Annotated in this window: 51 protein-coding genes (1 of these 51 running past the window's edge); 26 read left to right on the plus strand and 25 right to left on the minus strand. The window is 59.9% G+C overall.

The genetic code is table 11. The features are described 5' to 3' along the window. Positions 1-129: 129 nt before the first annotated feature. Positions 130-1,011, minus strand: coding sequence for a polyamine aminopropyltransferase (gene speE, locus KEHDKFFH_RS10490; RefSeq protein ID WP_104321881.1), 882 nt, complete (start codon positions 1,009-1,011; stop codon positions 130-132). A gap of 178 nt (positions 1,012-1,189) precedes the next feature. On the opposite strand from speE, the gene speA reads away from it, so the two are divergent. Then, positions 1,190-3,100: a biosynthetic arginine decarboxylase gene (speA, locus tag KEHDKFFH_RS10495; protein ID WP_104321882.1), complete on the plus strand. Its 1,911-nt coding sequence runs from the start codon at positions 1,190-1,192 to the stop codon at positions 3,098-3,100. A gap of 6 nt (positions 3,101-3,106) precedes the next feature. Here the strand turns inward: speA and KEHDKFFH_RS10500 are convergent, their stop codons facing one another. After that, a complete protein-coding gene (locus KEHDKFFH_RS10500) occupies positions 3,107-4,144 on the minus strand; it encodes an AraC family transcriptional regulator (RefSeq protein WP_104321883.1) in 1,038 nt (345 codons plus the stop codon). A 239-nt stretch (positions 4,145-4,383) separates the two neighbouring features. Between KEHDKFFH_RS10500 and KEHDKFFH_RS10505 the strand changes: the two genes are divergently transcribed. Further along, positions 4,384-4,983, plus strand: coding sequence for a sigma-70 family RNA polymerase sigma factor (locus tag KEHDKFFH_RS10505; protein ID WP_104321884.1), 600 nt, complete (start codon positions 4,384-4,386; stop codon positions 4,981-4,983). Then, positions 4,980-5,618: a ChrR family anti-sigma-E factor gene (locus tag KEHDKFFH_RS10510; protein WP_104321885.1), complete on the plus strand. Its 639-nt coding sequence runs from the start codon at positions 4,980-4,982 to the stop codon at positions 5,616-5,618. The genes KEHDKFFH_RS10505 and KEHDKFFH_RS10510 overlap by 4 nt, the downstream gene beginning before the upstream one ends. Before the next feature lie 82 nt (positions 5,619-5,700). On the opposite strand, the gene KEHDKFFH_RS10515 is transcribed toward KEHDKFFH_RS10510, so the two are convergent. After that, positions 5,701-6,444: an SDR family oxidoreductase gene (locus tag KEHDKFFH_RS10515; RefSeq protein ID WP_104321886.1), complete on the minus strand. Its 744-nt coding sequence runs from the start codon at positions 6,442-6,444 to the stop codon at positions 5,701-5,703. A gap of 170 nt (positions 6,445-6,614) precedes the next feature. On the opposite strand from KEHDKFFH_RS10515, the gene KEHDKFFH_RS10520 reads away from it, so the two are divergent. From KEHDKFFH_RS10520 to KEHDKFFH_RS10530, 3 genes are all read left to right on the plus strand, one after another. Then, positions 6,615-8,390: an acyl-CoA dehydrogenase C-terminal domain-containing protein gene (locus tag KEHDKFFH_RS10520; RefSeq protein WP_104321887.1), complete on the plus strand. Its 1,776-nt coding sequence runs from the start codon at positions 6,615-6,617 to the stop codon at positions 8,388-8,390. Positions 8,391-8,663: 273 nt separating this feature from the next. After that, positions 8,664-9,455: a tRNA cyclic N6-threonylcarbamoyladenosine(37) synthase TcdA gene (gene tcdA, locus KEHDKFFH_RS10525; protein WP_104321888.1), complete on the plus strand. Its 792-nt coding sequence runs from the start codon at positions 8,664-8,666 to the stop codon at positions 9,453-9,455. A gap of 21 nt (positions 9,456-9,476) precedes the next feature. Then, positions 9,477-11,354: a cation:proton antiporter gene (locus KEHDKFFH_RS10530; RefSeq protein ID WP_104321889.1), complete on the plus strand. Its 1,878-nt coding sequence runs from the start codon at positions 9,477-9,479 to the stop codon at positions 11,352-11,354. On the opposite strand, the gene KEHDKFFH_RS10535 is transcribed toward KEHDKFFH_RS10530, so the two are convergent. The 4 genes from KEHDKFFH_RS10535 to KEHDKFFH_RS10550 all read right to left on the minus strand — a co-directional run bounded on the left by KEHDKFFH_RS10535 (position 11,340) and on the right by KEHDKFFH_RS10550 (position 14,847). Continuing rightward, positions 11,340-12,323 (minus strand): NADP-dependent oxidoreductase, encoded by a 984-nt coding sequence (locus KEHDKFFH_RS10535; RefSeq protein WP_104321890.1) that lies wholly within the window; start codon positions 12,321-12,323, stop codon positions 11,340-11,342. The genes KEHDKFFH_RS10530 and KEHDKFFH_RS10535 overlap by 15 nt on opposite strands. A gap of 81 nt (positions 12,324-12,404) precedes the next feature. After that, entirely contained in the window at positions 12,405-12,866 is a 462-nt protein-coding gene (locus KEHDKFFH_RS10540) for an acyl-CoA thioesterase (protein WP_104321891.1), read from the minus strand. Beyond that, complete coding sequence (locus KEHDKFFH_RS10545; RefSeq protein WP_104321892.1) at positions 12,866-13,948, minus strand: SMP-30/gluconolactonase/LRE family protein; 1,083 nt, start codon at positions 13,946-13,948, stop codon at positions 12,866-12,868. The genes KEHDKFFH_RS10540 and KEHDKFFH_RS10545 overlap by 1 nt, the downstream gene beginning before the upstream one ends. Before the next feature lie 101 nt (positions 13,949-14,049). Then, on the minus strand, positions 14,050-14,847 hold the full coding sequence (locus KEHDKFFH_RS10550) for an alpha/beta fold hydrolase (RefSeq protein ID WP_104321893.1): 798 nt from the start codon (positions 14,845-14,847) through the stop codon (positions 14,050-14,052). Positions 14,848-15,244: 397 nt separating this feature from the next. On the opposite strand from KEHDKFFH_RS10550, the gene KEHDKFFH_RS10555 reads away from it, so the two are divergent. From KEHDKFFH_RS10555 to KEHDKFFH_RS10565, 3 genes are all read left to right on the plus strand, one after another. Beyond that, positions 15,245-16,327 carry an AraC family transcriptional regulator gene (locus KEHDKFFH_RS10555; protein WP_104321894.1) on the plus strand — a complete coding sequence of 361 codons (1,083 nt, stop codon included), beginning with the start codon at positions 15,245-15,247 and terminating at the stop codon, positions 16,325-16,327. After that, positions 16,327-17,757, plus strand: coding sequence for a cardiolipin synthase (cls, locus tag KEHDKFFH_RS10560; RefSeq protein ID WP_104321895.1), 1,431 nt, complete (start codon positions 16,327-16,329; stop codon positions 17,755-17,757). The genes KEHDKFFH_RS10555 and cls overlap by 1 nt, the downstream gene beginning before the upstream one ends. An 84-nt stretch (positions 17,758-17,841) precedes the next feature. Next, a complete protein-coding gene (locus KEHDKFFH_RS10565; protein ID WP_104321896.1) occupies positions 17,842-18,519 on the plus strand; it encodes a GntR family transcriptional regulator in 678 nt (225 codons plus the stop codon). 6 nt (positions 18,520-18,525) lie between these two features. Here the strand turns inward: KEHDKFFH_RS10565 and KEHDKFFH_RS10570 are convergent, their stop codons facing one another. Both KEHDKFFH_RS10570 and KEHDKFFH_RS10575 read right to left on the minus strand, forming a co-directional pair. Further along, positions 18,526-20,607 carry a patatin-like phospholipase family protein gene (locus KEHDKFFH_RS10570; protein WP_422385692.1) on the minus strand — a complete coding sequence of 694 codons (2,082 nt, stop codon included), beginning with the start codon at positions 20,605-20,607 and terminating at the stop codon, positions 18,526-18,528. Positions 20,608-20,749: 142 nt separating this feature from the next. Next, positions 20,750-21,355, minus strand: a complete 606-nt coding sequence (locus KEHDKFFH_RS10575; protein ID WP_104321898.1) for a hypothetical protein — start codon at positions 21,353-21,355, stop codon at positions 20,750-20,752. A 218-nt stretch (positions 21,356-21,573) separates the two neighbouring features. On the opposite strand from KEHDKFFH_RS10575, the gene KEHDKFFH_RS10580 reads away from it, so the two are divergent. Further along, a complete protein-coding gene (locus KEHDKFFH_RS10580) occupies positions 21,574-21,939 on the plus strand; it encodes a hypothetical protein (RefSeq protein ID WP_104321899.1) in 366 nt (121 codons plus the stop codon). 13 nt (positions 21,940-21,952) lie between these two features. Here the strand turns inward: KEHDKFFH_RS10580 and KEHDKFFH_RS10585 are convergent, their stop codons facing one another. After that, positions 21,953-24,754 carry an ATP-binding protein gene (locus tag KEHDKFFH_RS10585; RefSeq protein WP_104321900.1) on the minus strand — a complete coding sequence of 934 codons (2,802 nt, stop codon included), beginning with the start codon at positions 24,752-24,754 and terminating at the stop codon, positions 21,953-21,955. A 96-nt stretch (positions 24,755-24,850) separates the two neighbouring features. On the opposite strand from KEHDKFFH_RS10585, the gene KEHDKFFH_RS10590 reads away from it, so the two are divergent. After that, positions 24,851-25,084, plus strand: coding sequence for a DUF2789 domain-containing protein (locus tag KEHDKFFH_RS10590; RefSeq protein WP_008173223.1), 234 nt, complete (start codon positions 24,851-24,853; stop codon positions 25,082-25,084). On the opposite strand, the gene KEHDKFFH_RS10595 is transcribed toward KEHDKFFH_RS10590, so the two are convergent. The 7 genes from KEHDKFFH_RS10595 to KEHDKFFH_RS10625 all read right to left on the minus strand — a co-directional run bounded on the left by KEHDKFFH_RS10595 (position 25,078) and on the right by KEHDKFFH_RS10625 (position 33,650). Continuing rightward, positions 25,078-26,559 (minus strand): GGDEF domain-containing protein, encoded by a 1,482-nt coding sequence (locus KEHDKFFH_RS10595; RefSeq protein ID WP_104321901.1) that lies wholly within the window; start codon positions 26,557-26,559, stop codon positions 25,078-25,080. The two genes, KEHDKFFH_RS10590 and KEHDKFFH_RS10595, sit on opposite strands and share 7 nt — an antisense overlap. Positions 26,560-26,627: 68 nt before the next feature. Continuing rightward, complete coding sequence (xerC, locus tag KEHDKFFH_RS10600; protein ID WP_104322010.1) at positions 26,628-27,560, minus strand: tyrosine recombinase XerC; 933 nt, start codon at positions 27,558-27,560, stop codon at positions 26,628-26,630. A 19-nt stretch (positions 27,561-27,579) separates the two neighbouring features. Continuing rightward, a complete protein-coding gene (locus KEHDKFFH_RS10605) occupies positions 27,580-28,326 on the minus strand; it encodes a DUF484 family protein (protein ID WP_064228437.1) in 747 nt (248 codons plus the stop codon). Positions 28,327-28,342: 16 nt separating this feature from the next. After that, positions 28,343-29,257 carry a diaminopimelate epimerase gene (gene dapF / locus KEHDKFFH_RS10610; RefSeq protein ID WP_104322011.1) on the minus strand — a complete coding sequence of 305 codons (915 nt, stop codon included), beginning with the start codon at positions 29,255-29,257 and terminating at the stop codon, positions 28,343-28,345. A 14-nt stretch (positions 29,258-29,271) separates the two neighbouring features. Then, positions 29,272-30,522, minus strand: a complete 1,251-nt coding sequence (gene lysA / locus KEHDKFFH_RS10615) for a diaminopimelate decarboxylase (protein ID WP_104321902.1) — start codon at positions 30,520-30,522, stop codon at positions 29,272-29,274. 41 nt (positions 30,523-30,563) lie between these two features. Beyond that, the gene (gene lptM, locus KEHDKFFH_RS10620; RefSeq protein ID WP_241956478.1) at positions 30,564-30,725 is read right to left on the minus strand and encodes an LPS translocon maturation chaperone LptM; all 162 of its coding nucleotides are present in this window, start codon (positions 30,723-30,725) and stop codon (positions 30,564-30,566) included. Between the two features lie 66 nt (positions 30,726-30,791). Next, complete coding sequence (locus KEHDKFFH_RS10625) at positions 30,792-33,650, minus strand: class I adenylate cyclase (protein ID WP_104321903.1); 2,859 nt, start codon at positions 33,648-33,650, stop codon at positions 30,792-30,794. Positions 33,651-33,759: 109 nt separating this feature from the next. On the opposite strand from KEHDKFFH_RS10625, the gene KEHDKFFH_RS10630 reads away from it, so the two are divergent. Further along, a complete protein-coding gene (locus tag KEHDKFFH_RS10630) occupies positions 33,760-36,204 on the plus strand; it encodes an EAL domain-containing protein (protein ID WP_104321904.1) in 2,445 nt (814 codons plus the stop codon). Between the two features lie 28 nt (positions 36,205-36,232). Here the strand turns inward: KEHDKFFH_RS10630 and argH are convergent, their stop codons facing one another. After that, entirely contained in the window at positions 36,233-37,642 is a 1,410-nt protein-coding gene (gene argH, locus KEHDKFFH_RS10635) for an argininosuccinate lyase (protein ID WP_104321905.1), read from the minus strand. Positions 37,643-37,761: 119 nt separating this feature from the next. Here argH and KEHDKFFH_RS10640 point away from each other — a divergent pair, with 119 nt between their 5' ends. From KEHDKFFH_RS10640 to KEHDKFFH_RS10665, 6 genes are all read left to right on the plus strand, one after another. Next, on the plus strand, positions 37,762-38,802 hold the full coding sequence (locus KEHDKFFH_RS10640; RefSeq protein ID WP_104321906.1) for a sensor histidine kinase: 1,041 nt from the start codon (positions 37,762-37,764) through the stop codon (positions 38,800-38,802). Between the two features lie 29 nt (positions 38,803-38,831). Beyond that, a complete protein-coding gene (locus KEHDKFFH_RS10645) occupies positions 38,832-39,581 on the plus strand; it encodes a LytR/AlgR family response regulator transcription factor (protein ID WP_104321907.1) in 750 nt (249 codons plus the stop codon). A 93-nt stretch (positions 39,582-39,674) separates the two neighbouring features. Next, positions 39,675-40,616, plus strand: a complete 942-nt coding sequence (hemC, locus tag KEHDKFFH_RS10650) for a hydroxymethylbilane synthase (RefSeq protein ID WP_104321908.1) — start codon at positions 39,675-39,677, stop codon at positions 40,614-40,616. Next, on the plus strand, positions 40,597-41,406 hold the full coding sequence (locus tag KEHDKFFH_RS10655; protein WP_104321909.1) for a uroporphyrinogen-III synthase: 810 nt from the start codon (positions 40,597-40,599) through the stop codon (positions 41,404-41,406). The genes hemC and KEHDKFFH_RS10655 overlap by 20 nt, the downstream gene beginning before the upstream one ends. Positions 41,407-41,414: 8 nt before the next feature. Further along, entirely contained in the window at positions 41,415-42,539 is a 1,125-nt protein-coding gene (locus KEHDKFFH_RS10660) for a uroporphyrinogen-III C-methyltransferase (RefSeq protein ID WP_104321910.1), read from the plus strand. Continuing rightward, entirely contained in the window at positions 42,536-43,777 is a 1,242-nt protein-coding gene (locus KEHDKFFH_RS10665) for a heme biosynthesis HemY N-terminal domain-containing protein (protein ID WP_104321911.1), read from the plus strand. Before KEHDKFFH_RS10660 ends, KEHDKFFH_RS10665 begins: the two co-directional genes overlap by 4 nt. A 1-nt stretch (position 43,778) precedes the next feature. On the opposite strand, the gene KEHDKFFH_RS10670 is transcribed toward KEHDKFFH_RS10665, so the two are convergent. The 3 genes from KEHDKFFH_RS10670 to rho all read right to left on the minus strand — a co-directional run bounded on the left by KEHDKFFH_RS10670 (position 43,779) and on the right by rho (position 47,781). Continuing rightward, positions 43,779-44,783 carry a 2Fe-2S iron-sulfur cluster-binding protein gene (locus KEHDKFFH_RS10670; protein WP_104321912.1) on the minus strand — a complete coding sequence of 335 codons (1,005 nt, stop codon included), beginning with the start codon at positions 44,781-44,783 and terminating at the stop codon, positions 43,779-43,781. Between the two features lies 1 nt (position 44,784). Further along, a complete protein-coding gene (ubiD, locus tag KEHDKFFH_RS10675; protein ID WP_104321913.1) occupies positions 44,785-46,272 on the minus strand; it encodes a 4-hydroxy-3-polyprenylbenzoate decarboxylase in 1,488 nt (495 codons plus the stop codon). Between the two features lie 246 nt (positions 46,273-46,518). Continuing rightward, positions 46,519-47,781, minus strand: a complete 1,263-nt coding sequence (rho, locus tag KEHDKFFH_RS10680; RefSeq protein WP_008169890.1) for a transcription termination factor Rho — start codon at positions 47,779-47,781, stop codon at positions 46,519-46,521. Positions 47,782-48,146: 365 nt separating this feature from the next. On the opposite strand from rho, the gene moaB reads away from it, so the two are divergent. The 4 genes from moaB to KEHDKFFH_RS10700 are packed head-to-tail and all read left to right on the plus strand — an operon-like array spanning position 48,147 to position 50,679. Then, positions 48,147-48,719, plus strand: coding sequence for a molybdenum cofactor biosynthesis protein B (moaB, locus tag KEHDKFFH_RS10685; RefSeq protein ID WP_064228450.1), 573 nt, complete (start codon positions 48,147-48,149; stop codon positions 48,717-48,719). A 34-nt stretch (positions 48,720-48,753) separates the two neighbouring features. After that, positions 48,754-49,968, plus strand: coding sequence for a molybdopterin molybdotransferase MoeA (locus tag KEHDKFFH_RS10690; protein ID WP_104321914.1), 1,215 nt, complete (start codon positions 48,754-48,756; stop codon positions 49,966-49,968). Between the two features lie 2 nt (positions 49,969-49,970). After that, a complete protein-coding gene (locus KEHDKFFH_RS10695) occupies positions 49,971-50,231 on the plus strand; it encodes a MoaD/ThiS family protein (RefSeq protein ID WP_104321915.1) in 261 nt (86 codons plus the stop codon). Position 50,232: 1 nt separating this feature from the next. Then, the gene (locus tag KEHDKFFH_RS10700) at positions 50,233-50,679 is read left to right on the plus strand and encodes a molybdenum cofactor biosynthesis protein MoaE (protein ID WP_104321916.1); all 447 of its coding nucleotides are present in this window, start codon (positions 50,233-50,235) and stop codon (positions 50,677-50,679) included. A gap of 64 nt (positions 50,680-50,743) precedes the next feature. Here KEHDKFFH_RS10700 and trxA read toward each other — a convergent pair whose 3' ends face one another. Next, positions 50,744-51,070, minus strand: a complete 327-nt coding sequence (trxA, locus tag KEHDKFFH_RS10705; RefSeq protein WP_008169901.1) for a thioredoxin TrxA — start codon at positions 51,068-51,070, stop codon at positions 50,744-50,746. 302 nt (positions 51,071-51,372) lie between these two features. On the opposite strand from trxA, the gene ppx reads away from it, so the two are divergent. Next, the gene (ppx, locus tag KEHDKFFH_RS10710) at positions 51,373-52,899 is read left to right on the plus strand and encodes an exopolyphosphatase (RefSeq protein ID WP_104321917.1); all 1,527 of its coding nucleotides are present in this window, start codon (positions 51,373-51,375) and stop codon (positions 52,897-52,899) included. Positions 52,900-52,905: 6 nt separating this feature from the next. Here the strand turns inward: ppx and KEHDKFFH_RS10715 are convergent, their stop codons facing one another. Continuing rightward, positions 52,906-54,849, minus strand: coding sequence for an ATP-binding cassette domain-containing protein (locus tag KEHDKFFH_RS10715; protein WP_104321918.1), 1,944 nt, complete (start codon positions 54,847-54,849; stop codon positions 52,906-52,908). Positions 54,850-54,895: 46 nt separating this feature from the next. Here KEHDKFFH_RS10715 and KEHDKFFH_RS10720 point away from each other — a divergent pair, with 46 nt between their 5' ends. From KEHDKFFH_RS10720 to KEHDKFFH_RS10730, 3 genes are all read left to right on the plus strand, one after another. Then, positions 54,896-55,453: a TIGR02444 family protein gene (locus KEHDKFFH_RS10720; protein WP_104321919.1), complete on the plus strand. Its 558-nt coding sequence runs from the start codon at positions 54,896-54,898 to the stop codon at positions 55,451-55,453. Next, positions 55,450-55,836: a DUF4124 domain-containing protein gene (locus tag KEHDKFFH_RS10725; RefSeq protein WP_064228457.1), complete on the plus strand. Its 387-nt coding sequence runs from the start codon at positions 55,450-55,452 to the stop codon at positions 55,834-55,836. The genes KEHDKFFH_RS10720 and KEHDKFFH_RS10725 overlap by 4 nt, the downstream gene beginning before the upstream one ends. A 124-nt stretch (positions 55,837-55,960) precedes the next feature. Continuing rightward, complete coding sequence (locus KEHDKFFH_RS10730; RefSeq protein ID WP_104321920.1) at positions 55,961-56,677, plus strand: BamJ family beta-barrel-assembly machinery protein; 717 nt, start codon at positions 55,961-55,963, stop codon at positions 56,675-56,677. A gap of 90 nt (positions 56,678-56,767) precedes the next feature. Here KEHDKFFH_RS10730 and rsd read toward each other — a convergent pair whose 3' ends face one another. Both rsd and KEHDKFFH_RS10740 read right to left on the minus strand, forming a co-directional pair. After that, the gene (rsd, locus tag KEHDKFFH_RS10735; RefSeq protein ID WP_104321921.1) at positions 56,768-57,247 is read right to left on the minus strand and encodes a sigma D regulator; all 480 of its coding nucleotides are present in this window, start codon (positions 57,245-57,247) and stop codon (positions 56,768-56,770) included. A gap of 100 nt (positions 57,248-57,347) precedes the next feature. Next, positions 57,348-57,671, minus strand: the 3' portion of a protein-coding gene (locus tag KEHDKFFH_RS10740; RefSeq protein ID WP_192875776.1) for a disulfide bond formation protein B. It continues 183 nt past the right edge of the window; only the last 324 of its 507 coding nucleotides appear in the window; its start codon lies off the right edge, out of view; the stop codon is at positions 57,348-57,350.

Consider the following 57,671-nt stretch of genomic DNA (forward strand, 5'->3'; position numbering starts at 1 on the left):
AGGATTAGCATTCATAGGGACGGCGGTGGATTGGTTAATTTTGTTGTTTTGGCGAACTCAAAACTAACCGGTTTTACCGCCGTCTCCTACTTTTTCACGCTAACCTGCGATGAACCTTTTTTTATCCTTTTATCCTTCCTCCGGACGGACCTCGTCCTCCAATGCATCCACCATGAACTGCGGCATTGCCAGCGCACCGTGGTGAACCCCTGAGTTGTAGTAGCGGGTCACAAAGGGCCGGTTATTGGCATCCTCCTCGCGGAAGTATTTTACCGGATTCTCCTTGCTGGCCATGGTGCAGCTCCACCAGCCCGTGGGATAGACCGGTTGCGGGAATGGCAGCGTCTGCACATGCTCGAACCCTGCCTTGCGCATGTCCTCGTGAATACCCTTGATGATGCTTTCGGTGTGCAGCAGCGGCGATTCACTCTGCTGGACAATAATGCCACCCTCACGCAGGGCCAGCATGGCATCCCGATAAAAGTCCAGGGCAAACAGGCCTTCGGCTGGACCGACCGGGTCAGTGCTGTCGATGATGATGAGGTCGACACTGTTCGGCTCAATGTCCCGCATCCACTGAATGCCATCCCCGAAGAAGAAGTTGGCGCGCGGGTCACTGTTCGCTTCGCAAAGCTCCGGGAAGTACTTTTCCGACATGCGGGTGACGCGCTCGTCGATTTCCACCTGCCAGGCTTCCTCTACGCCCGGGTGTTTGAGCACCTCTTTCAGGGTGCCGCAGTCACCGCCACCAACAATCACCACCTTTTTGGGGTCCCTGTGAGTAAACAGGGCCGGATGGGTCATCATCTCGTGGTACAGGAAGTTATCGCGGGTGGTCAGCATCACACAGCCATCCAGGACCATCAGGTTACCGAAGGTCTCGGTCTCATAGATTTCCAGTTTCTGGAACGGTGTCTGCTCCTCGTGGAGCTTCTTTTTCACCTGCAGGGAGAACGCCGTCCCCTGGTCCTGGAATACCTCGGTAAACCAGCCGTCATTGAGTGCTGTCATGTCTTGCCTCCCGCTGTGGGCCATGGGCTGAATTGAAAGGGCGTATTGTAGGTGCGCCCCATCGTGAGCTAAAGCGATAATCGCGGTGAACGGCCACGTATTTTCCACACCCGGTGCTTTTAGCCCGGAGTGGGAATCCATACAATGGCGGCCAGTGTTTCCTGACAGGATAGCAAGCATGAGCGAAGCCAGCGCCACCCCGGCCCACAAGGTATACAACATTGCCCACTGGAGCGATGGCTACATCGGCGTCAATGACCAGGGCCAGGTACTGATCCGTCCGGATCGTGGCCACAGCCCGGCCCGAATCAACCTGCCGGAACTGACCCGAACGCTGACCGACTCCGGGGTTCAACTACCGGTACTGGTACGCTTCGTTGATATACTGCACGACCGTGTCAATAAACTATGCAGTGCCTTCAACAAGGTCGCAGAAGAACACGCCTACCAGGGTTGTTACACGGCGGTCTACCCGATCAAGGTGAACCAGCAGCGCCGTGTAGTCGAGGAACTGCTGGCCGCAGAGCCGGCTGCCTCGAAAGGGCAGATCGGCCTTGAGGCGGGCAGCAAGCCGGAACTGATGGCAGTGCTGGCGATGTCGCAGCAACCGGGATCGGTGATCGTCTGCAACGGCTATAAAGACCGGGAATACATCCGCCTGGCTCTGATCGGCCAGACCCTGGGTCACCGGGTGTTCATTGTCGTTGAGAAAAAGTCGGAACTGCCACTTATCCTGGAGGAAGGGGAACGCCTTGGCGTATCACCTTTGATCGGGGTGCGGGCACGCCTGGCGACCATCGGCAAGGGCAACTGGCAGAACACCGGCGGTGAAAAATCCAAATTCGGTCTGTCCGCCAGCCAGGTGCTGGATGTGGTCGCCACCCTGCGCCAGGCGGGAGCCCTCGACACCCTGCAGCTGCTGCATTTCCACCTTGGCTCGCAGATCGCCAATATCCGTGACATCCAGACTGGCCTCAGGGAATGTGCCCGCTTTTACAGCGAGCTGCGCCAGATGGGCGCGCCGATCGGAACGGTGGATATTGGCGGAGGCCTGGGCGTGGACTACGAGGGCACTCGCTCCCGCAGCAGTTGCTCCATGAACTACAGCGTTTACGAATATGCCTACAACGTCGTACACGTACTCCAGGCGGAGTGCGATCGCCACGGTATTCCCCATCCAGATCTGATCAGCGAATCCGGCCGAGCCCTGACCGCGCACCACTCTGTGCTTGTAACCAACGTGATCGACCATGAAGCACCGGAAAACCGCACGCCGCAACAACCAGACGAGGCAGCCTCGGCCCCATTGCACGATCTGTGGCGTGACCTGGAGAGCCTGCAGGACGCCAACACGCCGCGCTCACTGGCGGAGATCTATCATGACGTGCTGCACGCAATGGCCGATGTTCACGCCCAGTTCGCCCACGGCGTACTCTCCCTGCAGGAACGGGCAGACGCCGAAACACTTTACACCCGCTGTTGCCGACTACTCCGGGATCAGCTGGACAGCAGCAACCGGGCCCACCGGGAAATCATCGACGAGCTCAACGAGAAACTGGCAGAAAAGCTGTTCGTCAATTTCTCCCTGTTCCAGTCGCTGCCCGATGTCTGGGGCATCGACCAGATCTTCCCGGTGATGCCGATCAATGGTCTGGACCGGCCGCTGAACCGACGCGCAGTCATCCAGGACATCACCTGCGATTCTGATGGGCGCATCGACCGCTATGTGGATGGCCAGGGCACCGAGACCACCCTGCCCCTGCCGGAAGAGAAACCTGGCGATCCGCTGTTGATGGGCTTTTTCATGACCGGCGCCTATCAGGAGATCCTGGGGGACATGCACAACCTGTTCGGCGACACCCATTCTGTGGACGTCCGCCTGACCACAGAAGGTGGCCATGAGATCAGCGACCCCATCACCGGCGATACGGTGGCCAAGGTGTTGCGCTATGTGAACTTTGAACCGGATGCCTTGATGGATGCCTACCGACGCAAGTTCGCCGCCTCTGCCCTGACACCGGAAACCCAGTCAGCGCTACTGGCGGAGCTGGCCGCCGGTCTGGATGGCTACACCTACCTGGAAGAATAGCCAGACTCAGGGTTTCCGGCGCTCCCGGCGCCAGGCGCTGGGGGCAATGCCCTCCCACTTGCGGAAAGCCCGGCCAAAATTGGAGGGGTCACTGTAGCCGAGGGCATCGGCAATCTCGTCGATGGTCAGCTCATTGCGGCGCAGAAGCTCCAACGCCCGGCGGTGACGTAGGGAATCCTGCAGCTGCTGGAACCGGACACCCTCCGCTGCCAGTTGCCTGCGAAGTGTTCTTGCGGACATCTGCAGGCGTTCAGCCACTTCCTCGAGCGCCGGTAACCGCTGGCTCTTCCCGGTTTCAAGCAGGCGTATCACCCGGTTCGAGACCGACGTAGCGCCCTCGATAAACCGCATTTCCTCCTCGCACTGGGCTTCGGCTATCCGACGGGTTACCGGGTTCGACAGGGACATGGGGGAATCCAGAAAAACCCCCTTAAACCGCAGCTGGTTCACCCCGCTGCCAAACGTGATCTGGCTGCCAAACAGCTGGCGATAGGCCGTTGCATCCTCAGGCTCCGGAAAATCCAGAAGGCAGCGGCCTCCGTCCAGGAGCCTTTGACCGAACAGCAAAAGATTCACATCCATCAACGACGCCATCACCACATCGACGTTGAACCGGTACAGATCCTCGATACTGTGCGCCAGGTCCAGCTGGATCACTGCCTCACGGCCGTCCACGTAAAAAGACAGCTTCATGTAAACAAAGCGGATCTGGAAATACTTGATCAACACCGTGAGCGCCTGCTCGAGGGTGTCGCAACTGATGGCGGCCTGGGCAAGGGAACCGTGGGTGGTAAATTTCAGTCGCTTGCCGTATTCGAGCCCGAGGGCCGGATCACCGCTTTGCACCAGACTTTCGCGGCATAGAGCGCTGAACTGATCAACCGTGATGAAGTTCTCCGGGTGACCCAGCATGGAGGGCCGGATTCCGGAATCTGACAGCAACCGGGACCGTTGCAGGCCACGATCCTCCGCCAACTGGCAGAGAATATCCGCATAGTGCGCCCGGATAACGGGCAGATTTCCGGTAATTCCGGGTGCATTCATGGGGATGGTTATCTTCCGGTATCGGTGTATTGCTCAGCCTAGACCGCTCTGCAGGTTCCGGCAATCACCGGCGAGACGACCGGCAACCGTCGCTGATGCCAGATTTCTGCATTATTTTCCAACCGGGCTGATCCACCGGATAACGCATTCCGTAAACCTTGTAACTGACAAACCCGGGACGAGTGCATAGAATGATGACCAGAACAAGCTCAAATCATGCGACTGTCAAGGAGCGTCCGGTGACCACACTGGATCAGAAGCCAGCCAATTCCGAGGGCCGGAAGGATCCCTGGAGCCAGATGCTGCAGAAAGTGGGTAAGAACCAGGACCGAGAAGCATACCACGCGCTGTTCGAGCATTTTGGCCCGCAAATCAAGTACTACGCCATGGCCAACGGCCTGGCAAGCCACGCGGAAGAGCTCGTGCAGGAAGTGTTTGTGTCCATCTGGAGGCGATCCTGCCTCTACGACTGGCGCAAGGCTGCCGCTTCTACCTGGATTTTTACCATCGCCCGTAACCAGCGCATTGATATGCTCCGCAAAATGCAGCGTACCAGTGCCGAAATGCCGGTTGAGACGGAAGATCTCTGGCAGATTCCGGGTGAAAACGAGAACGAGCCGGTCACGTCTTTGCACCGCCTCATGTCCGAGCGGCGGATCAGGGAGTCCCTGAGCCACCTTCCGGAAGAACAGATCACGGTTATTGCCAAGGTTTACATGGAAAACAAGTCGCACCAGATGGTCGCAGACGAGTTGGACATCCCGCTTGGCACCGTTAAAAGCCGGGTTCGTCTGGCATTGAACAAACTGAAAGTGATTTTGCAGGACCAGAACGTATGACACGGCACCATCCCGACAGCCTGAGCCTGATGGAATACAGCGCAGGTAACCTGAGTGAGCCTCATGCCCTTTGCATCAAGCTCCACCTGGACAAGTGTTCCCACTGCCGAAGCCGTGTGGACACACTGGACAGTCTTGGCGCTGTGATGATGGAGCAGCAACCGAAGGTGACTGTTTCTGAAAGCATGTTCGACAGCATTCTTTCACGAATCGACAGTGAACCATCTGGCGAGCCTGCTACTCCGGCGATCCCACGGGTCAGTGCTCTACAGAAGCTGCTGGGTGAAGATCTCAACAGCCTGCCGTGGAAGCGTCAGTTGGGCGATGTGAGTGTCCTGGACATTACCGACCGGTTTCCCGGCCAGAAAGAACAGGTCGTCCTCCAGAAATTGGCCGCGGGCGGAAAAGCGCCAGCCCACACTCACCGGGGTGAGGAGACTACCATCGTTCTGCAAGGCGCCTTTGCCGACCAGAAAGGTGTGTTCAATCAGTGGGATTTCGTAGTGCTGACGGACGAAGATGAGCACAAGCCGGTAGCGGTTGGCTGTGAAGACTGCATCACGCTCTCTGTGCTCAGCGCGCCGGTGAAGCTGACAGGCACGTTTACGCGGATGCTCAATCCGTTTATCCGGTGATCGGCCCGAGGATGTGTAGAGCGTGAGAAGAGGGGCGACTCATCATCGCCCCTTTTTTATGGCCAAACCGAAAACAATCCGGCTACCAGGGCAGCTCCGAGCCGTCCCAGCTCAGGAATCGCCCGTTATCTTCCTCGCCTAAACCATCGAGCACGTCAAGCAGGTTCGCCGCTGTTTCCGATGGCGTATGCACTTTCAGTTTCGCCAGGGACTGACTGAACGGTTCACTCAGTGCCGATTCGGTCGTGCCCGGATGCAGGGACACGCAGGCTATCGGTTTGCAGCGGCGGGGCAACTCGATGGACAGGTTGCGCACCAGCATGTTCAGCGCCGCCTTGGAGCTGCGATAGGCGTACCAGCCACCAAACCCGTTATCGGTAATCGAGCCTACTTTTGCGGAAATGGCCGTCACCCGTTTGAACTCCCGGCGCCGAAGCCACGGCAATAGGGCCTGTGCCAGCAACCCGAACCCGGTTACATTGACTGCGAAGGCACGCGCCATACTCTGCGAATCCAGGTCTTCAAGCCGCTTCTCGGGAAACATACCCGGCCCATGGAGCAAGCCGGCGGCGTATATGAAGCCGTCGATACCCTCCTCGCTGGCCAGCAACGATTCCAGCGCCTCTGCAACGGCGGCTGGTGACGCACTGTCCTCGGCATCCCATGGCAACACCGTACTTCGCCCATGGGCTCGCAAGGCCTCGGGCGCCTTCTCCGGGTCACGACACAACCCGATCACACGGGTCTGCGCATCCCGGTCAATCAACCGGGTCGCCAAAGCGCCGCCAATTGCGCCGGAAACCCCGGCAATCACCACCTGTTTCATGAGAAGCCTCCTTTGTTCTGGAGGACATACGAAAATTCTATCTTCCGGACTGCCAGAACGGTGAACCAGCCCTTTAAAACGGGCGTATGAAACCAGTATTCCAATTATCTTTCGGAGTACTGCCGTTACCGGTAGAACTCCAGTAAAAAAGCGCACTTAGGAGAGTATCCATGCAATACCAGGCTCCGGCGAATGACCTTCGCTTTCTGTTGTTTGATGTATTGGGCGCAGACCGGCTGCATGAGCTGGAAAAATACGCCGATGCCACCCCGGATCTGATTTCCGCGGTTATTGACGAGGCTGGCAAGCTGGCAGCAGAAGTCATCCAGCCCACCAACCAGGTTGGCGACCGGGAAGGCTGCACCTACGACCCTGAAACCCGCTCCGTGAAAACGCCGGACTGTTTCAAGGAGGCCTACAAGAAATTTGTCGAAGGCGGCTGGACCGCACTGGACGCGCCGCTGGAATACGGCGGCCAGGGCCTGCCCCATACCCTGAAATTCGTGGTGGATGAAATGGTCTGCTCCACCAACCTCTCCCTGGGCATGTACCCTGGACTTACCCACGGCGCCATCAGTGCCCTTCACGCCCACGGGTCAGACGAACTGAAAAAGATCTATCTGGAAAAACTGATCTCTGGCGAGTGGACCGGCACCATGTGCCTGACCGAACCCCAGTGCGGCACGGACCTGGGTCTGATCCGCACCCGCGCCAACCCGAATGATGACGGCAGCTATGCCATCGAAGGTACCAAGATCTGGATTACCGGAGGCGAGCACGACCTGGTGGACAACATCGTGCACCTGGTTCTGGCCAAACTGCCCGGGGCACCGGATACCACCAAGGGTATTTCGCTGTTCGTGGTTCCGAAATTCCTGCCGGATTCCGGTGAGCGCAATCCTGCCTTCTGCGGCGGTCTTGAGCACAAGATGGGCATCAAGGGCTCCGCCACCTGCGTCATGAACTTCGAGGGCGCCAGAGGCTGGCTTGTCGGCGAGCCAAATGATGGTATGCGGGCGATGTTCACCATGATGAATGAAGCCCGCCTGATGGTCGGCATGCAAGGCCTCGGCCTCGCGGAGATGGCTTACCAGGAAAGCCTCGGTTTTGCCCGTGAGCGCCTGCAGAGCCGTTCACTGAGCGGCCCGAAGAACCCGGATGGCCCCGCTGATCCGATCATCGTTCACCCGGATGTGCGCCGGATGCTGATGCGCCAGAAAGTCCTGAATGAAGGCATGCGTGCCCTGGCCCTGTTTGCCGGACACCAGCTGGATCTGTCGGTTGCGCATCCGGACGAAACTGTCCGGGAATCCGCCGATGATCTGGTCCAACTGCTCACACCCGTCGTGAAATCCTTCCTGACGGACGAAGGCTTCAACAACGCCAATACCGGTCTGCAGGTACTGGGTGGTTCCGGCTTCACCACCGACTGGCCGCTGGAGCAACTGGTGCGGGACGGCCGGATTGCCCGGATCTACGAGGGCACCAACGGCATTCAGGCCATGGACCTCGTGGGCCGCAAGCTGAGCCTGAAAGGCGGTCAGCTGGTGCGCACCCTGTTCGGCACCCTGAGCGGATACCTGAAGGACAATCCGGAGGCGCCGCACCGGGAAGAATTGAAGAACGCCATGAAGGCGCTGGAAACCGCCACCATGTGGCTGGCCACCAATGCACCGAAAGATCCGGAGCAGGCAGGAGCTGCCGCGACGCCGTACCTTCGCCTGATGGCCCTGACCGTGATCGGCTACCTCTGGTCCCGTATGGCCAACGTCGCCAACGAACAGCTTGCCGCCGGCGAAGGTAACAAGCCCTTGCTGGAGAGCAAAGTGGTCTCTGCACGCTTCTTCTTCGAAAAGCTGCTGCCGGAAGTCGACTGGCTGCTGGGTGACATTCAGAGCGGCAAGGACAGCCTGATGGCATTCTCAGACGACCACTGGGCGGCGTGATCCCAACTCCGGCCAGAGCCAGGCAGCTCTGGCCGGAAATGACCGATCAATGACAGCTTCTGACCTTCAGAGTGACTGCCTGGAAATTGATAATAGTCACGTTGATTAGTGTCTCTGAACTAGTCCTGCCCAGCGCCCCGTCGGACTGGGTATTTTGAAAGCCACGCCCTGCGTGGCTTTTTTTATGGCCATTTTTTCGTCTGTGCGGTCACTGGGTTACAATTGCGCTCTTTGATTTCGTCCGGCTTTTGAACGGACCAACACGGGGACACCATGAACGCCGACGATTACGCTTTCCGCTTTGGCGGCATCGAACGACTCTACGGGCGCCGTGCCCTGGAAGCCTTTCGTCACGCCAATGTAGCCGTGGTCGGGCTTGGTGGTGTCGGATCCTGGGCTGCCGAGGCCCTGGCCAGAAGCGGTATTGGCACCATTACCCTGATCGACATGGACGATGTCTGTGTGTCCAACACCAACCGCCAGCTCCACGCCCTGGAAGGCCAGTACGGGCGCACCAAAACCGACGCCATGGCAGACCGGTTGCGGGCTATCAACCCGGAGGCAGACATTCGGGTGCATTTCGGCTTCCTGACCACCAAGAATGTCAGCGAGCTGATTACCGGGGAGATGACTGGGGTGATCGACGCCATCGACAGCGTCAAGGCCAAGGCCGCCCTGATTGCCCACTGCCAGCGCCGGAAAATTCCGCTGGTTTGTGCCGGCGGCGCCGGCGGACAGATCGACCCCACCCAGATTCAGGTGGCCGACCTCAGCAAAACCACCCAGGACCCGCTTCTGGCCAAGGTCCGCAATCTGCTGCGCCGGGAATACGGTTTTTCCCGGAACCCGAAGCGTCGCTTTGGCATTGAGGCCGTATACTCCCTGGAGCAGCTGACGTATCCTGCCGGAGACGGCGAAGTCTGCCTGCAGAAACCGGCTACCGACGGCCCGGTAAGACTGGATTGCGCCTCGGGTTTTGGCGCCGCCAGCCCGGTAACCGCCAGCTTCGGTTTTTTTGCGGCCTCCCGACTTCTGAACCGGATTGCCCGGCGCGCCAACCAATAGATCAACGGACCTGAAACCATTATGCCTGTCAGTACTGTCCTGCTTCTTGCCAGCATTGGTGTTCTCTCACTGTTCTGTCAGTGGCTTGCCTGGCGGGTTCGCATGCCCGCGATCCTGTTCCTGCTGGCCGGCGGCATTGCTGCCGGGCCTGTCCTGGGTTTTTTGGCTCCGGAGGCGGTGTTTGGCGACCTGCTGTTCCCGGTTATCTCCCTGGCCGTTGCCATCATCCTGTTTGAAGGCAGCCTGACCCTGCGTTACGCGGAAATCCGCGGCCACGGCAAGATGGTCCGCAACCTGATTCCTGTGGGTTCCATTGTCACCTGCATCATCGGCACCCTTGCAGCACGCTGGCTTCTGGATGTCTCCTGGGCTGTCGCCCTGCTGTTCGGCGCCATTTCCATCGTCACTGGCCCGACCGTGATTGCACCGCTGCTGCGCTCCGTACGACCGGACTCGAAACTGGCTAACATCCTGCGCTGGGAAGGCATCATCATTGACCCTGTCGGGGCCTTGCTGGCGGTTCTGGTGTTCGAGGGGATTGTCTCCTGGGGGCAGGGCAACGTGTTTGGCCACTCACTCTACATCTTCGGCAAGACCCTGGCGGTGGGTTTCGTGATCGGTGCCGTTGCCGGCTATCTCAATGGCATTGTATTGCGCAAGCACTGGATTCCCCAGTACCTGCATAACGCCGGCACCCTGACCTTCATGCTCGGCGTGTACGCCATCTCCAACGAACTGGCCCATGAGTCGGGCCTGCTGACCGTGACCGTCATGGGTATCTGGATGGCAAACATGAAGCAGGTACCCATCGAGAGTATTCTGGAGTTCAAGGAATCCCTGAGCGTTCTGCTGATTTCCGCCCTATTCATCATCCTGGCGGCACGGGTTGAGTTTGCTGCGATTGCCGAACTGGGCTGGGGCCTGGTGGCGGTGCTGGCCCTGTTGATGCTGGTAGCCCGACCGCTGAGTATTTTCCTGTCCGCCATAGGTACGAGCCTGAACTGGCGGGAAAAGCTCTTCCTGAGCTGGATTGCCCCCCGGGGCATCGTTGCCGCGGCCGTGTCAGCGTTGTTCGCCTTCCAGTTGCAAAAGCTTGGCTATGAAAGTGCCGGCGCCCTGGTGCCCCTGGTGTTCATGCTGATCATCGCCACCGTCACCCTGCAAAGTCTGACCGCCCGGCCAGTCGCCCGCCTGCTGAAAGTTGCAGAGCCGGCGGAATACGGCTTCCTGATCCTGGGCGCCAACCCGGTGGCCCGGATGATCGGCAAGGCCCTGAAGAAGTATGAGGTACCGGTGACCCTGGCCGATACCAACTGGGAGAACGTGCGCCTGGCGCGCATGGAGAACCTGCAGGTCTATTTTGGCAACCCCGTATCAGAACACGCGTCCACCCATCTCGACCTGACGGGCATCGGCAAGCTGCTGGTCATCTCCCCATACAAGCACATGAATTCCCTGGCCACGTACCACTTCCTGGACTGGTTCGGAAACAAGTGCGTGTTCAGCCTGGCAGAGGGTGACCAGGACCAGAAGGCCCGGCACCAGACGGCCGAAAAAATCCAGATGACCCGGGGCCTGTTTGACGGCGTCAGCTACGCCAAACTGGCCAGCCTGGTCAGTCAGGGCTACACCGTGAAGACCACTCAGCTTAGCGAGGAATTTGGTTACGAGGAGTTCCTGAACAAATACCAGAACCAGGCCCTGGTGCTGTTCACGTTCGACAGCAAGGAGCATGTCGCTCCGGTTTGCAGCATGAAAGACCTTAAACCGGAAGACGACTGGATCCTGATCAGCCTGGTACCGGCCCAGGCCAGAAAGGAGCGCAAGGAGAAAGAGGATGGGGAACCATCGGCCAGCCAGGATCAACCGGCCGGCCAGGAACCTTCATCGACAATCTAGCACCAGTTTGCCGCGCACGTGCCCACCCTCAAGGAGTTCATGGGCCTGGGCAACATCGTCCAGCGGAAAGGCCTTCTCGATGTGCACCTTGACGTCGCCGTCCTCAATCAACTCGGCGATCTCATCCAGGTGAAAGACGTCAGGGCGGACGGTCATGCCGTGAGCGCGTAATCCCATCTCCTCTGCGGCACTGATGATTTCATCGGCAGTAACCGTGGGGATGGTGACAAGGACACCCTGCTCGCCAAGGGTGTGCAGCGAACGTTTGCCAGTATCACCGCCAACCAGATCCAGCACCACGTCCAGGCCATAGCACTCTTCGCCGATATCCGTGTTGCGGTAGTCAATCACTTCGTGCACCCCGAGTTCCGCCAGAAAATCCCGGTTCCCGGCCGAAGCCGTGGCAATGACATGGGCGCCACGCTCAAGTGCGAACTGGACCGCGAAATGCCCGACCCCACCGGCGCCGGCATGAATCAGGATTTTCTGCCCGGACTCCAGCTTCGCCATTTCAAACAGGGCCTGCCACGCGGTTAGCGCCGCCAGGGGCAAAGCTCCCGCAGACACCAGGTCCAGCTCCTCCGGCACAATGGCCAGCTCATCGGCTGCCGCCAGAGCGTACTGGGCATAACCGCCACCGCCGGCTGGAAATCCGACCATCCCCATAACCCGGTCACCGGGCGCCAGGGTGGTCACGTTGGCACCGACTCCAACGACCTCACCGGCCACATCGTAACCTGGCGTCCAGGGCAGGGAATTCTCGATCTGCCGGGCCGCGAACCCCAACCCCTTCCGGGTTTTCCAGTCAATGGGGTTAAGCCCTGCCCCGTGCACCCTGACCAGCACCTGATCGTCTCCGGGAACCGGCACGTCAGCCTCGACCACCTGCAGGACATCACGCTCACCGAATCGATCGTAGATCACATGGCGCATCGTGGCTTCAGTATTCTGGTCAGCAGTATTTTCCATGGGGATCTCCGGACAACAGGTTAAACGGGATTGGCTTTGAACAAGACTAGCTGAAGTAAAGCACAAAAGAGCTCGGGGTACCTAGAGCCCCTTACCTCCGGCCACAACAGCAGAACCGAGAATTTCGGCAAATTCTTTCGGGGCACGGGCAGGCCGCTGGCTTTTCATATCTACACAGGCGTGGGTGGAGACCGCCCTCACCAGGGTTTTGCCATCAGACGGACGCACCAGCTGGAACTGTCGGGCAGACCGGAAACGACCGTCGTAGTCGGTCAGCCAGGTCCCCAACACCAGCTGATCCCCGATGTTCGCCGAGGCCAGGTAATCAATTTCCGTGCGGGTAATGGCCATCGCCTTTCCGGTTTTTTCATGCAGCGACCAACTCATACCCAGACTTTCAATGTGAGCCCAGCTGACATCCTCCAGCCAGCGCACATAGACAACATTATTGGCATGTCCGAGCCGGTCGGTATCCTCGGCCCGAACCGTTATATCAATGGTGAAGGGCGCCGGAAGATCCCAGGCAATGTCTTGGTGCTGCATCAGTTGCTCTCTCCGAGACCGGGAATGGCCTGCAACGGTAGCCGACCAATACGATCATTGTGAAGTGAACCAAAGTACAGGTTGCCACCGTGGGGATTGACCGAGGTAATTTCCTGAAGATGGGTTCCCCGGGTGTCGTGGAGACTGGTAATAACGTCGCCATCCCGATCGAAGGCGATCACCAGACCATATTCCTTTGGCGCGGGCTTCAGGCTGTCCGGGAGCTTGGCCACCAGATCCTTGAGCCAGGGTCGTGGGTGCATGGCGTCAACTTTCTGGTTCCGCAGGGTAGGAAACGCCACCCAGTAGCGCCCCTGTTCGTCCACCGCCAGGTTATCTGGAAAACCGGGCAGATTGTCGGCAAACACCTCTGCCTGCCCGGCTCTGGGCCCGTGAATCCAGTATCTGAGGATGCGGTATTTCCAGGTTTCGTTAACCAGCACGTAGTCACCCTCCGGAGATACCGCAACGCCGTTGGCAAAATGCAGGTTGCCCAGGAGAACTTCGGCCTTGCCGGTTTTCGGGGAGTAGCGCAGCAAACGGCCGTGGGGACGCATTTCCAGCAGATCCAGCAGGTATTCCGGCTGACGGAACTTCGAGCTGGCGTCGGTAAAGTAAATTCGCCCGTCATCGGCAATATCAACATCATCGGTGAACCGGAACAGCGTACCCTCAGCCTCCCGGGCCAGCACGGTAACCTTGCCTTCGGGGCTTATGGACAACAGGCCTCTCCAGGCATCGGCAACAATCAGGTTGCCCTGACTGTCAAAAACCATGCCCAGGGGCCGTCCGTCGGTAGACAACCAGTTTTCGACCCGACCATCCGGGAACACCCGAACGATGTAACCATCCTGAGTGCCGGTATAGAGCACGCCATCCTCGCTGACGGTCGTATCCTCGGGACCATACACCTGGCCCCGGGCCAGAAGATCCGCCAGTCTCAGTCGTTCATTCGGCGCAATAAGCCCGGTGAGGGGGGGCGGCGAGGGTGGACTCCAGGCTTTGCTGTCAACAGGCGACGGTGTCAGCAGGAAGCTGCCAAGTAGCAGGAAAACAACCAGCAACCCCACCATCCATTTCATACACCTTGCCCGCCTGTTGTTATGTCAGTTCCGTGTGTCAGCGATTGGGTTACCTTAGCAGACCGGCCGGTGGGCAGGAAAATACCCGACACACAACCCGGTCAGTCACCGACACCGAGGAAACGGCGGCAGAGGGCGGCAAAGGAATCGGCCTTTTCGGCATGCAGCCAGTGGCCGGTACCCTGGATAATACGCAACTGCGCCCGGGGAAACAGTCGTTCAATATCATTCCGGTGCTTCTCCTGGATGTAGGCGGAATCCGCGCCCTTGAGAAACAGCACGGGCCCATCAAACGGGCCATCACCCTCAGGCGCCCTGGCCAGATTCTCATAGCAGGCATCGATAACCGGCAGGTTGAGTCGCCAGCGAAACGCAGGCCCGCCCTCCTGCTGCTCTTCCCGGGGAATCCGCTCCAGGTTCTTCAGGAGAAACTGCCGCACGCCCGGCTCCTCAACGAAATCGGCCATGAGTCTGTCCGCGTCCTGGCGGGAGCGTAAACCGGTCAGATCCATGCTGGTCAATCCTTCCAGAATGGCATCGTGTCGGGGCTTGTAGGAAACCGGCGCGATGTCGGCCACGATCAGTTTATCGACGCGCTCAGGGGCCTGCAGGGCGACCTGCATCGCCACCTTGCCGCCCATGGAGTGGCCCAGCAGGCTGACCTTGTCCAGGCCCTGTGCATCCATGTAGGCGAGCACATCCCGCGCCATGGCCGGATAATCCATGGTGTCGATGTGGGGAGAGCCACCATGGTTACGCTCATCCAGCGCATGGATCTGCCACTGATCTTCCAGACGGCGGGCGATGCCCCCGAGATTGTCGAGAGATCCGAACAGCCCGTGCAAAAGGATCAGGGGCGGGCCTTCGCCGGTAATGCGGTGATTCAGCGCAACAGTCATGGGCAGTCAGTCTCCAGATTGGTCTGCGGTCTCAAACCGGATACATTACCACTGCCAGCCTTGCGAGCAAGTGCCGGTATTGCCGGTCATTTTCAGAAGACGAAAAAAAGCCGGGCATAGCCCGGCAGAAGGTCATAGACGTTACGCCTGAGAAATCAGCAATAGAAGATGCTGTTCAGGTACTCGGCCAGCTCGATGACGTTTTTGCGCTCAAGCTCGGTATGAGGTACGAAAATTTCCTGTTCCATAAAACACCTCCTGATTGCTTTTCCATTGCTTCAACCTGATACGCTGATGCTATCGTTAAAGCCACGGGTGACCGTTGACAGGCGGTTGCATACACTTGACATTTTGTATCAGTCATCATGACAGGTCGTTAACTATCAGGCCGTATAACGTGACATCTGCTCAATCCGAGTCCACCAGCGTTCCCCTGGTGGCAGCCTCCAGCACGCTGGCACTGGTTCATTACCTTGAGCGCCAGGGCGTGCTCAATGCACCGCGCGTTGAGCAGCTGACCGGGCTGGCAATGTCAGAACTCACTGACCCGGACCGCCGCGTTCCAGCCGATGCCCATTATCGGCTCTGGGAGCACGCCGAGCTTGTTACCGGCGATCCGGGTGTCGGGCTGCATGCTGGAAAGGTCGTGGACCCGGAGCGAATGGGGCTGGTCGGGCACGTGTTTTTCAACTGCGATACGCTGGGTGAGGCGGTTACCCAGTATGTGCGCCTGCACCGGCTGATTAATGAATCGGTATTCCTGAGCTTCGAGCAGACTGCCGACCAGGCCATCCTGTGCTGGCAGCCGGACAGGGCCGAACACTACTGCCGGCAGGATATGGACCGGACCCTTGCGGCGGCCATCACACGTACCCGCCACTTCATTCATCCGGGCATCCACGCGGAATGGGTGGAGATTGCGCACCCCGCTCCTGTGTACGCGGACGAGTATGAAAAACTCCTTGGTGGTCCGGTCCGATTTGACTGTGGCATTACCCGCCTGGCATTCAGCAGCCGGCATCTCGGGCATCCGATTCCCCGCCGCAACCCCTATGTCTATTCAGCAGTGCTGAAACAGGTCAACTCCCTGCTGGCACGGCTGCAGACCCGGCGCTCCTTTGGCCGCAAGATTCGCCGGCTGATTTCGAAACAGATGGCAACCGAGAGGATTGATGCTGACAGCCTTGCCCGCCAGTGCCATATGAGCCGCCAGACGCTTTACCGAAAGCTCAAAAAGGAGGGCCTGAGTTTTCATGGCCTGGTGGAACAGGTCCGCCAGGACAAGGCGCTCAGGTATGTGGCGGCGGATCAGTACGCTCTCGGGGAGATTGCCTTCCTGCTTGGTTTCTCTGAACTCAGCGCCTTCAGCCGGGCGTTCAAACGTTGGACCGGCACCTCGCCGGCCGAGTACCGCGCGCGGCATCTGGCAACCCCAGAGGCAGATAACCTGAGGCCGGGCACCGGCGACGGGGATCAATGATGGACGAGCTGTCTCTGGTTGCAATCGCGGTTGGCGCTCTTTATCTGGGCGCATTCGCCTGCGTGTATCGCATTCTGATGACTTATCGTACCACCCAGGGCGCTATCGCCTGGGTTATAGGCCTGATCGCGCTGCCCTATGTGGCAGTTCCCATGTTCGTCCTGTTCGGGCGTTATCGTTTCGGCGGCTACGTGAAAGCCCGGCGCCTCGGAGACGAATCTCTGACCAACCTGCTGAACCGGTTCGAACAACAGACCACCTCCATACCGATCCCGACCAGCGACCGCTTCACAGACGAGCTACAGGTGCTGTGCCGGCTGGGACGCCAACCGTTTACCGATGGCAACCGATGCACACTGTTACGGGACGGCGAAGCCACCTTCGACGCCCTGTTTGAAGCCATGGAAGACGCCGAGCACTATATCCTGCTGGAATTCTACATCGTGCGATCAGACCGGGTGGGCCGCCGGATCAAGTCGATTCTCGAGCGCAAACTGGCCCAGGGTGTGGAAGTCTGGTTCCTGTACGACGACATCGGCAGCGTCTGGCTGCCCCGGAAATATCTTGATCAGCTTGCCGCCGCCGGCGCCCGGGTTGCCTCATTCGGGGACGGCAACATCCGCCGGCGGCGGTTCCAGATCAATTTCCGGAACCACCGCAAACTGCTGGTCTGCGACGGCAAAGTCGGCTTTGTGGGCGGCATCAATCTGGGCGACGAATACCTGGGCACGGCCATGGACCAGGAACCCTGGCGCGATACCCACTGCCGGATTGAAGGTCCGGCAGTCACCGGCCTCCAGTTGGCGTGGCTGGAGGACTGGAACTGGGCCAGCAACGATTTCCCCAGCCTCGACTGGAAGCCCTCCGAAAACCAGCCCGGGAACGACGAGGTGCTGATGCTGCCGACAGGCCCCGCCGACACCTGGGAAACCTGTACCCTGTTTTTCCTGAATTGCATCAACAACGCCCGATCCCGGCTCTGGATCGCATCGCCCTACTTCGTGCCAGACTTCCAGATCATGAATGCGCTGCAGCTGGCGGCCCTTCGGGGGGTCGACGTGAGGATCCTGATTCCGGAAAAATCAGACAGCCGCCTGATCGGTCTGGCGGCTTACTCCTACCTGGTCCAGGCCTGCAAGACCGGGATCGGTATCTATCGCTACCAGCCCGGCTTCATGCACCAGAAAGTTATCCTGGTGGATGCCCGGTATGCGGCAGTGGGAACGGCCAATATGGACAACCGGTCAATGCGGCTGAATTTCGAGATCACCGCCATTACCACAGCACCGCACTTCATCCACAGTGTGGAATCCATGCTGGAACAGGATCTGGACAGTTCCCGCCTGATGACCGAAAGCGACTACAAGGACCGCTCGATCCTGTTCCGCGTGGCTTGCCGTGCGGTCCGGCTGCTGGCACCGTTGCTCTAGGAGGTAAGGGCCACTGGCCGGGAAATACCCGATGTGCGACTATGCCTACACGATTCAGCCAGTACGCAGTAGCGACAGATCATCATGAATGCCTTCAAACCCAGAGAAACACTGACCGAACAGGTCGCCCGCCACATCGAGAACCTGATTGCCTTTGGCCAGCTCCGGTCCGGAGAGCGGATCTATGAGGGCGCCATGGCCAAGCAGATGGACGTCAGCCACGGATCCATCCGGGAAGGGCTGCTGCTGTTGGAGAAGCGGCATCTGGTTCGTAACGTTCCCCGCAAGGGTGCCTTCGTGACCCCGCTGGATGACTACTTCGTTCGCAGCCTTTACGAAACCCTGGAACTGTACCTCACCCATACCGGGCGCAAGCTGGTGCGTAACTGGCAGCCTGATGATATGGCCAGGTTGGAAAACCTCTATGACCAGATGCAGGCCTGCTACCAGAAAAACGATCTGATGGCCTTTCTGGAGCTGGGCATTGAGTACACCAAGGCGTCGCTGGCCTACGCCGATAACTATTTCATTGTCTCGGCCATTGATGACCTCTGGCCATCGGCCAAGCGCTGCGCGTTTGTCGCTTTCCAACAGGGAGGCAACCAGGTGCTCGAAGACAACCTGGCGCACATGGAGCAGTCCATCAGCGCCATCAAGGATCGGGATGAGCACCGCCTGGCAGAGATACTGCACCGCTATGCCCTGCAACAGTGTCAGCAGGTTCTCGCTGCCATCGAAAAGACCGGCAACAAGACTGCCTGAGGGCCCTCAGTAGAAGAGCTGAGTGAACGAGAAACCGATATTGAGGTAGGCCGTCCAGTTATCCTCGTTGTTGTAGGCTGCGGCCAACTGAACCGGACCGAGGAAGGTATCCACGCCCGCGAACACACTGGAGGATTTCACCGAGTTGTCCCAGCTTGCCGCACCCAGCGAGGGCCAGGCATTACCCGCCTCGAACCCGGCGCCCACAAACCAGGGCAGCAGTGGTCCACCAAAGCTCTGGCTGGCGTAGGCTGAGACCATCAACGCGTTGTCTCCGGTAATTTCACCCGGGGCGTAAGCCGACAACCGGCGAAAACCGCCCAGGCGGACCGCATTTTCAATGCCTGGCGTGCCCTTTGTTACGGCATGGGCATACATCAGCCCGGTCAACGTCAGGCCCTTCCAGCTGTCAGTACCCAGCACCAGTCCGGTAACCGAATCAAACTCCCGGTCTGACCCCAACCCCTCACGCTCGAAGCGTGCCCGAAGGCCGGCAAAACCACCCGTGCGAGGGAAAAAGGTATCATCCAGCGAGTCATGGACCAGTTGCAGGGCTATACCGCCCTGATGCACGGAACCCTCCGGGGCCACCGGCTGGCCGATCTGCTCATCCACCGTGGCATAGCCCCGGGCGTAGACCAGTCTGATCTCGGCATTGCCGCCAATTTCCATACCCAGCGCCAGATCCGCTTTTCGGAAGGTCACGTCAACCTCCGCAATGCGCGTGCCCGCGGCATCAAACTGGCTGAAGGTATCCCGGGAATATTCGCCCCCCAGCACCAGGAAACGCTCATAACCGTAATCCAGAGGCTGATACCACTGGCTGCGCAGCCAGGGTTCGGTGCCAAGCTGAACCCCGGTGTGCCACTCCCCGCCCAGCTCGTTCAACTCGGTCATGCGAAGAGCTGACGCCAGATTGAAACGGGTTTCCCCGTCGAAGTTATCCTCATAATTGAGTCCGAAAGACAGGTAGTTCGGTCCCCAACTTTTCTCCTGGACGCGAATAGTAAGGACCGTACCTTCGGCCGACGACGCCGTCGAATACGACACGATTTCGTAGTAGCCGAGGCCATAGATTCGTTTAAGATCGGCCTCCAGCTGCCCGGTATTCAGAGGCTCGCCGGTTCTCTGTCGGATTCGCTCTTTGAGGAAGTCGCGAGCCAGCCGACGACTGTCTTCTATCTCGATGCGCGAAATGATGTCTGCGTCCGCATCCCTTGCCGCCACACGGTCCCGCCAGGCCGCCCACGCCTTCCTGGACACCGAGAGTGGACGCAGTTCGACACCATGCTCCCTGGCCGTGCTGGCACCCAGCTCGAACAGGACCGGAGCATCGTAGAAATCGGCGGAGGTGTAACCCTCCAGATCCGGGCGTATCAGGACATCGCTCTCTGCGAGCAGATCCAGCTGTTGATCGGTGTTTCTTCGGGTCATGATGGTTGTGAGCTGACCGACCACGGAAAACGCACCTCGCAGTTCGTCGATCTGCATCAGGCTGTCGGTAATATCTATGGCGATGATAATGTCCGCGCCCAATTCCCGGGCAACGCTGATTGGCAGGTTATTGGCGACGCCACCATCCACCAGCAGCCGGCCATCGCGTTTCACCGGCGCATACACGCCGGGAATGCTCATGCTGGCCCGAATGGCCTCAGACAGGTTGCCGTCACCGATCACCACCTGCTCACCAGTCTCGAGATCCGTGGCAACAGCCCGGAAGGGAATGGGAAGCCGGTCGAAATCTTCAACCAGAGCGGCGTTACGGGTCAGTTCATTGAGGATGAAACCAAGATTCTGGCCGGCAATCAGCCCACCGCCGACATGCAGGCCATCGGCGCGAACCCCGATTCCCGGAACCACCGGAAACCGCCAGTCTTCCTGCTTTCGCCGAACCGGCTTGTAAACCCGGCCAGGGTCATCGCGAAAGCTGGAAAGCCAGTCCATTTCAATAAAACGCTGCTCGATATCACTGACCGGCATACCGCTGGCGTAAAGGGCGCCAACCGCGGAACCAGCGCTGGTTCCCACCACCAGGTCAACCGGAATCCGCATTTCCTCCAGCACCCTCAGCACGCCGACATGGGCCATACCCTTGGCGCCACCACCACTGAGAACCAGCCCCACCCGGGGGCGCTCCTCCGCCGGAGCCAGAGGCGCCAGAAGAAACAGGGTCGCGGCCAGCAGCCAGAGCGCACTCCGGGCCAAACGGTTGCGCTGAGTCACAACTGGCTCATTTCCGCTCGGAGCTGTCGTCATCCGCCAGCGAGAGGTGGGACACATCAGGTATCACCGGCGGCGGCAGGTCACGCTCCACACCCAGATCACTGCCGGCCGGAGCCAGACTCCACTCGTCCAGATGCTGGAACATCGGGGGTTCCACTTCGGTCTTCTCTGCAAGGGTGACTCCGGGCGGATCCAGACTGAGACCGGAGCCTGAGAGAATCGTGTCTACCTTCTCGCCCGCCACCGGGAGACGATCGCCGGGTTCGGTCTGGGGAACCTCACCCCGCTTCGCTTCCGCCGGCGGAGCTGCTGGCTCCGGCTGCAGACGCGGCTGGTTTGCCGGGGCCGAAGGCCTGGGCTGAGATGGCGCATCGGCAGCAGGCCGGGCATCGGCCATCGGCTGGACATAGGCGACCATGCCGTGCTTCTTCAGTACCGCCCGGTACTTTTCGGCCTGAACCTCTTCCAGCTTGTTGCGAATAACCACCGGCTGACCACTGAACATACGGTCGACCTGCTCGAGAGAGGCCTTGAACAGGGTGCGGGCGTTATTGCGCGCAGTTTCCAGATCCGTTCCGGGAACGCATTCCCCTTTAAAGACAAGCTGAAACATGCGTTTTCCTCTTAACGTCCGTCTTTTCTACATCATAGTTGATCGAGTCGCACACCGGGAGCCCGAAACCCCGCCCGTCATTGTGTCGAGAGTGCAAACAATTGAAAAATTAATGTCACATATCACGCAAAATGCGACAGACTCTGCAATAATCAACGGTAACCAAACTTTACACTTGGTTACAGATTAACCGGATTGTCACCAGGGAGTGGAATCCAATGACTATCAAATCTTCGCTTTCCATCGCTGTCGTGGCCCTGTTGCTGTCGGCGCCTTTTGCTCATGGTGAAAACCTCGACGTACTCATGAGCCAGGTGTTTCCGGAAGCCCAGGCGACGTATATTGGTTACGAGAGCGTTGAACGGCAGGATATTCCTGCCAGCGCCGCGGTCGACCGCAAGTACCTGATCGTGGATTTCCGCCTGGCCTCGAATCAGATGGCATCTGAGCAGCTGCAGGCCAGCGTGCATAAGGTCTGCATGACCCTGCTGAAAGACCGCGACCTGATCCGCCAGCTGTCGGATTCCGGCTACGATATGGTCTCGGTCGCTTTCGACCGCCGCTCACAGTTCGATTGCCTCTGAGGCACCCGATTCGTCACTCTTCGCGGCCGAGCAGTTTCGGGAATGCCTCAAGGGTGCTGTTGACCGCATCCAGATTGAACGCCTCCACATCCGCGAGCAGCTTTTCGCCGTAGCGTGTCACGGAGCGGGAGCGGAACCGCTGGCCCCAAGCCAGCACCCGGCGGGCAAAATCTTTCATCTGTTCCGGATCGCCGCTCTCTCTTACCGTTTCCCATTCATCACCGAAGTCCGCCGCCAGCTGCTCCCTGAGCCAGCCCCGTTCCTGCATGCTGAGGGTCTGGGCCAGCAGCCGCTCCGACTCCTTCGGTGCTCCCTCATCCTCCGCCTGTTCCACCGTGGCCTCGACCCGAGGCAGCGTTACCGTAAACACCGAACCCGTACCCGGCTCACTCTCCACTTCCAGCTCGCCGCCCATCATCCTCGCCAATTTCCGGCTGATCGCCAATCCGAGCCCGGTACCACCATAACGCCGGGTGTTCTGCCCCTCCTGCTGTTCAAAGGCATCGAAGATCCGCTCCACCTGGTCCTGCGGGATTCCGATGCCACTATCGCTGACGGTGACGACCAACTTGTAATACTGGCGCTCCGGCGCCTCTGCGCTCTGTTCAGCGTTGGCGGATCGTTTCTTGAGCGGCTTCGCGGTGGCCCGAACCGTCACACCACCGTCATGGGTAAACTTGATGGCATTTCCCACCAGGTTGAACAGGACCTGCCGAAGCCTGGTCTCGTCCAGCATCATGGCCGCAGGCATACGTGAGTCGACACTCACTTCCAGAGTGATGCCCTGCTCACGGGCTCGCAAATCAAAGATGTGGCGAACATCGTCCAGGAGACGACGCACAGACACTGCAGAATAGTCGAGCCTCATCTTTCCGGCTTCGATGCGGGACAGGTCCAGAATGTCATTGATCAACATCAGCAGGCTACGGCTTCCAGCCCGGATGGCATCCAAATAGTTCCGTTGCTGTGGATCGGTAACGCTGTTGCTGAGCAAATCACTGTAGCCGATCACCGCATTCATCGGGGTCCGGATTTCATGAGACATGTTGGCCAGGAACTCACTCTTGGCCAGACTGGCCGCCTCCGCTTCGCGGGCAAGACGTTCGGCCTCCAGTTTGGCGGCGCGCAATTCGTCCTCGCTCCTGCGCAGGGCATTCTCGGAACGGATGCGTTCGTCTACTTCCCTGGACAGCTTGCGGTTCCAGTACAGGAAGATCAGCACCACCAGAATGGCAATGAGCACCACCCGACGCACCACGGTGTAATCGGTTTCCTGCTCGATATCCAGATGGATCCAGCGGTTGTAGATCGATTCCGTCTCGCTGGCCTCAAGGCTGCCCAAGGCCTTGTTCAATACCCGATGCAGTTCCGGGCTGTCCTTGCGCACTGCCAGTCTCAGGTCGTATTGATAGGGAGTGATACTGGTGATTCTGAGGTTCGACAGCCCCAGCCTGGCGACGGTGTAACTGACCGCCGGGATATGGGTAACCATAACATCCAGATCGCCATTGGACAGAGCCAGCAGCCCCTCCTCCACGGTATCCATGGGGTACAGGTCCAGGTTCGGGTGGTTGATCAGCAGATAATCGTGGGCTGCGTGCCGGTTAACCACACCCACCCGCTCACTGCGGAGCTCGCGGAGGTCGCCGATAAAACGCCCGTCATCCCGTATCGCAAGGGCAATGGGTACGGTCAGATAGGCCCGGGTGAACAGAAAGGCCTCTTCCGTGCGAGGTGTTCGTGACAAGCCTGGCAATATATCAACCTCACCGGACCGGAGCTGCTCTTCAGCGTCCATCCGACTCCCTGCCACCGTCCGGGTAAACCGGACATTCAACTGGGCCTCGAGCCGGGTAAGCAGGTCCGGAATAAGGCCCGTGGGCCGACCATCCTGGGTGTATTCAAACGGCGGCCAATCCGAGCGGAAGGCAACCTTGGGGTTCGGGTGTTGCTTGAGCCAATCGATGTCCGATGCCGACAGCTCCAGTCCGCTTCGCTCCATGGCTGGCTGGTCTGCCTGCAGCCAGGATTGACGGATAGTGCGATGCTCGTTATGACTGATCGCAGCAATGGATTTGTTCAGAACCTGAAACAGTCGATCGTTGTCAGTGTCCACCTGCAACACGACATCCACCGGATTGCTGTCCAGCAGGAGCGACAGACCGATGCCGTTCACCATGGCCGACTGCAGATAATCGGAAACAACCGGAACCGGGGCCAGAAAAGCGTCAGCCTGACCCGAGAGTATCTGTCCAACGGCTTCGCTGACGTTGCTCACCGGCACCGGCGTGAACTCCTCCACCGGGTCGAGCATGGGGTACTGGTTGGGGTCACCGGCAATCACGGCAATCCGGTTGCCTTCCAGATCGGCCAGAGTACGAATGGCAGCATCGCCAGCACTGACGAACAGACCGTAGGTGAGGGACATCAGGGGGTCGGTAAAGCGTTTACCGGGAACCACCGGCATGCCGGGCATCCGCGTGGTGAGAACCGCATCGGTTGCCAGCTCGTTCTGAACCGGGCCACTCTCCCGACCCGGTTCCAGGACAACGGGCTCCATGGTCACTCCCAGCTTGTCTGAGAGCCGGGCGAGGTAGTCAATGTAAGTCCCGGCAAGAACGCCATTACCGGTATCAAAAACCAGCGGCACCTGATCACTGCGAAGACCGATGCGAAAGCGGTCCTGCTCTTCCAGCCAGGTCAATTCCTGCTTGCCAAGCACGGGTGCCGGCGATGCTTGTGGCGGTTCCGCCCGTACCGGGGATTGAAACAGCGCCAACAGGCAGCATAGTAGAAAGGCAAGGGTAACCTTCACTGGATATCCTTAAGGGTTCCGCTACATTTCAGGGAACAATACCTGCAAACGCCATTGATTTCATTCAGGCAAACGGCCAACGGGAGACGAATGTCCATGGACACCAGCAAACACACCCTCAGCACTCTGTTCGAACAACTTGGCCTGGCGTCCGACGCCAAAAGCATTGAGGATTTTGTCGCCAGGTACTCACCCCTGCCAAGCGAAGTTGCGATCCAGGACGCTCCCATCTGGTCCGAAAGCCAGTCCCACTTCCTGGAAGAAGGCCTTGAGGAAGACAGCGACTGGGCGGAAGTCATCGACGAGCTGGACGCAATGATGCGTCACTGAGCGATGGCCCTGTCGCTGATGATGACCCGGTCGCGGCCCGCGTCCTTGGCCTGATAAAGGGCGCGGTCGGCGCGGTCAAACACCGATTCCTCGGTGTCACCGGCAACAAAGCACGCCAGGCCGGCGGAAAAAGTAACGGTGACCGGTTCTCCGCGGAAGTGGAACGGCAGCTTGCCGACATGCTCCCGCAATTTATCCACCACTGTCCGGGCGTCCGCCGGCTCGGTTTCCGGAAACAGCACCACGAATTCCTCACCACCAAACCGTGCCACAAAGTCAGTGGTGCGCAGGCGCTCCCTGAACTCCCTGGCGACCAACTGGAGCACCCGGTCTCCGGCTTTATGGCCGTAGCAGTCGTTGATGCGTTTGAACAGATCGATATCCAGCACGCCCACGGTCAGAGGATGGCTATAACGCTGCCAGCGGTTGTACTCGAATGACAGCCGCTCTTGCCAGGCTTCGCGATTGGGCAGCTCGGTGAGCAGATCGGTCATGGCGCGCAATCGTTCCTTGCGGACCTGTTCCTGCATCTGCTCGGAATGAGCCTCCATGGCCGCCACTTTCTCCTGCATGGCCTCAAGCTGCTCGGAAAGCGCGCGCTCGCGGTCCGATTCCTGGGTCCGGAAGCGGCCGACCGCCTGACCGATGGATTCAAGGTGACGACTGACCGACTGTTTGAGATCCAGCAGGTTGTCGCTCTCCTGCAATCGCTGCCCCACCCGCTCAATCTCCTCGCGGATTTCCCGGTCGAGGTCCTCAGATGCATGCAGCCGCCCGGACTGGGCCGACGACTGGGCCGAGAAATGCTCTCGCAGCAGCTCCAGCCGTTCATCCAGTCGCTTCAGAAAGTCCTCAAATTCACGCTTGCTGCGGGTTACCGCGGCTATCACCAGTTCTGCCACATGGTTCAGCCCTTCCCGCAATTCGTCCCAGTCATTGCTGGCCAGCAGGGATTGCTGAAGCGACCGTGCACGGGCCTCGGCCGCGGGCTCCAGGGAAACCTGGGCAAGCATCTGGCCCAGCAACTGGCCTACCCGGCGGGCAATACGCAACCGCTGGGCATTGTCTTCGATATCCTGATCATTGCCCGGTACAGGCTCCGCCTGTTCAGAGCTCTCGGATTGAAATTCGGGGGCAGCCTGTTGCTGCTGCGGGTCCGGCTCTCGCGACTTGCGGGAAAAAAAGGAAGGTTTCCTGTCGTTGCCTGACTGGCGTTCGTCAAGAAGGGCGACCTGTCGATCAATCTGGTCCTGCAATTCCTTCCAGGCGTCCACATCCACCCGTTTTTTTCGCAGATCCTTGCGGATTCGCGCCAACAGACGGTCCAGTTCCGGGGTCTGGCCTTCGGAAGCCAGACTGGTGCGAACCAGCATGCGTTCGAGGGTGTTCCGTTCCGCCTTCCACTGCTTCTCCCGATTATCTGCCGACTCAAGCTCCTGAAGGTACTTTTCCTTCCAGGACTGATCCGATGCCATGGAACGCTCCCGCTTACCCTTGCTGTACTGTTGATGATTGCGAATGCCCTGCCCGCCCGTTGCCGGTATCAGGTGCTCTTGTCGCTGGTCTTGCCATGATACTTGTCGCGACGCGCTCTGGGGTGACTCTGGTCATAAACCCGGGCTAAATGTTGAAAATCAAGATGAGTATAGACCTGAGTTGTGGCGATGTCGGCGTGCCCCAGCAGCTCTTGTACGGCCCGAAGGTCGCCACTGGACTCAAGCATGTGGCTGGCAAAGGAGTGTCGCAACAGGTGTGGATGGAGCTTCTGGTCGGCACCGCGGCTGATACCCCAGCGGCTGAGGCGGGCCTGGATGCTGCGGTGGCTGAGCCTCTCGCCTCTCTGGCTGACAAACAGCGCGCTTTCACCATCGTTGGCCAGCGCCGCTCTGTGTCGCAGCCACTGCTGAATCGCTGCAATCGCCTTGCGACCGACTGGCAGCAGCCGTTCCTTGCCGCCCTTACCCAGCACACGGACTTCACCACCTCGCAGATCGACCGTATCCAGATCCAGACTCGCCAGCTCCGCCAGTCGCAACCCCGAGGAGTACATCAGCTCAAACATGCACAGATCGCGGACTTCCAGGGGATCATCCGGCTGGCCATCAAGCAGTTGATTCAGTTGGTCCACGTCCGCCACTCGAGGTAAACGACGACCACTCTTCGGGGCACGGATATCCAGCGCCGGATTATCCGAGGCCAGCTTCTCCCTGAGCAGGAACTGGTAGAACCGACGGGTCGCGGAGAGATGCCGGGCAATGCTTCGCCCTGACAGGCCCTCCCGACTGAGCGTCGCCACATAGCGGCGCAAATCATGATTGGTTACCCGCTGCCAGGCGGTAAAGCCACACAGGCTCAGCCAGCTCGCCAGACGCAGCAGATCGCGCTGGTAACTGTCGCAGGTTCTGGGGGAATGGCGTTTTTCAGAGGCCAGGTGCCGGATAAAATCCGTCAGCGGCCCGGAAAGCTCATGGGGCACCGCCGGAACCTCCGACACTCTAGCGGGACTCCGTCGCCATATCGGTGACCGGGGCAGCCGTGGTGTGGCGCTGCACCATCGGCGGCAGCAGGCGGCTGAGGGTATCGCTGATGTAGCTCAGAAAAAGCGACCCCATGCTCTGGTCAAAATAGCCCGGCTGGCAGCTGCCGACCGCAAACACCCCCACCAGCTCATCATGCCTGAGCGGCACCAGCGCCACGGAGGCAATCGGTTCTTCTCGGTCCGGGAACAGAAACTCCCGCTCGCTTTCACGGAACTGGCCACACACAGCCCTCTCGCCTTCCAGCAGACTGCCGAGCCGCTCCCGGGCCACGGATGGGCTCACCACATGCAGCGCGCCCTGGGAGGCTTCGGGCAGCTCGACATCGGTGAACAGCAGCACCGAGGCCGCGTCGAGCCCGAAATCGCCACGAATACTGTCATCAATGGCTGCGGCCATGTCGTTGAGGGTCCGGGCTTCAATCACCTGCATCAACAGCCGCTTGCTCTTTTCGAACAACCGGTCGTTATGGCGGGCGATTGACACCAGCTCCACCAACTCCCGGCGCAGGGTATCCCGCTGCTCCCGGAAAAGGTGTACCTGGCGCTCCACAAGGGAAATAGCCCGGCCACTGTCATGGGGCAGGGTCAGACTGCGTAGCAGCTCATCCTGGTCGACAAAGAAATCAGGGTTGGCTCGCAGATAGTCTGCCACCTCTTCCCGGGTGAGCTCACCGGCCTTCTGGCGGGCCGTTTGTTCTGTCATGGAGTACTCCTGGCTGTCAGGATCTTTGTTTATGGGGGCGACCGCTTCTGCGGCGGCGACCACCAGATTCACCTGGCAGCCTTAACTGCCCCTCAAATACGCTGGTTGCAGGTCCTTCCATGATAACAGGGGTCCCCTCACCCTGCCATTCGATGACCAGCTTGCCACCTCGCAACTCGATCTCCACGCGGGAATCCAGCAAGCCCCGCAAGCAGCCAACTACAACGGCAGCGCAGGCGCCGCTGCCGCAGGCCAGGGTCTCACCGGAGCCCCGCTCAAAGACCCGGAGGCGGGCATGGGTACGATCAAGGATCTGCAAAAATCCGATATTGGCGCGGGACGGGAATCGCGGGTGTCGCTCAAGCTTGGGCCCCAGCGTTTCCACTGGCGCCTGGTCCACGTCTTCAACCAGCAACACGCCGTGGGGGTTGCCCATAGACAGGGCGCTCAGTTCCACTGTCTGGCCATCGACATCCACGGTATAAACATCCTTGCGCCGGTCGGCGGCAAAAGGAATTGCCGGCGGATTGAACTCGGGCACGCCCATGTTGACCATGACCATGCCTTCGCGACCCACACGAAGCTCAATCACACCCTTGGCGGTCTGAACCCGGATCACTTTCTTGTTGGTCAGACGCTGGTCACGGACGAATCGGGCAAAGCAACGGGCACCATTGCCGCATTGTTCCACCTCGGAGCCGTCCGCATTGAAAATGCGGTAACGGAAGTCGACATCCGGCAGCCCGGGCGGCTCAACCACCAGCAGTTGGTCGAAGCCAATCCCGAAGTTCCGGTTGGCCAGTTCCCGGATCATATCCGGTCGCAGACGGAACGGCTGGCTGATGGCATCCACCACCATGAAATCGTTACCCAACCCGTGCATCTTGGTAAATCGAAGCATGGGGCCCTGACTCCGGCGTTGCTGTGTCATCTCCTCGCCCCCGCTCATTCCGGAAGGCAGCTCTCGGGTGCGAGCTGATCTTCGAGAGTTTCACGGCGGCGAACCACATGCACCTGGTCACCATCGACCATCAGTTCCGGCGGCCGGTTCCGCGTGTTGTAATTGGAACTCATAACAAAGCCGTAGGCACCGGCGGAGCGAACCGCCAGCAGGTCTCCGGCCTGGAGGCGCAGGTGCCGGTCCTTGCCCAGGAAGTCGCCGGTTTCACACACCGGGCCGACCAGGTCCCAGGCTTTTTCCTCACCTTCCTGGTGCGGCGTGACCGGGATGATCGCCTGCCAGGCGCTGTACAGGGCCGGCCGGATCAGATCGTTCATGGCAGCATCGATGATGGCAAAGTTCCGGTGCTCGGTGCACTTCAGGAATTCGACCCTGGTGACCAGGATGCCGGCATTGGCGGCAATGGATCGGCCGGGCTCAAGAATGAGCTCCAGCTTCCGGTCACCCAGCCGTTCGGCCAGCGCCTTGACGTAATCCGACGGCTGCGGCGGCTGTTCCTGATTGTAGGTAACACCCAGGCCACCGCCCATATCCAGGTGGTGAATGTGAATGCCCTGATCCGCCAGGGTGTCGATCAGCGCCAGCACCCGGTCCAGGGCATCCAGGAACGGGGACACACTGGTCAGCTGGGAGCCAATGTGACAATCCACACCCTTCACCTCAAGATTCGGCAAACCGGCAGCGCGGGCATAAACCTCGGGGGCTTCGGCAATATCGATTCCGAACTTGTTTTCTTTCAGCCCGGTGGAAATATAGGGATGGGTACCGGCATCAACATCCGGGTTCACCCGCAGAGAGATCGGCGCCTTTACGCCGAGTGCTCCCGCCACAGCATTGAGCCTGTCCAGTTCGGTGTCGGATTCGACATTGAAGCAGCGAACGCCCACTTCGAGGGCCCGCTTCATTTCCCACTCCTGCTTGCCAACGCCGGAGAACACCACCCGGGACGGATCGCCACCGGCCCGCAATACCCGCTCCAGCTCGCCGGCCGATACAATATCGAAGCCGGCACCAAGCCGGGCCAGAACGTTCAGAACCGCCAGGTTGCTGTTGGCTTTCACGGCGTAGCACACCAGATGCGGGTGATCCCGCAGGGCATCGTCATAAGCCCGATAATGCCGTTCAAGCGTTGCCCGTGAGTAGACATAGGCCGGCGTGCCAAAACGATCGGCAATGGCAGAGACAGGGATATCCTCGGCGTAGAGCTCGCCGTCGCGGTAGTTGAAATGATCCATGAGTTTCCTGATTCGTTTAACGGGGCCTGAAGGCCAGCGCACTAGTCGCGGTTTTCTTTCCGGTCCGACTGGTCCTGGGCCGAATCCGCCCCGGACGTCGCCGAAGCGGCCTGACTGTCACGGTACAACGGACCTTTCTGGCCGCAACCGCTCACAGACAGAGCCAGCATCAGCACAATGATCGGCAGAGTCCACGCTCGCATATCGGCTACCTACCCCTGAGTTCACTATGGCCGCAGTATACCTGACACCCGCCCCGGGCCGCGAGGTCAGCGCGTCTTTGCAAGGTGCTTGTTGAGGGAGTCCTCCAGCACAGACCGGTAATAGAGATACTGGCTGGTCTGGATATCCTGCTGATAGACCCTCGGATCGAGGTCGTGGGGCAGGTGAACGTCGGTCAGATACACCGGGTAAATCTCGTCACTCTGGCGCAGTGACCGGATGTAATGGGCCACCGCCGGAACCAGTTGGTCACCGTACTCCTGGACGCTGAATTCCTGGTCACCGCAGAAGATGTCGAAGCGCAGACGACTGTCGCCCTCATGGATGCCCACGGCCTGGACCTCAAACCCGAGCAGGGGCACACCCGAATCCGATTCCGGCCGGTATTCGGCGCGCCAGGTGCCGTCGCGCCGGACAATCTCGTAACACTGAACGCCCGCCACAACGCCAGCCGAATCGGTATGGCGCAGCAACCGACGCTCAATCAGGTTATCGAGAAACCGCAGTACCGGCACCAGCAAGTGCCGACGACTGGTCACCGCCTGCTCCCAACTGAACACCGAACCCAGCTCGTCAACCACCCAGAGCCGGGCCCGGTCGCCCAGAATACGGTAGAACACCTGGATGTTGTCCGGTTCGCTGGCCAGGCAAACCGCCCGCAAGGCCGGCTCTTCCTGCAGCGCGTAGCGATCGAATACCACCGGCAGATATCGTTCCTGGGGCAATGCCAGATGCTCCATCAGCGCCTCGAAGCTCTCCAGGGCAACAAACCCCGGCTCCACCCCGTTGAACTGGAGCAGGAAATAGCGACGATCCATCTCGATTACATAACGCAGCGGATGCGGGCCAGTACCGCCGGCAAAGAAGGGTCGAAGCACATCGGCAAACAGCTCCCGAACCCGGCGGGCAATGGCCGAGCCATGGCCCCGATTGTGGCAGTGCACCTGAACGCCGGGCAGTTCCGCAGGGTTTGCAGCCACCGAGGCGAGGACATTCTTCAGGCATTGGATCAGGGTGTCGCCGGCGGCATAGTGCTGCAGGCTCACCTCGTGCCAGCTGTTGAAGGTAATCTGGTCGATGCTGATCACCAGGTTTTCCCGGCCACCACTGAAGCCCAGCGAATCGTGTCGGGAACTGAGCTTGTGAAGCCCCTTTTCCGTCAGATGCGCCTGGGGATCGACGCCCACGTTGACCAGCAGCAGATTTCTCAGGGGCCGGACACCCCGGGACAAGGCCTCCCGCTCCGCAGGCGGAACCGGAAATGGCAGGAACGGGGACAGGGCGTCCAGCATTTCCCGCAATTCGCTGACCGAGGCAATGCTGGTCCCGGAACGCACGTTCAGTCTTGTCGAGCGGGTCAGCAGGCCATTGCAGTAACACCAGACCATCAATTCCGCCAGATTGCCGGAGCGACGGATAACCGGCTGCCAGAAAGCGTCCGCCGGGTCTTCGAGGTCCCGGTACAGCAGCCAGCCGTCGGCGTCGCCGCCCTGCTCTGACTGATGATGAAATGCCAGATTTTCCTCAGCCAGCGACGGCGCCAGTCCCGGATTGATCTGCTCAATCTTGCCAGCCTTGCGTTGAAACGCCGCATAGAGCTTGCGGCCCAGCAGGTTGATATCGTTGGCGCTGATGGCCGCCCGCTGGCCATGCTCCCTGGCCATTTTCGACAGCAACCGATAACCATGGGTCAGCTCGTTGACAATGGTTCGGCGCAAGCTGGTGACATCCTCTGCCCGCCAGCGCTGGCGCTCGTCCAGCTCGGCCAGAATGCTCTCGGACCAACCCCAGCGTGTCACCATCTGGCGCAGCAGGCGGGCGCGCCACTGCTCCCCGGAGACTTCGGACCGGGTCAGCGGCAAACCGGCTTTCAGATACAGGCTTCGGCGGATCAGGTCCAGTCTCGAGGCCACTTCCGGTCCGGCAAGCCAGCCTTCGAGACGATCATAAAGCATGACGTAAGGGTCGAGGCTATCGGCATCGGTCTCCCCGGAGAACACGGCCCGTTTGAACACGCTGGACAACAAGGCCTCGCCGGTGGTCCGGGCATAACACTCAATCAGAAGCAGTTTAAGAATGGACTTCCAGGGCGCATCAATGCCTTTGTACAACTGCCAGACACCAGCACCGAGAAATTCGGCCTCGGGAATCGCCGGAACCGGACCAAAATCGATGTAGTCCTCGGCACGCACGAACCGGAAATCCACCAGTTTGCGCATGCAGTCGTCGTAATTTTCTTCCTGCTCCGGAGGAATCAGCCACCACATGGGCCAGGCGCCAGCCAGATGGATGCTGGTCCGGTAGAACTCATCCAGTAACAGGAAGTGCTGGGCACTGCCACAGTTCTCGCCTGTTACCTCGGCCCGCTGCCGGCCGGCCCGCCAGTCCGAGGCGCAGAAGACGAACACGTGAAGTTCCACACCAAAGGATTCCGCCCAGCGAGTCAGCTTGGCAGCCTTGCGCTCGAGACAGCGGATTCCCCGCTCCGGCAAATCGCGCCGGTGGCAAAGCCAGACATCAAGATCACTGGCCACGGAGTGACCGAGGGTTCCGGGACTGCCCATCAGGAACATGGCGTCCAGATCCGGCTTGCGTTTGCCTTCATCCTTCAATGAGAAGGTCCGGGCCAGCCGCCGGGCCGCATTGATCGTGGCGGGCGACGGCTTGTAATTACTCAGGCCATAGGGGCAATCGCTGTCCAGGTAACCGGGCAATGCCGGATGGTTGAGATGAAACACCAGGGGCAGAACTTCCAGCACCATCTGCTGGCGATAGGACAACGCCGAATGAGCGCGGTCCCAGCGCTGCTGATTGACCAGTAGAAACCGGTCCCTCAGACGGCGGAGGGTCTTACGATCAATTCCCTCCTCAAAGTCGAGGGAAATCGGGGCAACGTGGGCGGTCAAGGCAGCTCCGCAGAGAGGTTCTTTTCAGCATCAGTATGAGTATGATGTCGGCATCGTGGCAAAACCTTTAGAAAAATAAAAGCTGGAGAACACGCGAGGCTCACCCGCTGTGAAAGAGTTCATCATCCGCCGCTACCGCTCGGAACAGCCCCCCGTATCCGAGCGCCAGACCGTTTTACGCATCGACGATGAAGGCAAAGTCCTGTTCGCCGACCACCAGGCCGAGGCAGTGCTCGGTTACGATGCCAGCGAACTGGAGGGGCAGCCGGTACACCGGGTCCTGGCATCCCGCCAGGATGACCCCTTCGCACCCGCCAACCGCCACCGGATCGAACGGGGCCAGAATGTTCTGGTGACCTTCCGGCACAAGGAGGGGTTTTTCTACACCGCCTGCCTGAGCCTTAGGCTCGACATGCGGGATTCCGACAAGGCGGCCAGCGCCACGATAACCCTGTGCGACAGTTCCACCAGAGATTCGCGGCTGTTGCGGGGCGCCGAGAGCAGTGCCGGTTTCGGGATCTGGGAACTGGATACCCGAACCAATGAAATGACCTGGACCGAAGGTATGTTCCAGCTTCTTGAGCTGAGACCCGGAGCCGACATCACCCCCGAGCAGGCGCTTTTCTACTGCCAGACTGGCCAGGCGAGGGTTCGTGCCATGTTCCGGCGCTGCCTCCGCACGGGGGAGGCGTTTTCCCTCAATCTTGATATTGTCACCTCGCGGCAGAACCAGCGGCGGGTGACTCTCAATTGTCGGGCGCTGAAGCAGGGGGGGAGGATTCCCCGGCTCGGAGGCACTCTGGTAGACCGGACCGCCGACATGCAACTCGACAGGGCTCGCCAGCATGCCTACGCCATGCTCGCAGCCACCACCAGCGCCACCTCCGACCTGGTTGTCGCCGTCGATGCTTCATTCAACCTGCTCCACTTCAACGCCGCCTGGGCCAGGCAGTTTTCCGAAACCTTCGGCCGGCAGCCGGAAGCAGGCGACAACCTGAGCGACCTTCTACAGGCGTTCCCGAACGAACGCAGATTGATGGAGCGGCTCTGGCACCGGGCCTTTGAGCGTGACAGTTTCGTGGTTGAAATGCCCATGGCCCAACAGTCCCGGGAACTACCCGTGCATGAATTTCACTACCAACGACTGACCAACGACCAGGGCGAAGTCACCGGCGCCGTGCACGTGGCCCGTCGCATTGAGCCAAGACTGAACCACGCCTCCAGCGAGGAATACCGGATACGTCACGATCCGGTGACCGGCCTGATGAACCGCAAGGCATTCATCGCCCGGGTACTCAGAACCCTGGAACAGAAAACCCATCGGGAATCCTGCGACAGCCTGCTCTATCTGGATCTGGATGAATTCGAGCGCTTTAACGATCTGGCTGGCAGCGGCACCTGCGACCGCTATCTGCGGGAACTGGCCGGCAACCTGGGCGTACGGGTTCGCCAGCGCGATGCCCTGGCCCGACTGGCCGGCGACACCTTCGCACTGCTGATAGAGAACTGCCCGGAAGCTCGGGCCCGCAAGATTGCCCAGGAAACCCTCAATCTGATCGGCGACTTTGTCTTCGACTGGCAGGGACACAGGCTCCAGACCACCGCTTCCGGCGGCCTTCTGATCCTGGACAGCGACACTCCCGGGGACCCGGAACAGCTTCTGAGCCAGGCGGCCGACCTGTGCCATACCGCCAAAACGTCTGGCCGAAACCGGGTCCACGCTGCCAGAGCCATTGCCCACCAGACCGACGAATCGACTGTCAGCAAACGGGTCGAGCAAATCCGCGAAGCGCTGGATAATCACAACCTGATTCTCGAATACCAGGCGATGCGACCGGTGGCCAGCCCCACCTGGGGCGACCATATTGAAATCCTCTGCCGGATTCCGACGACTGCGGATACTGAAGCGGCACTGAAGCCCGACGACTTCCTGCCCATCGCGGAGCGTTTCGACCTGGCCAAACGGCTGGATCGCCAGGTGATCCGGCAAACCCTGGACTGGCTCGGCAACCAGCCGTTGCTGGAACCACGATTGAAGTACTGCGGTTTCAACCTGTCTCTGGCCAGCGTTCTGGATGATACCTTCGCTGATTTTATGGCCGACGTTCTGAGTAAATCAGCGTTCGACCCTGGCTGTTTCTGCCTGGAAATTCGCGAAGCCCATGCCACCCAGTATCCCGATGACGTGGCCGTGCTGTGCGATGCGCTGCATCGGGCGGGCTTGCGCGTCGCCCTGGACGGCGCCGGTGCGTCGGTGGAAAGCTACAGCCTGGCGGCCAGATTGCCGGTGGATATCATCAAACTGGATCGGAGAATGGTTCAGCAACTGGAGGAGGACCCGGTGCAGCAGGTGATGCTTGAAGCCCTGCACCGAATTGCCGAGGCCGCCGGCAAGGTCACCGTGGCCACGTTTATCGAGAGCGACGACGCCCTGCGCAAGGTCCGGACCCTGGGCATTCATTACGGCCAGGGTTACCGGCTATTCCGGCCGCAACCGCTGGACGAACTGACTCCTGCGGCGGTGGATCTGACCACGGGACGGATCGGCGGCTAGCAGACCCGCCCCGCAAACGCGGAATGGTTCAGCCCAACTGACTGCGGGCCCGGCCAACGGCCGCGCGCACCTGTTCCGGCGCGGTACCACCGAGGTGATCCCGGGCCTGAACCGAGCCTTCCAGGGTCAACACGTCAAAGACATCAGCGCCAATGTGATCGGAGAACTGTTGCAACTCTTCCAGAGTCATATCAGACAGGTCACGCCCTTCTGCCACGCCAAACGCCACTGACTTGCCAACGATTTCATGGGCGTCCCGGAAGGGCACGCCTTTCTTCACCAGGTAATCCGCCAGATCGGTGGCGGTCGAGAAACCGCGCTTGGCCGCCACCCGCATGTTGTCGGCCTTGGAGCGAATGGCCGGAATCATGTCGGCGTAGGCTTTAAGGCAGCCCTTGATAGTATCCACGGTATCAAACAGGGGTTCCTTGTCTTCCTGGTTGTCCTTGTTATAGGCCAGCGGCTGGCTCTTCATCAGGGTCAGCAGGCTGATCAGGTGGCCGTTGACGCGACCGGTCTTGCCCCGAACCAGCTCCGGCACATCCGGATTCTTTTTCTGCGGCATGATGGACGAACCGGTGCAGAAGCGATCCGGCAGATCAATGAAATCGAACTGGGCGGAGGTCCAGAGCACCAGCTCCTCGCTGAACCGAGACAGGTGCGTCATCAGCAGCGCCCCAAAGCTACAGAACTCAATGGCAAAGTCCCGGTCGCTGACGGAGTCCAGGCTGTTCTCGCTGGCCCGGTCGAAGCCCAGCAGCCGGGCGGTCATCGCCCGATCGATGGGATAGGTGGTGCCAGCCAGGGCCGCAGCGCCCAGGGGCATCACGTTGACCCGCTTGCGGCAATCCTGCAGGCGCTCGGCATCCCGTACCAGCATTTCGTACCAGGCCAGCAAATGGTGCCCGAATGTGACCGGCTGGGCGGTTTGCAGATGGGTGAAGCCGGGCATGATGGTATCCGCCTCGCGCTCGGCCAGATCCAGCAGGCCCGCTTGCAGACGCTTCAATTCCTCGGCAATAACATCGATTTCGTCCCGCAGGTACAGACGGATATCGGTAGCCACCTGGTCATTGCGGCTACGGCCGGTGTGCAGTTTCTTGCCGGTGATGCCGATACGGTCGGTCAGGCGCGCCTCAATGTTCATGTGCACGTCTTCAAGGCTGACAGACCACTGGAAATTGCCGGCCTCGATGTCCGCCTTGACCCCTTTCAGGCCTTCGATGATTTGGTCCCGCTCCTCGGTGGTGAGCACGCCAACCTCGGCCAGCATGGTGGCATGGGCGATGGAACCGGTGATGTCGTGATGGTACAGGCGCTGGTCAAATCCCACGGATGCGGTGAACTTTTCAACAAAGGCATCGGTGGGCTCACTGAAGCGTCCGCCCCAGGGTTTTTCAGAGCTTGTGGTCTGGTCAGACTTTTTCTGATCCGTCATGGTCTATCTTTCCTGCTGACAGCCCGGCATCATCTGGCGGGAACTGGGTACATTGAACGTGGCGGGAGTATACCATTCTGACCCGGGTAAAGGAGACACCCCGTAACGGGGACAAAGGTGTGACAGAGAGCGAGTTCTTCGTTCCGGACCTGTGCCGGGTGAGGGCCGTGTTCCTGTTGCTGGTGACCAGCGAACTGCTGGTCCTGGTGCTCGCCATCGTGCAGGCGGACCGGGGCTGGATCGACTGGAATTACTTCGGACTGCTGTCGCTGTTCGTGCAGTGGACCACCCTGACCAGTGCCGCCCTGATCTGCCTTCTGCGTTCCAGGCTTGCGAGGATGTCAGTCTCCGGTGCAACGACCACCATTGTCGCCATTGTGCTGCTGGATGTGCTGGCGTTCAGCCTGTTTGCCGACAGCGTACTGCACCCCCAGGACGGCGTGGCCGTCTGGCAGGGCGTGGCCAAGAAAATGCTGCTGGCGTTACTGATCGTGCTCATGGTGCTGCGCTATTTTTACCTGCAGCACCAGTGGCAACAGCAACGGGAGGCGGAAATGCAGGCGCACCTGGCATCGCTTCAGGCTCGCATACAGCCCCACTTCCTGTTCAACAGCATGAACACCATCGCCAGCCTGATTGCGGTCAACCCGGAACGGGCGGAAGAGGCCGTGCTGGACCTGTCGGAACTGTTTCGCGCCAGCCTTCGCACCGGCGATCAGCTAATCCCGCTGTCCCGGGAACTGGCGCTGTGCCAACGCTACCTGGCCATTGAGGCACTGCGTCTGGGCGACCGACTGAAACTGGAATGGCAGATTGAGGAGGGCCTTGAGCAACAGGCGATTCCCCCGCTCACGCTTCAGCCCCTGGTGGAGAATGCCATCTATCACGGCATTCAGCCCCGCCCGGACGGCGGCACCGTGCGGATTGAGGCACAGGCCAAAGGCGAGTTTGTCTACCTGCTGGTGCAGAACCCGAAGCCGGACCAGAATAACCAGCAACACGACGGCAACCGTATGGCACTGACCAACATACAGTCCCGGCTCCGGGCGCTGTTCGGTGAACCGGCGGTGTTGAAGCAAAGCCATCAAAATGATGTGTATACCGTTACCCTGAGGTTGCCGCGGCAAAGGGCCGGCGAACAAAAAGCCCGCAAGACATGAATCCATGAAAAAGGGAATTGAGGCCAGTCATGACTGATACCCGCAGTGTCCTGATTGCCGATGACGAACCCCTGGCCCGGGAACGCATCCGCCGTTTGGTGGAGGCGCTGCCGGGGTATCGGGTCTGTGGCGAGGCTGCAGACGGCGACAGCTCTTTGAAGCAGGTGGCGGAACTGGAGCCGGATATTCTGCTGCTGGACATCCGCATGCCGGGCATGGACGGCATGGAGGCTGCCAGCCGCCTGAGCCAGCTGGCCAATCCGCCCGCCCTGATTTTCTGCACCGCCTACGACCATTACGCCATCCAGGCGTTCGACGTTCAGGCCATCGCCTACCTGCTCAAACCGGTTCGCAAAGAGGCATTGGCAGAGGCCCTGGCCCGGGCGGGCAGGGTCAACCGGGTGCAGTTGCAGGCACTGAACGGGCAAACGGCTCAGAGCCCGGAACAACTGGCGGTGCGCACCCACCGCGGCACCGAGCTGATCGATCTGTCGGAAATCCTCTACTGCGGGGCGGATCAGAAGTACGTCACCATCCACCATGCCCGGGGTGAGACCGTGTGTGACTACACCCTGAAGGAACTGGAAAACAGTTATCCGGGCATCCTGCTGCGAATCCATCGGAACACCCTGGTAGGTGTGCGCTTTATCCAGGCACTGAAACGGACGCCGGGTGGCCACAACCTGGTCGTACTGAGGAATGGTCAGGGCGAGCTCCCGGTCAGCCGCCGCCATGCCAGCAACGTTCGCCAGTGGCTTCAGGAGCACCAGCCAGGCTGAGTCCGTAGCGCTCCCAGAGGTGGTAGCCGCGGGACTTTTCTGCCGCCACAAGGTAACCTTGGCGGACATTTTTTCGAACCGACAGTGAGTGTCATGTCCAAACGTACCCTTCGCATTGCAACCCGCAGCAGCGCCCTGGCGCTTTGGCAGGCGGAATTCATCAAGGCCGAACTGGAAAGGCTGCACGACAACATCACCGTGGAACTGGTCAAGATCAAGACCCAGGGTGACAAGATCCTGGACGTGCCCCTGGCGAAAATCGGCGGCAAGGGCCTGTTCGTCAAGGAGCTGGAAGAAGCCATGCTGGACGGTCGGGCCGACCTGGCAGTGCATTCCATGAAAGACGTACCCATGGAGTTTCCGGAAGGGCTAGGACTGGTGGCCATCTGCGAGCGGGAAGACCCGACCGACGCCTTCGTCAGCAATCACTACGACAACGTTGACGCCCTGCCCCAAGGGGCCGTGGTCGGCACTGCAAGCCTGCGCAGGGAGGCCCAGCTTCGGGCCTATCGCCCGGACCTGCAGATTCGAGTGCTGCGCGGCAACGTCAACACCCGGCTGGCCAAGCTCGATGCCGGCGAATACGAAGCCATCGTGCTGGCCAGCTCGGGCCTGAAGCGCCTGGGCTTTCACGAGCGTATCCGCTACTGCCTGCCGGACACGGTTTCGCTGCCGGCCGTCGGCCAGGGCGCCCTTGGCATTGAATGTCGGGTGGATGACCAGGATCTGCTGACGATGCTTGAACCCCTGAAGCACAAAGACACCTGGGATCGCGTCACCGCCGAACGGGCCCTGAACCGTCGTCTCGAGGGCGGTTGCCAGGTACCGATCGCAGCCTATGCCCTGCTCGAGGATGATGACACGATCTGGCTACGGGGCCTTGTGGGCGCAGTGGATGGCACCCAGATCTTCCGGGTGGAGGGCCGCGCGCCAAGGGCCGAAGGTGAACGCCTGGGCCGGGAACTGGCCGAGGATCTGCTGGCTCTCGGAGCCGACAAGGTGCTGGCTGAAATCTATGGCCACACACCCACCTGAGCCCGACCTGAACGGCCGGCGGATCCTCATCTGCCGGCCCGAACCGGAGGCCTCCCGGCTGGCAAACCGGTTTCGCTCAGCCGGCGCCGATGTGCGTATCCTGCCACTGATTGAGCGGGAACCTCTGCCGGAAACGCCCGAACGGCGGACCCTTATCCTGAGCCTGGATGAATTCTCCCATGTGATCGCCGTCAGCCCATTTGCCGCCAGGCTGCTTCTGGAGGAGGTGGACACCTGGTGGCCCCAGGTTCCCATGGGCATCCGCTGGTACGGCGTTGGCGCCGGCACGACGGCAGTACTTGCCGAACACGGCCTCAGCCCACGCAGGCCGCCCGAAGGCTGGACCAGCGAGGCGCTCCTGGCACTGCCGTCACTGCAAAAGCTGCAAGGTGAACGGGTCCTGCTCGCCCGCGGAGAAACCGGGCGTGAACTGATTCGGGAAACCCTCGAATCCCGGGGCGCCCGGGTCACCCTCCTGCCCCTGTATCGCCGCTTCCGCCCGGACTACTCTCCAGAGCAGATCCGGGCCACCCTCGATACCTTTGCTCCGGAGGCCATCGTTGCCCTGTCTGGAGAAACCTTGAACAATCTCATCGCACTATGTGCGAATAGCAGCCATAATCTATACGATAGGTTATTGATTGTTCCCGCAGATCGGGTTGCCGAACAGGCCCGGGCAGCGGGATTCCGAAATCCGTGTATACCAGGAAGCCTTGCCGATAACGACATCGTGGCCACGGTTGCAGCGCAACTTGCCGGCCGGGACGGTGGCTCCGGAAAAGCCAAGTAAGGACGCCCGTGACAGACACTACGAATCAACTGCCCGCAACCGTTTCCAAGGAACCACCAGCCCGCCAGAAACTCTGGCCAGTATGGCTTGTTGCCATCATTGCGCTGATCATCGCTGTCGCCCTGGCCCTCTGGAGCTGGCAACAATGGAACAACCACCAGGCCGTGATGCAGACACTCCAGAGCCTGCAACAGGATACCGCCCAGCTCGAGGATCTTTACGGCGACCGGGGCAGCCAGCAGAGCCAGCGCCTTCAGTCCCTGGAAGAGAAACTGGCAAGCCAGCGGGAACTAATCGCCACCCAGCAGCGCCAGATCGACCACAATGCCCGTGAATTGCTGGAAGCCGGAAATCGCACACGCACCGACTGGCTGCTGGCAGAGGCCGAATACCTGCTGCGCATTGCCAATCAGCGATTGATGATCGAAAAAGACATTCGCGGTGCCATGTCGGCCCTGGAAGCGGCCGATGAAGTGCTGGCCGAATCCGACGACATCGGTGTTTACCCGGTTCGCCAGCAGCTGGCCCGTGAAATCCTGGCGCTCAAGGGACTCACCGGCGTGGACCGGACCGGTCTCTACCTGAAACTGGAAGCCGCCATCAACAGCATTCACCAGCTCACCGACCAGGCCCTGATCAGCGAGAACGCCCCCGGCTTTGTCCTCAACGCCGGAACGGAAGAAAGCGCTGAAACCGGCGGAGAGCCCGGCGCCGTTGCGCAGGCCTGGAACAAGGTGAAATCCACCCTGATGCAGGTGGTGGTTGTACGCCGCATGGACGAGCCGGTGAAGCCGCTGCTCTCTCCAGACCAGAGCGCCTATGCCCGCCTCAACCTGCAGCTCATGCTGGAAGAAGCGGAAATGGCCGTGCTGCGAGGCAATCAGCCGCTGTATGAACGGGCCCTTACCAAAGCCCGGACCACCATTGACGACTGGTACAACGCCAGCAATCCCCGGGTCGCAGCCCTGAGCGACACCCTGGCCGAGCTGGCGCAAAAAAATGTGGATCCGGAGCTGCCGGATATCAGCCAGTCCCTGGATCTGCTCAAGGAACGGCTGGCGGGGCGCCTCAATGCCAACAACGGCAATGACGAGGAAAACTCCGGCAGTGGAAATGGAGGCGATGATTCATGATTCGCCTGTTACTGATCATCCTGCTGGCACTGCTGATAGGCACCGGCCTGTCCCTCGGGTTGCAATATGATCTGGGCTACATCCGGATCAGCCTGGGCCATTATCTGATCGAAACCAACTTCTGGGTGGGATTGGGCGTGATCATTGCCCTGGTTGTCCTGACAGTCCTCACCATCAACGTTATCCGCAGGCTCAGAACCAGCACTGGTCTGGTAGCTGGCTGGATTGCCCGGGGCAATGAGCGCCGGGCCCGGCGCCGGACCACCCAGGGGCTTCTCGCGCTGGCCGAGGGCAACTGGCCCAGAGCCCGGAAACTGCTGACATCCTCCGCCAGCCATGCCGACACACCCCTGATCAATTACCTGGCGGCAGCCCAGGCATCGTTCGAATCAGGCGATCACGAGGCGGTGGATGAACTGCTGCGCAAGGCCTTCGACAGCACCCCGGGTTCCGACATGGCAGTGGGCATCACCCAGGCGCAACTGCAACTGGCCGGCAACCGGCTGGAGCAGGCCCTGGCCACGCTGGTTCGCCTGCGCAAACAGTCGCCCCATCATCCCTTTGTTCTGAAGCTGCTGAAAAATACCTACCTGCGCCTGGAAGACTGGCGCGAATTGTCCAGATTATTGCCTGAACTTCGCAAACGCAGCGTGCTTTCCGAAGCGGAACTCAATGATCTCGAACGTCAGGTCTGGCACAACCTGCTGGAGCGTGCCGCAGAGGATTGCCGGCGCCAGCAGAAACAGGAACCTGACGCGTCGCTGGAACCACTGACCAGGCTTTGGGACGAGCTCCCGGGCTTTCTGCGTCGCGACGAATACACCATCCGGGACTACGCGCGCCTGCTTGCCAGTCTTGGCGACGAGGTCCAGACCGAAACCCTGCTGCGCAAGGTGCTGCGCAACCACTGGAGTGATGAGCTGATCAACCTCTACGGGCGGGTGAAGGGCCAGAAACCGGATGAGCAGTTGTTACTGGCCGAACAATGGCTGAAGGACCGGCCGAATAATCCCGAGCTCTTGCTGGCCCTGGGCAGGCTGAGCCTGCGCAATGAACTCTGGGGTAAGGCCCGGGAATATTTCGAAACCAGCCTCCGCCTGAAACGCAGCCGGGAGGCACTGGCAGAACTGAGCCGACTGAATGCCCACATGGGTGAGGAAGAGGCCAGCGTGAAACTGCTGATGCAGGGACTGGCCAAGGATAACGGGCTACCGGAACTGCCGATGCCGAGGGCCTGATTCAGGTCCTCGGTGCGTATTCCAGCACGTCAGAAAAGAACGCCTCTTCGGGCAGGCCCGCATCCACCAGGGCATCCATCAGGGTGTACACCATGGTGGGCGAACCGCTGGCGTGGACTTCCACATTTTTCCAGTCCATACCGGAAGCAAGAACCGCGCGAACCAGCTGGTCGTGATGGCCAGCCCAATCATTATCCTCATCATCCCCCACCACCGGCAGGAACGTGAAACGCGACCACTCGTCCTGCCACTGCTGTGCCAGGGCGCGAAGGTACATGTCCTCATGCCGACGTACTCCCCAGTACAGTTTCACCGGCTGGTCGTAGGACGTTTCCCGGAGGTAATCCACGAGGCTTTTCATCTGGGCAAAACCGGTGCCAGCGGCCACCAGCAACAAGGGTTTCGTTGGTGCAGATGCCAGGCATGCCTTGCCATGGGGCAGCTCCACGGTCACTTCGCCACCGGACGTCAGAGCATCAATAACCTTCTGCGCCGACACCCACTCCGGGGTCGCCTGGATATGCAGTTCAATATTCTGGGCCGACGGGCTGCTGGCAATGGAAAAATAACAGGGGTCTGCGTCAGGCAGATTAACCGACAGGTACTGCCCGGCATGAAACGACAGTTCCCGACGCCGCGGAAGCTGCAGCTCAACGCGATAGACATCGTGACTGATGGAACGTACGTCCACGACCTTTGCCTGAAACTTGCCAGGCTGATTGTTTCCAGCTGCCATAACGGCGGATATCTCCAGTTCCAGGTCCGTGAGCGCGATGCTTCGGCACATCATCAAACGCTCGCCGACCTCTATAGTCTGTTGGTTTCGGGTATTCAGCGCGCTGCCGGCCAGCAGTCGGGCCTCACAGATTTCACATACCCCATTGCGACAGGCCGCCGGCACATCAATGCCAGCCTGCGCGGCAGCGCCGAGCAAATCTGCCTCCGGCGCCGCAGTGAAGGCGATACCAGAGGGAAAAAGCCGCACCGCCCTGTGTTCACTGCCCATATCAGTCGGGGCGCGATGCCGTACTTTCAATGCCCAGGGTATCCCACAACTCATCGACGCGCTGTTTAACGTCGTCTGTCATGGCGATGGGCTCCCCCCATTCCCGGGTGGTCTCGCCCGGCCACTTGTTGGTGGCATCCATCCCCATCTTGGAGCCGAGACCGGAGACCGGTGAAGCAAAATCCAGATAATCGATGGGCGTATTCTCCACCAGCGTGGTGTCCCGGACAGGATCCATCCGGGTGGTAATCGCCCAGATTACGTCTTCCCAGTTGCGGGCATTCACGTCGTCATCCGTGACAATCACAAACTTGGTGTACATGAACTGCCGCAGGAACGACCATACCCCCATCATCACCCGTTTGGCATGGCCGGGGTACTGTTTCTTCATGGTCACCACTGCAAGCCGATAGGAACAGCCCTCCGGCGGCAGGTAGAAATCCACTATCTCCGGAAACTGCTTTTGCAGAATCGGGATGAACACCTCGTTCAGAGCCACCCCGAGAATCGCCGGCTCATCGGGCGGACGACCGGTGTAGGTACTGTGATAGATCGGGTCCCTGCGATGGGTGATCCGTTCTACGGTGAATACCGGAAAGTGGTCCACTTCGTTGTAATAACCGGTGTGATCGCCAAACGGCCCTTCCGGCGCCATATCGTCCGGATAGATGAAGCCTTCCAGCACAATCTCCGCGCTGGCCGGCACCTGTAGATCACTCAGGCCGGCCTTCACCAGCTCGGTCCGGCTGCCACGCAGCAGCCCGGCAAACGCATATTCCGACAGGGTATCGGGCACTGGGGTGACTGCGCCGAGAATGGTGGCCGGGTCGGCACCCAGGGCCACGGCAACCGGATAGGGTTGGCCCGGATTAGCCTTCTGGAACTCCTGAAAGTCCAGGGCACCACCGCGGTGACTGAGCCAGCGCATGATCAGCCGGTTGCGGCCGATGACCTGCTGGCGGTAGATACCCAGGTTCTGTCGCTCTTTGTGGGGCCCGCGGGTAATCACCAGCGGCCAGGTGACCAGCGGCCCTGCATCGCCGGGCCAGCAGTGCTGCACCGGAATCTGGTACAGGTCCACCTGATCCTTTTCGATCACCACGTCCTGGCAGGGCGCAGAACGAAGTACCTTGGGACTCATGCGCATCACCTGCCGGAACAGCGGCAGTTTCTCGATGGCGTCCCGGAAGCCCTTGGGGGGATCCGGTTCCTTGAGAAACGCCAGCAGCTTACCGATGTCCCGAAGCGCCGTAACGTTATCCTGACCCATACCCAGCGCCACCCGCTTCGGTGTCCCGAACAGGTTGGCCAGCACCGGCATGTCATAGCCCCTGGGGTTTTCAAACAACAACGCAGGACCACCTGCCCGCAATGTACGGTCGCAGATTTCTGTCATTTCCAGATGAGGGTCGACTTCAACGCTGATTCGTTTCAGCTCGCCCAGCCTCTCCAGCTGGTCAATGAAGTCTCGCAGGTCGTTGTATTTCATCGGTTACTCCGTTCAGATATGCCAGTACTACGGAGATCGGTGGTCGCTGGACTGCTTTAAGGCAGTTGGAACAAGATGCGCGCACTTGGTATGAACGGCGGAGCCGGGGAGAACCTCCCCGGACCGTGCATTGCCAGGGATGGCAATGCCGAGCCCCCAGGGATGGGTTCACGGCGTGTCCGGGGAGGTTCTCCCCGGCTCTGCCAGCCCCCAAAACCAGAGGCGCTTGTCCTAGCTAGGAAGAGATCAACGGCGCTTCATGGACTGGAAGAACTCATCGTTGGTCTTGGTGTCCTTGAGCTTGTCCAGCAGGAACTCGATGGCGGCGGTGTCGTCGTCCATGGAGTGCAGGAGCTTGCGCAGGATCCAGACCCGCTGGATATCGGCTTCACTCATCAGCAGATCCTCACGGCGGGTGCCGGAGCTGCGGATGTTGATGGCCGGATAGGTCCGCTTCTCGGCAATCTTGCGATCCAGATGGATCTCCATGTTGCCGGTGCCCTTGAACTCCTCGTAGATCACCTCGTCCATCTTGGAACCGGTGTTGACCAGCGCGGTAGCAAGGATGGTCAGGCTTCCGCCTTCTTCCACGTTACGGGCGGCACCGAAGAAGCGCTTGGGTTTTTCCAGGGCGTGGGCGTCAACACCACCGGTCAGGACCTTGCCTGAAGACGGGATCACCGTGTTGTAGGCGCGAGCCAGACGGGTGATGGAATCCAGCAGGATAACCACGTCTTTCTTGTGCTCGACCAGACGCTTGGCCTTTTCGATCACCATCTCGGCGACCTGCACGTGACGGGCCGGCGGCTCGTCAAAGGTGGAGGCGATGACTTCGCCGCGCACGGTGCGCTGCATCTCGGTCACTTCCTCTGGCCGCTCGTCAATCAGCAGTACCATCACATGGCACTCTGGATTGTTACGGGTGATGGACTGGGCGATGCTCTGCATCAGCAGCGTTTTACCGGCCTTGGGCGGAGACACGATCAGTCCACGCTGGCCTTTGCCGATGGGCGCTACCAGGTCCAGCACTCGAGAGGAGAGATCCTCGGTGCTGCCGTTACCGGCTTCGAGCATCAGGCGCTCATCCGGGAACAGGGGCGTGAGGTTCTCGAAGAGAATCTTGTTTCGGGCGTTATCCGGCTTGTCGAAATTGATCTCGCTGACCTTCAACAAGGCAAAGTAGCGCTCGCCGTCTTTGGGTGGGCGAATCTTGCCGGCAACCGTATCGCCCGTGCGCAGGTTGAAACGGCGGATCTGACTGGGCGAGACGTATATGTCGTCCGGTCCTGCCAGGTAGGAGGCATCGGCGGAACGGAGGAAGCCAAAGCCGTCCTGCAGAATTTCCAGTACGCCGTCACCGTAGATGTCTTCGCCGCTTTTTGCGTGCTTTTTCAGGATGGTGAAGATCACATCCTGTTTGCGCGAACGAGCCAGGTTATCGAGGCCCATCTCTTGCGCAATGTCGAGCAATTCGGGCACGGATTTCTGCTTGAGTTCAGTAAGATTCATAGTTTGTTGGATTTTCAGGAATGGAAGTAAACGAGTATTGGAATGACAGGGGTGCCCCTGAACGTATTGGTCGTAAAAAAACGCTGAACTTGATGCTGGCCAGTTGGAGCAACCGGTGTAGATGGAGTCCGGAATTAAGGTACTGAAGCCAGAGAGTGGGAACAACCGTTCGCCGGGCAAGAGCGATCATCGGCCACCTGACTGGCGAATGTCAAGTGCACTGCACAAATTAACGACAATTTCACGCCAAACCGGCCACAACAGGCCTGTAGAGCCTCCCCCTGATGGGTTACTCCCTTCCATTGGAAGCCCGTGATGGCGATACTGGCGTATAACCATTTTTCAACGATTCTGGAGCGCCATCCATGAGCAGTGTACCCAGTACCGAACTGAAACCCCTGAACGTTGCCCTGCTGACCGTGTCCGATACACGGGGGCCTGAACAGGACACCTCCGGGCAGTTCCTGGAGGACAGCGTTGTCGAGGCCGGCCACAACCTGGTCGCCCGCCGGATCCTGCCTGACGACGTGTATCTGGTGCGGGCATTGTTGTCCAACTGGATCGCAGATTCACAGGTGCATGTCGTGATCATTACCGGTGGCACCGGACTGCTTGAGCGGGACAGCACGCCGGAGGCAGTCCGGCCTTTGCTGGACAAAACCGTAGAAGGCTTTGGCGAGGAATTCCGTCGCCTGTCCGCCGCCGAGATCGGATCCTCGACCGTACAGTCACGGGCAATGGCGGGCATGGCAAACCATACGGTGATCTTTTGCCTGCCGGGCTCAACCGGTGCCTGCCGCACCGGCTGGGAAGGCATTCTCCTCAGCCAGCTGGACAGCCGTCACACACCGTGCAATTTCTCGGGCCTCGTCTTACGCAAACCCGAGAAGCCCATGCAGCGGCTCAACGAAGTGATTGGACAGCGCGCCAAGCGCTAAGGCGAGAAGACATCCTGACCGGAGTTCAGAATTGATGGCCAACCCAAACCTCATGCCCCTGGAAGATGCCCTGGACCACCTGTTGTCGAAAGCCCCGGTGGTTACGGAGATTGAAACCGTCGACCTTGCCGACTCCCTGGGCCGGGTTCTTGCCGAGAACCACTATGTTCCGGCAGACGTGCCGCCGGCAGACAACAGTGCGGTGGACGGCTACGCCCTGCGCAAGCAGGACCTGCATGGCGACCGACCCATGCCGGTCTCGGCCCGGATTCCGGCCGGTGAAGCGCCAAAGCCCCTGGAACCCGACACTGCCGCGCGTATTTTTACCGGCTCGGAGATTCCCGAGGGCGCCGACTCGGTGGTCATGCAGGAGCGGGTGGAGGTAACCGACGCCGGCATTCTTGTCCTGGCAGAGGTAGACGAAGGCCAGAATATCCGCCGCCGGGGCCAGGATCTGACCCGGGGTGACCTTGCTCTGGCAAAAGGCACACAGGTGCGCCCTAACGAGATGGGTCTGCTGGCGTCCATGGGCGTTGCCCGGGTTGCCGTTCTGGCACGGCTGAAAGTCGCCATTCTCTCCACGGGGGATGAGTTGGTGGACCCTGGCACGCCACTCGGGCCGGGACAGATTTACAACAGCAACCGCTTCACCCTGATGGGACTGCTCACCCAGGCCGGTTGCAACGTCGTGCTTTGCGAGACCCTCAGAGACAAACGGGAGGCCACCCGGGAGACGCTGCTGCGTGCCGCGGAGTCTGCCGACCTGATTATCACCAGCGGGGGCGTATCCGTGGGTGAGGAAGACCACGTGCGCGCGGTGCTGGAGGAGTCCGGCAGCCTGTCGCTCTGGAAAATGGCGATCAAACCCGGCAAACCCGTGGCTTTTGGCGCCATCGGCGGCACGCCGGTACTGGGACTGCCCGGCAATCCGGGGTCCGTGCTGGTCACTTTCCTGATGGTGGGTATGCCCTATATCCGTAAACGCCAGGGGCGCAACCTGAAACCTCTCTCGGGCGAGCGGATACCCGCAGACTTTGCCATTGCTTCGCCCTCAGTTCGCCGGGAGTTTGTCAGGGCCCGGAAGGAAACACGGGGCTCCGGGTCGGCAGTAGCCGCATACCCCAATCAGAGCTCGGGCATCCTGAGCTCTACCTGCTGGGCAGACGGCTTGGCCGTGGTGCCTGAAAACACCACGGTAAGCCCCGGCGACCTGCTAACCTACTATTCGTTTTCGGAACTGTTGAGCTGACCATGAGTGATAACACGATTACGGTACGTTTCTTTGCCCGCCTGCGCGAGGAGCTGAAAACCGAACAACTGGCTATCGAAGCGACGCCCGGCATGACGGCCGGCGATGTGCTGGCAGAGCTGGCAACCCAGGGCGGCCCCTGGGGGCAATTGCAGGGCGACCAGCCCGTAATGATTGCGATCAACCAGGCCATGGCGAAACCGGGCTCAGAGGTTAAAGCCGGCGATGAACTGGCCTTTTTCCCGCCTGTCACCGGAGGTTGAGATGATTTCGGTCCAGTCTGAGGATTTTGACGTTGCCGCCGAATACGCGGCCCTTCGTGACAGTGGTGCCGGCACCGGCGCAATTGCAACATTTACCGGCCTGGTGCGGGACAGTGGCGATCTGCAAGGCGTCACGGGACTTTACCTGGAGCACTACCCCGGAATGACGGAACAGGTGATCCAGGGGCTCATCGATGACGCCTCGGAACGCTGGGATGTGCGCAAGGCCAGGGTGATCCACAGGGTTGGGCGGCTGGCGTTGTGCGATCAGATTGTCTTCGTGGGGGTGTGCAGCGCCCACCGGGGGGACGCGTTCGCGGCCTGCGAATTCATCATGGACGCCCTGAAGACATCGGCGCCGTTCTGGAAGAAGGAAATCACCTCAGACGGAGAACACTGGGTGGAACAGAAAGAATCCGATCTGGCGCGCTCCGACGACTGGAAGTAACTGGCCATAAAAAAACCGCCCGTGAGCCTCGACTCAGGGGCGGTTTCTGGTGACCCGAGGGCAATCAGAGATTGCTGTCCAGGAAGGCCGCCAGCTGGGATTTGGAGAGTGCACCGACTTTAGTGGCGTCCACATTGCCGTTCTTGAACAGCATCAGGGTTGGGATACCACGGATGTTGAACTTCGGCGGGGTCTGCTCGTTTTCGTCAATGTTGAGCTTGCAGACTTTCAGTTTGCCGTCATATTCGTCGGCAATCTCTTCAAGCACCGGTGCAATCATCTTGCAGGGACCGCACCACTCGGCCCAGTAGTCCACCAATACGGGGACGTCGGACTGCAGTACATCCTGCTCAAAAGAAGCGTCGGTTACATTTACGATATTTCCGCTCATTACCTTTTCCTGATTCATGCACTACTGCTGCACAACGGCATCGCCCTGACGGACTTTCTTACCGGTCGCAGGTGCTGTTGACTGTCGCTGAAGGCTGCCAAGGGTTGCAGACAACCTTTCACCCAAATCACGGTACGTCATACTTTACGCGATTGATCAGCCGTATGTGAAGCGGTAGATCCACTACCATGAACCGATCCGCGCCTGACCCCGGTCAAAGACCGGGTTTTCCGGTTACTGACAGGCCTGAGGGATTTCGCTTATAGTAGCCTGCACGTTCAAATCAAAAGGATTCCGACCACGTGACGGCCGCATCCACCGCCGAAAACGCTGCCTCCTCATCGGAAGTGCTGGCAGCCATCGACATGGGCTCGAACAGCTTCCACATGGTGGTTGCCCGACTAGTGCATGGGGAAATCCGGACCCTCGAGAAGATGGGAGAAAAGGTTCAGCTTGGTGCCGGGCTGGATCAGTACAATCGACTGACCGAAGATGCCCAGGAACGTGCCCTGGCCTGCCTGGGCCGATTCGCACAACGGCTGAAGGGAATGCCCCCGGAAGCCGTCCAGATTGTCGGCACCAACGCGCTTCGGGTCGCCCGCAACGCGCATCAGTTCATGGCGCGAGCCGAGGAGGTTCTGGGCTATCCCGTGGAGATCATTGCCGGTCGGGAGGAGGCCCGCCTGATCTACCTGGGTGTCTCCCACACGCTGTCTGACGACATCGGCCGCCGGCTGGTGATCGATATCGGCGGTGGCAGCACCGAGTTCATCATCGGCCAGCGGTTCGAACCCCAGGAGCTTGAGAGCCTGCATATGGGCTGCGTCTCCTTCCGGAACCGGTACTTCCCGGACGGCAAGATCACCAAGCGGCAGATGGACAAGGCCGTAACCCATGCTGAGCAGGAACTGCTCAATATCCGCCAGCACTATCGTTCTGTGGGCTGGCAGAGCGCGGTAGGCTCATCCGGCTCGATCAAGGCCATTGCCAGCCTGCTGGCGACCCTGAAAATCACCGACGGCACCATTACGCTTGCCGCCATGCAGGAGCTACGCAAACGCCTGGTGGATATGGGCAAAACGGAAAAACTGGGAGATCTCGGTGTACGCTCGGATCGCCAGAGCATCTTTCCGGCGGGATTTGCCATCCTGATGGGGGCGTTCCAGTCTCTCGGTATCCGGGACATGTCGTTCGCCGACGGCGCACTGCGGGAAGGCCTGCTCTACGACATTGTCGGGCGCATTCAGCACGAGGATGTCCGGGAGCGAACCATATCCGCCCTTCAGGAACGTTATCATGTTGACCAGGAACACGGTGCCGCCGTTGAAGAAACGGCCGTGGCCGCCTGGCAACAGGTGGCCGATGCCTGGGGCCTGAACACGGCAACTGACGAAGAAGTACTGCGCTGGGCCTGCCGTCTGCACGAGATTGGCCTGACCATTTCTCACAGCCAGTATCACAAACACGGCGCCTACCTGTTGCGCTATTCGGACCTGCCCGGTTTCTCCCAGCAGTTCCAGCGCGACCTTGCAACACTGGTGCGCGGCCACCGGCGCAAGTTCGCCTCCGCCATCTTCGAAGGTCTGGATCCGGAAGACATCGCAAGGCTGCGTTACCTGTGTGTACTGGTCCGCCTGGCCGTTCTGATTCAACACCCTCGCAACCAGGAACAACCTCCGGCCTTCACCCTGACGGCCCACAAGGACAAGCTGGTGCTGGAATTTCCTCCGGGCTGGCTGGATGACAGGCCGTTGACCCTGGCCGACCTCGAGAACGAGCGGGACTACCTCGCCAAACAGGATTTTGTCCTGGAGCTGAACGGCGGCTGACAACAGTCAGCCGGCCAGCTCTGCCTCCAGGGATTCCACCTCTTCGCTGACTTCGAGCCACTGTGCCTCCACCTCTTCGAGGCGGGCGGTTGCCGTGGCCTGCTCGCCCAGCAGGTCTTTCAGACGCGCCTTGCCACCGTCGTCATAAAGACCCGGATCGGACAATTGCTCCTCAAGAGCTGACAGCTTCTGCTGGAGCTGCTCCATTTCCTTTTCCAGCCCAGCCTGCTTCTTGCGATAGGGACTGAGTTTCTGGCGCAGGGCCGCCTCCGCCCGCTTGCGGGCCTTCCGATCCTCAGCACTCTCACCCACCGCTTCGGTAGTTTCTTCGGCATCCTGCTGTCCGGCTGGCATTCGTTTCGGTGCTTCCGTGTCGTCTTTCCGACGGTCCGCCAGCCAGCGTTCGTAATCTTCCAGATCACCCTGGTATTCCGTCACACGGCCGTCATTGACCAGCCAGAATTCGTCGACGGTGTTTCTCAGCAGATGCCGGTCGTGAGAGACCACCACAATGGCGCCTTCGAAGTTCTGCAGTGCCATGGTCAGGGCCTGCCGCATTTCCAGATCCAGATGGTTGGTCGGCTCGTCCAGCAGGAGCAGATTCGGTTTCTGCCAGGCGATCACAGCCAGCGCCACTCGGGCCTTTTCACCGCCGGAGAATGACCGTATAACACTCAGGGCCTCATCGCCATGAAAGTCAAAACCACCAAGGAAGTTCCGGATGCTCTGTTCTGAGGCTTTGGGTGACAACCGCTGCAGATGCAGGAACGGGCTGGCATCCAGGTCCAACGACTCCAACTGATGTTGGGCAAAATAACCGATGGCCAGATGCTCGCCACAGGTTCGATCCCCGGACAACAAGGTGCCCTCACCCCGAAGCGCATCCATCAGCGTGGACTTGCCGGCGCCATTGGGGCCAAGCAGGCCAATCCGACTGCCGGGCAGCAAGGTCAGGTTGATGCCATCGAGGATCGTGGTATCGCCGTGACCAGCCTTGCCATTGCGTATCGACAACAGCGGATTGGAGACCTTTTCAGCCACTGGAAACTCGAAACTGAAGGGTGAATCGATATGGGCCGGGGCAATGCGCTCCATCCGCTCCAGCGCCTTGACCCGACTCTGGGCCTGACGGGCTTTGGTAGCCTTGGCCTTGAACCGGTCAATGAAGCGCTGGATTTCGGCGATCCTGGCCTGCTGGCGCTCGAAACCGGCCTGTTGCTGGGCCAGACGTTCACTACGCTGCCCCTCAAAGGCTGAGTAATTACCCGTATACAACTCCAGGTTTCGCCGGTCGAAATGCACCACGTGGGTGGCGACCCGATCCATGAAGTCCCGGTCGTGCGAAATAAACAGCAGGGTCCCCGGGTAGCGGCGCAGCCAGTTCTCGAGCCACAGGCAGGCATCCAGATCCAGGTGGTTGGTTGGCTCATCCAGAAGCAACAAATCGGAAGGACGCATCAGGGCCTGGGCCAGGTTCAGCCGGATCCGCCAGCCACCGGAAAACGCCGACACCGGTCGGTCGGCATCTTCGTCAGTGAACCCCAGCCCTCGCAGCAGCGCTTCGGCCCTGCGGGCTGCAGACCAGGCCTCGTGCACATCCAGCTCACCGTGTATGCGAGCAATGGCATGGTCATCACCAGCTGCTTCCGCGGTGGCAAGCTCAGCCTCAAGTCGGCGCAGATCCAGATCGCCATCAAGCACAAAATCCCGGGCACAGCGGTCGGTAGCCTCAACTTCCTGCGCCATGTGGGCAATGCGGCAACCACCGGGCAGGGAGACCGCTCCCTGCTCCGGCGCCAACTGGCCCAGCAAGAGCTGGAAAAGACTGGATTTGCCGGCACCATTGGCACCGACGATGGCGACACGCTGACCAGGCTGCACAGTAAGGTTGACGGATTCTAGCAACCAGACGCCGCCCCGTTGTAAACTGAGATCGGTTATCGTTAACATGTTTTCATTTTATCAACGTAAAGTGTTCAGGGAAGGCACAGCGCCTATGTCGGTCGGCTCGGCTACCATCCCGGATTTCTCGACACCGCCGCTGGAATTGCCGGCAGATGTGGAACCGGAGAACCCGCTCTGGCGTTTTGCATTGGCGTTCTGGAAACATCCGGACGTTCAGAACAGCTGCCTGGCGCTTCAGAATCAGGGCTGGAGCGTGACGCGGATTCTCAGTGCGGCCTGGCTTGCACTCTCTGGCAGGGTCTTCGCCGGGGTCGAGGACGCTACGGTAACAGAGTGGCGCAACCGTGTAACCGTTGCGCTGCGCAGTGCGAGAAAATCGCTACCCGGCAACGCCGACACCTGTCATAAGCTCCGTACCGGCATTGCTGGCCTGGAGCTTGAAGCCGAACAGATCGAACTGGCCCTGAGCTGGCGAACGCTAATGATCAACAACCCGGAAAACACTGACATGCAGGGACGCGACGCACTGATCATCACCAATCTGGTTGCGGCCGCACCGACATCATTCGTTGATGACAGTGCCAGGCCCCTGCTGAATACACTGGCCGAAACCCTGGCCCACTTTCCCAAGGGAGACCTCCAGCCATGATGATGAAATGGCTAATACGGCTCTCATTTCCAGCTCTCGGATTGCTGTTATTGCTCATCTTCTTCGGCCTTAACGATCCGGAGCAGGTATCCGAACCAGTGGCAGAAGAGGAACAACCGGAAATCCCCGCTTTCGAAGGCCTGGTGCCATCGCCGATTCCCACCGAAGGCCCCGAGATCGTGTTTAAATGGCAGGATACCGACGGCAACTGGCACTATGCTGACCAACCTCCGGAACAGGGCCGCTGGAACACCCTTGCCATCGAACGGCGGGACAAGGCCTTTCCACGCCTTCAGCCCCAGGAGCCGGAAACCGATTGGCGATCCCCCTATAACGCCCCTTTCTCTCTGGGGCCATCCGCCGCCGGCACCAACGGCAGCTGAGCTGACACGTCCGTTTTCTTAACACATGTTCAGTGGCATCTGACGCCGGAACCCGTTACCTTCTGCGTTCTGACAAACACAACGCGGGGCCACGCCCCGAGCACCGACGTTAAAGGATAATGCAATGAAGAAAACGCTCCTTGCACTGGCAGTGACCGGCCTTGTTGCCGGCTGTTCCACTCCGCCCGAAGCCCCGGAACAACCAAAACTGGAATCCACCGACCAGAAGGTCAGTTATGGCATGGGCCTGGTTCTGGGTGAGCGCATGGGTAACGACCTGCCGAACCTGCAGATGGACCAGTTCCTCCAGGGCATCCAGCACGGCCACGCTGGCGATGATGAAGCCAAGCGCATGAGCCGCGAGGAAATCCAACAGGCCCTGATGACCTACCAGCAGCAAATGCAGGAAGAGCAGGGCAAGCAGATGGAAGAGCTGGCCCAGAAAAACCTGGATGCCGGCGAGGCCTTCCTGGCAGAGAATGCCGAGCGTGAAGGTGTGGAAACCACCGAGTCCGGCCTTCAGTATGAAGTACTTGAGCAGGGTGACGGCGAAAAGCCGGCAGCAACTGACACCGTTCAGGTGCACTACACCGGTGAACTGCTGTCCGGTGAGGTGTTTGACAGCTCCCGCGAGCGCGGCGAGCCAGTAACCTTCGCCCTGAACCAGGTTATTCCCGGCTGGACCGAAGGCCTTCAGCTGATGAGTGAAGGTGCCCGCTACAAGCTCTATATTCCTTCCGACCTTGCTTACGGCCCTGGGGGTAACCGGGCGATTGGACCGAACGAAACTCTCGTGTTTGATGTCGAGCTGCTCGAAATCAATCCCGGCTCCGGAGAGTAAGTCCCAGGCAGGCAGCGGCCAGTTCCGGCGCTGCCACAAAAAAGCCCCAGACGGCGTTACCGGCTGGGGCTTTTTTAATTCAGGCGGCTCTCAGGCAGAGGCCACTTTGCCGGCGTGGGCATTGTGAAGGTGCTCGATCAGGAAATCCTCCATCTCGAAACGGGTCTCCAGAGTTTCACCCAGCTTCGACAACTCGCCAAACAGCTCTTTGACATCCTCTTCCGACAATTCCCGGCCATCCAGTCGGTCGTTGAAGTTAAGGGCGACCTCGGTGGTCTGCTCAATCCGGGGGTAAACCTTGGCTGCCAGCTCGAGGCCGCCATCGTTGAATTCCCTGGCTTCGCGGACCAGTTGCTCGTAAATCTCGAAATGGCCGGTAGATACGTAGTCCACCAGCACTTCACACAGGCGCACAAACTTTTCTCTCAGCGCTTCCGTCTGCGAGAAGTCACTCTCCCCGGACAGGTCGCAGTAATGCACCAGCAGCTCCTGACGCTCCTTGAGCCAGCGATCAATCAGCTCGCTGACGCCACCCCAGCGCTCCCTGGCATTTCGGCAATTTTCCAACATGACGCCTGTTCTCCGCTTGTCTTCGGTACTTCTGTTTCGGTTTTGATTTTTATTAGGTTTGGATCAAGTTACCCCATGGCTGCGGTCCCCCGCAACCGTTTCAGCTCCGAATCCATTCCCGAGGTTTTTGCCGGCGAAACATCAAAATCAGACCGCTGATAACCAGCAGCGAGAAAAACACAGCGGTCCAGCCGGGGATACTCAAACCCAGGAACCGCCACACCACTTCGGCGCAGTCTCCGGTGCCTTTGAGAGCGGTGGATAGCACTTCAAACCAGGGCAGGACATCGAGCATGTAGTCAACCGACGGGCCACACGCAGGCACCTGGTCTGCCGGCAGACTCTGCAGCCACAGTTGCCGCCCGGCAACGCCCAGCCCTGCTCCGGCGGTCAGCACCAGAAGGAAACCATAGATGCGAACGCC

Origin of the sequence: Marinobacter maroccanus (genome assembly GCF_002933275.1) — a bacterium.
Taxonomy (GTDB): Bacteria; Pseudomonadota; Gammaproteobacteria; order Pseudomonadales; family Oleiphilaceae; genus Marinobacter; species Marinobacter maroccanus.

Coding starts and splice junctions, on each gene's coding strand:
- cls (WP_104321895.1), top strand. CDS start 16,327: ATGGACGAGCTGTCTCTGGTTGCAATCGCGGTTGGCGCTCTTTATCTG.
- rho (WP_008169890.1), bottom strand. CDS start 47,781: ATGAATCTTACTGAACTCAAGCAGAAATCCGTGCCCGAATTGCTCGAC.
- KEHDKFFH_RS10665 (WP_104321911.1), top strand. CDS start 42,536: ATGATTCGCCTGTTACTGATCATCCTGCTGGCACTGCTGATAGGCACC.
- moaB (WP_064228450.1), top strand. CDS start 48,147: ATGAGCAGTGTACCCAGTACCGAACTGAAACCCCTGAACGTTGCCCTG.
- KEHDKFFH_RS10570 (WP_422385692.1), bottom strand. CDS start 20,607: ATGGCCCATGTCGGCGTGCTGAGGGTGCTGGAGGAAATGCGGATTCCG.
- KEHDKFFH_RS10695 (WP_104321915.1), top strand. CDS start 49,971: ATGAGTGATAACACGATTACGGTACGTTTCTTTGCCCGCCTGCGCGAG.
- KEHDKFFH_RS10730 (WP_104321920.1), top strand. CDS start 55,961: ATGAAGAAAACGCTCCTTGCACTGGCAGTGACCGGCCTTGTTGCCGGC.
- tcdA (WP_104321888.1), top strand. CDS start 8,664: ATGAACGCCGACGATTACGCTTTCCGCTTTGGCGGCATCGAACGACTC.
- KEHDKFFH_RS10510 (WP_104321885.1), top strand. CDS start 4,980: ATGACACGGCACCATCCCGACAGCCTGAGCCTGATGGAATACAGCGCA.
- KEHDKFFH_RS10515 (WP_104321886.1), bottom strand. CDS start 6,444: ATGAAACAGGTGGTGATTGCCGGGGTTTCCGGCGCAATTGGCGGCGCT.
- argH (WP_104321905.1), bottom strand. CDS start 37,642: ATGACGGATCAGAAAAAGTCTGACCAGACCACAAGCTCTGAAAAACCC.
- KEHDKFFH_RS10575 (WP_104321898.1), bottom strand. CDS start 21,355: ATGTTTCAGCTTGTCTTTAAAGGGGAATGCGTTCCCGGAACGGATCTG.
- KEHDKFFH_RS10520 (WP_104321887.1), top strand. CDS start 6,615: ATGCAATACCAGGCTCCGGCGAATGACCTTCGCTTTCTGTTGTTTGAT.
- hemC (WP_104321908.1), top strand. CDS start 39,675: ATGTCCAAACGTACCCTTCGCATTGCAACCCGCAGCAGCGCCCTGGCG.
- lptM (WP_241956478.1), bottom strand. CDS start 30,725: ATGCGAGCGTGGACTCTGCCGATCATTGTGCTGATGCTGGCTCTGTCT.
- KEHDKFFH_RS10645 (WP_104321907.1), top strand. CDS start 38,832: ATGACTGATACCCGCAGTGTCCTGATTGCCGATGACGAACCCCTGGCC.
- KEHDKFFH_RS10500 (WP_104321883.1), bottom strand. CDS start 4,144: ATGAATGCACCCGGAATTACCGGAAATCTGCCCGTTATCCGGGCGCAC.
- speE (WP_104321881.1), bottom strand. CDS start 1,011: ATGACAGCACTCAATGACGGCTGGTTTACCGAGGTATTCCAGGACCAG.
- KEHDKFFH_RS10605 (WP_064228437.1), bottom strand. CDS start 28,326: ATGACAGAACAAACGGCCCGCCAGAAGGCCGGTGAGCTCACCCGGGAA.
- lysA (WP_104321902.1), bottom strand. CDS start 30,522: ATGGATCATTTCAACTACCGCGACGGCGAGCTCTACGCCGAGGATATC.
- KEHDKFFH_RS10580 (WP_104321899.1), top strand. CDS start 21,574: ATGACTATCAAATCTTCGCTTTCCATCGCTGTCGTGGCCCTGTTGCTG.
- KEHDKFFH_RS10715 (WP_104321918.1), bottom strand. CDS start 54,849: ATGTTAACGATAACCGATCTCAGTTTACAACGGGGCGGCGTCTGGTTG.
- KEHDKFFH_RS10590 (WP_008173223.1), top strand. CDS start 24,851: ATGGACACCAGCAAACACACCCTCAGCACTCTGTTCGAACAACTTGGC.
- dapF (WP_104322011.1), bottom strand. CDS start 29,257: ATGACACAGCAACGCCGGAGTCAGGGCCCCATGCTTCGATTTACCAAG.
- KEHDKFFH_RS10535 (WP_104321890.1), bottom strand. CDS start 12,323: ATGGAAAATACTGCTGACCAGAATACTGAAGCCACGATGCGCCATGTG.
- KEHDKFFH_RS10700 (WP_104321916.1), top strand. CDS start 50,233: ATGATTTCGGTCCAGTCTGAGGATTTTGACGTTGCCGCCGAATACGCG.
- KEHDKFFH_RS10565 (WP_104321896.1), top strand. CDS start 17,842: ATGAATGCCTTCAAACCCAGAGAAACACTGACCGAACAGGTCGCCCGC.
- KEHDKFFH_RS10530 (WP_104321889.1), top strand. CDS start 9,477: ATGCCTGTCAGTACTGTCCTGCTTCTTGCCAGCATTGGTGTTCTCTCA.
- ubiD (WP_104321913.1), bottom strand. CDS start 46,272: ATGAAATACAACGACCTGCGAGACTTCATTGACCAGCTGGAGAGGCTG.
- KEHDKFFH_RS10540 (WP_104321891.1), bottom strand. CDS start 12,866: ATGCAGCACCAAGACATTGCCTGGGATCTTCCGGCGCCCTTCACCATT.
- speA (WP_104321882.1), top strand. CDS start 1,190: ATGAGCGAAGCCAGCGCCACCCCGGCCCACAAGGTATACAACATTGCC.
- trxA (WP_008169901.1), bottom strand. CDS start 51,070: ATGAGCGGAAATATCGTAAATGTAACCGACGCTTCTTTTGAGCAGGAT.
- KEHDKFFH_RS10545 (WP_104321892.1), bottom strand. CDS start 13,948: ATGAAATGGATGGTGGGGTTGCTGGTTGTTTTCCTGCTACTTGGCAGC.
- KEHDKFFH_RS10550 (WP_104321893.1), bottom strand. CDS start 14,847: ATGACTGTTGCGCTGAATCACCGCATTACCGGCGAAGGCCCGCCCCTG.
- KEHDKFFH_RS10670 (WP_104321912.1), bottom strand. CDS start 44,783: ATGGGCAGTGAACACAGGGCGGTGCGGCTTTTTCCCTCTGGTATCGCC.
- KEHDKFFH_RS10595 (WP_104321901.1), bottom strand. CDS start 26,559: ATGGCATCGGATCAGTCCTGGAAGGAAAAGTACCTTCAGGAGCTTGAG.
- KEHDKFFH_RS10655 (WP_104321909.1), top strand. CDS start 40,597: ATGGCCACACACCCACCTGAGCCCGACCTGAACGGCCGGCGGATCCTC.
- rsd (WP_104321921.1), bottom strand. CDS start 57,247: ATGTTGGAAAATTGCCGAAATGCCAGGGAGCGCTGGGGTGGCGTCAGC.
- KEHDKFFH_RS10725 (WP_064228457.1), top strand. CDS start 55,450: ATGATGATGAAATGGCTAATACGGCTCTCATTTCCAGCTCTCGGATTG.
- KEHDKFFH_RS10690 (WP_104321914.1), top strand. CDS start 48,754: ATGGCCAACCCAAACCTCATGCCCCTGGAAGATGCCCTGGACCACCTG.
- KEHDKFFH_RS10720 (WP_104321919.1), top strand. CDS start 54,896: ATGTCGGTCGGCTCGGCTACCATCCCGGATTTCTCGACACCGCCGCTG.